Origin of the sequence: Microbacterium maritypicum MF109, from assembly GCF_000455825.1 — a bacterium.
Lineage (GTDB): Bacteria > Actinomycetota > Actinomycetes > Actinomycetales > Microbacteriaceae > Microbacterium > Microbacterium maritypicum_A.
Window position 1 is genome coordinate 111750 of record NZ_ATAO01000250.1, and the last position, 56793, is coordinate 168542.

The 56793-nt window shown below is 68.6% G+C and carries 52 protein-coding genes (2 of these 52 running past the window's edge); 33 read left to right on the forward strand and 19 right to left on the reverse strand.

Annotation, left to right across the window (positions count from 1 at the left end; all coding sequences use genetic code 11):
• The 3 genes in view from L687_RS41100 to speB are tightly spaced (at most 44 nt apart) and all read left to right on the forward strand, a layout consistent with a single transcriptional unit that may run on beyond the window.
• Window positions 1-621, forward strand: the 3' portion of a protein-coding gene (locus tag L687_RS41100) for an amidohydrolase (protein WP_021201676.1). Its footprint begins 1047 nt before the window's first position; 621 of the gene's 1668 nt are visible here — the last part of the coding sequence; its start codon lies off the left edge, out of view; the stop codon is at window positions 619-621.
• Between the two features lie 10 nt (window positions 622-631).
• Entirely contained in the window at window positions 632-2248 is a 1617-nt protein-coding gene (locus L687_RS41105; protein ID WP_021201677.1) for a thiamine pyrophosphate-binding protein, read from the forward strand.
• Window positions 2249-2292: 44 nt separating this feature from the next.
• Entirely contained in the window at window positions 2293-3240 is a 948-nt protein-coding gene (gene speB, locus L687_RS41110) for an agmatinase (RefSeq protein WP_021201678.1), read from the forward strand.
• Window positions 3241-3503: 263 nt separating this feature from the next.
• Here the strand turns inward: speB and L687_RS41115 are convergent, their stop codons facing one another.
• Window positions 3504-4424: a serine protein kinase RIO gene (locus L687_RS41115; protein ID WP_021201679.1), complete on the reverse strand. Its 921-nt coding sequence runs from the start codon at window positions 4422-4424 to the stop codon at window positions 3504-3506.
• Between the two features lie 304 nt (window positions 4425-4728).
• Here L687_RS41115 and L687_RS41120 point away from each other — a divergent pair, with 304 nt between their 5' ends.
• Window positions 4729-5925, forward strand: coding sequence for an MFS transporter (locus tag L687_RS41120; protein ID WP_021201680.1), 1197 nt, complete (start codon window positions 4729-4731; stop codon window positions 5923-5925).
• Window positions 5926-5956: 31 nt separating this feature from the next.
• On the opposite strand, the gene L687_RS42035 is transcribed toward L687_RS41120, so the two are convergent.
• The gene (locus tag L687_RS42035; RefSeq protein WP_021201681.1) at window positions 5957-6874 is read right to left on the reverse strand and encodes a helix-turn-helix domain-containing protein; all 918 of its coding nucleotides are present in this window, start codon (window positions 6872-6874) and stop codon (window positions 5957-5959) included.
• Window positions 6875-6991: 117 nt separating this feature from the next.
• On the opposite strand from L687_RS42035, the gene L687_RS41130 reads away from it, so the two are divergent.
• The gene (locus L687_RS41130; protein WP_021201682.1) at window positions 6992-7453 is read left to right on the forward strand and encodes a DUF3817 domain-containing protein; all 462 of its coding nucleotides are present in this window, start codon (window positions 6992-6994) and stop codon (window positions 7451-7453) included.
• Between the two features lie 27 nt (window positions 7454-7480).
• Here L687_RS41130 and L687_RS41135 read toward each other — a convergent pair whose 3' ends face one another.
• The 3 genes from L687_RS41135 to L687_RS41145 all read right to left on the reverse strand — a co-directional run bounded on the left by L687_RS41135 (window position 7481) and on the right by L687_RS41145 (window position 10108).
• On the reverse strand, window positions 7481-8140 hold the full coding sequence (locus tag L687_RS41135; protein WP_021201683.1) for a hypothetical protein: 660 nt from the start codon (window positions 8138-8140) through the stop codon (window positions 7481-7483).
• Window positions 8141-8218: 78 nt separating this feature from the next.
• Window positions 8219-9169: an NAD(P)/FAD-dependent oxidoreductase gene (locus L687_RS41140; RefSeq protein ID WP_021201684.1), complete on the reverse strand. Its 951-nt coding sequence runs from the start codon at window positions 9167-9169 to the stop codon at window positions 8219-8221.
• A 138-nt stretch (window positions 9170-9307) separates the two neighbouring features.
• On the reverse strand, window positions 9308-10108 hold the full coding sequence (locus L687_RS41145; RefSeq protein WP_021201685.1) for a MerR family transcriptional regulator: 801 nt from the start codon (window positions 10106-10108) through the stop codon (window positions 9308-9310).
• A gap of 178 nt (window positions 10109-10286) precedes the next feature.
• Here L687_RS41145 and L687_RS41150 point away from each other — a divergent pair, with 178 nt between their 5' ends.
• From L687_RS41150 to L687_RS41175, 6 genes are all read left to right on the forward strand, one after another.
• Window positions 10287-11585 carry an HNH endonuclease signature motif containing protein gene (locus tag L687_RS41150; RefSeq protein ID WP_021201686.1) on the forward strand — a complete coding sequence of 433 codons (1299 nt, stop codon included), beginning with the start codon at window positions 10287-10289 and terminating at the stop codon, window positions 11583-11585.
• Window positions 11586-11767: 182 nt separating this feature from the next.
• Window positions 11768-13633: a molecular chaperone DnaK gene (dnaK, locus tag L687_RS41155; protein WP_021201687.1), complete on the forward strand. Its 1866-nt coding sequence runs from the start codon at window positions 11768-11770 to the stop codon at window positions 13631-13633.
• Between the two features lie 2 nt (window positions 13634-13635).
• Window positions 13636-14292, forward strand: a complete 657-nt coding sequence (locus tag L687_RS41160) for a nucleotide exchange factor GrpE (RefSeq protein ID WP_021201688.1) — start codon at window positions 13636-13638, stop codon at window positions 14290-14292.
• Window positions 14293-14299: 7 nt separating this feature from the next.
• Window positions 14300-15283, forward strand: coding sequence for a DnaJ C-terminal domain-containing protein (locus L687_RS41165; protein ID WP_021201689.1), 984 nt, complete (start codon window positions 14300-14302; stop codon window positions 15281-15283).
• 40 nt (window positions 15284-15323) lie between these two features.
• Entirely contained in the window at window positions 15324-15737 is a 414-nt protein-coding gene (locus tag L687_RS41170; protein WP_167256169.1) for a heat shock protein transcriptional repressor HspR, read from the forward strand.
• Between the two features lie 52 nt (window positions 15738-15789).
• Window positions 15790-16449, forward strand: coding sequence for a GntR family transcriptional regulator (locus L687_RS41175; protein ID WP_021201691.1), 660 nt, complete (start codon window positions 15790-15792; stop codon window positions 16447-16449).
• A gap of 3 nt (window positions 16450-16452) precedes the next feature.
• Here the strand turns inward: L687_RS41175 and L687_RS0122265 are convergent, their stop codons facing one another.
• Genes L687_RS0122265 through L687_RS41190 form a run of 4 tightly spaced genes read right to left on the reverse strand, consistent with a single transcriptional unit; the run spans window position 16453 to window position 20308 of the window.
• Window positions 16453-16887, reverse strand: a complete 435-nt coding sequence (locus L687_RS0122265; protein WP_021201692.1) for an ATP-binding protein — start codon at window positions 16885-16887, stop codon at window positions 16453-16455.
• The gene (locus tag L687_RS41180; protein ID WP_021201693.1) at window positions 16877-17209 is read right to left on the reverse strand and encodes an STAS domain-containing protein; all 333 of its coding nucleotides are present in this window, start codon (window positions 17207-17209) and stop codon (window positions 16877-16879) included. The genes L687_RS0122265 and L687_RS41180 overlap by 11 nt, the downstream gene beginning before the upstream one ends.
• Window positions 17193-19157 carry a glycosyltransferase family 2 protein gene (locus L687_RS41185; protein WP_021201694.1) on the reverse strand — a complete coding sequence of 655 codons (1965 nt, stop codon included), beginning with the start codon at window positions 19155-19157 and terminating at the stop codon, window positions 17193-17195. The genes L687_RS41180 and L687_RS41185 overlap by 17 nt, the downstream gene beginning before the upstream one ends.
• Complete coding sequence (locus L687_RS41190) at window positions 19154-20308, reverse strand: PP2C family protein-serine/threonine phosphatase (protein ID WP_021201695.1); 1155 nt, start codon at window positions 20306-20308, stop codon at window positions 19154-19156. The genes L687_RS41185 and L687_RS41190 overlap by 4 nt, the downstream gene beginning before the upstream one ends.
• Window positions 20309-20464: 156 nt before the next feature.
• Here L687_RS41190 and L687_RS41195 point away from each other — a divergent pair, with 156 nt between their 5' ends.
• From L687_RS41195 to L687_RS41245, 11 genes are all read left to right on the forward strand, one after another.
• The gene (locus L687_RS41195; protein ID WP_021201696.1) at window positions 20465-21433 is read left to right on the forward strand and encodes a tripartite tricarboxylate transporter substrate binding protein; all 969 of its coding nucleotides are present in this window, start codon (window positions 20465-20467) and stop codon (window positions 21431-21433) included.
• 88 nt (window positions 21434-21521) lie between these two features.
• On the forward strand, window positions 21522-22079 hold the full coding sequence (locus L687_RS41200; protein ID WP_021201697.1) for a tripartite tricarboxylate transporter TctB family protein: 558 nt from the start codon (window positions 21522-21524) through the stop codon (window positions 22077-22079).
• Window positions 22076-23731, forward strand: a complete 1656-nt coding sequence (locus L687_RS41205; protein ID WP_021201698.1) for a tripartite tricarboxylate transporter permease — start codon at window positions 22076-22078, stop codon at window positions 23729-23731. Before L687_RS41200 ends, L687_RS41205 begins: the two co-directional genes overlap by 4 nt.
• Window positions 23728-24597 carry a dihydrodipicolinate synthase family protein gene (locus tag L687_RS41210; RefSeq protein WP_021201699.1) on the forward strand — a complete coding sequence of 290 codons (870 nt, stop codon included), beginning with the start codon at window positions 23728-23730 and terminating at the stop codon, window positions 24595-24597. Before L687_RS41205 ends, L687_RS41210 begins: the two co-directional genes overlap by 4 nt.
• 119 nt (window positions 24598-24716) lie before the next feature.
• Window positions 24717-25157, forward strand: coding sequence for a DoxX family protein (locus tag L687_RS41215; RefSeq protein ID WP_021201700.1), 441 nt, complete (start codon window positions 24717-24719; stop codon window positions 25155-25157).
• 280 nt (window positions 25158-25437) lie between these two features.
• On the forward strand, window positions 25438-26754 hold the full coding sequence (locus L687_RS41220) for an ABC transporter substrate-binding protein (protein WP_021201701.1): 1317 nt from the start codon (window positions 25438-25440) through the stop codon (window positions 26752-26754).
• 79 nt (window positions 26755-26833) lie between these two features.
• A complete protein-coding gene (locus tag L687_RS41225) occupies window positions 26834-27724 on the forward strand; it encodes a carbohydrate ABC transporter permease (RefSeq protein WP_021201702.1) in 891 nt (296 codons plus the stop codon).
• Complete coding sequence (locus tag L687_RS41230) at window positions 27721-28608, forward strand: carbohydrate ABC transporter permease (protein WP_021201703.1); 888 nt, start codon at window positions 27721-27723, stop codon at window positions 28606-28608. The genes L687_RS41225 and L687_RS41230 overlap by 4 nt, the downstream gene beginning before the upstream one ends.
• Window positions 28605-30116 (forward strand): FGGY-family carbohydrate kinase, encoded by a 1512-nt coding sequence (locus L687_RS41235; RefSeq protein ID WP_021201704.1) that lies wholly within the window; start codon window positions 28605-28607, stop codon window positions 30114-30116. The genes L687_RS41230 and L687_RS41235 overlap by 4 nt, the downstream gene beginning before the upstream one ends.
• Window positions 30113-30769: a class II aldolase/adducin family protein gene (locus tag L687_RS41240; RefSeq protein ID WP_021201705.1), complete on the forward strand. Its 657-nt coding sequence runs from the start codon at window positions 30113-30115 to the stop codon at window positions 30767-30769. The genes L687_RS41235 and L687_RS41240 overlap by 4 nt, the downstream gene beginning before the upstream one ends.
• 9 nt (window positions 30770-30778) lie before the next feature.
• Complete coding sequence (locus L687_RS41245; protein WP_021201706.1) at window positions 30779-31738, forward strand: ketose-bisphosphate aldolase; 960 nt, start codon at window positions 30779-30781, stop codon at window positions 31736-31738.
• A 45-nt stretch (window positions 31739-31783) separates the two neighbouring features.
• Here the strand turns inward: L687_RS41245 and L687_RS41250 are convergent, their stop codons facing one another.
• Window positions 31784-32581 (reverse strand): DeoR/GlpR family DNA-binding transcription regulator, encoded by a 798-nt coding sequence (locus L687_RS41250; protein WP_021201707.1) that lies wholly within the window; start codon window positions 32579-32581, stop codon window positions 31784-31786.
• 157 nt (window positions 32582-32738) lie between these two features.
• On the opposite strand from L687_RS41250, the gene L687_RS41255 reads away from it, so the two are divergent.
• Entirely contained in the window at window positions 32739-33725 is a 987-nt protein-coding gene (locus L687_RS41255) for a LacI family DNA-binding transcriptional regulator (RefSeq protein ID WP_021201708.1), read from the forward strand.
• Between the two features lie 17 nt (window positions 33726-33742).
• Here the strand turns inward: L687_RS41255 and L687_RS41260 are convergent, their stop codons facing one another.
• Window positions 33743-34033 (reverse strand): hypothetical protein, encoded by a 291-nt coding sequence (locus tag L687_RS41260; RefSeq protein WP_021201709.1) that lies wholly within the window; start codon window positions 34031-34033, stop codon window positions 33743-33745.
• Between the two features lie 194 nt (window positions 34034-34227).
• Between L687_RS41260 and L687_RS41265 the strand changes: the two genes are divergently transcribed.
• Together L687_RS41265 and L687_RS41270 are read left to right on the forward strand one after the other, a co-directional pair.
• A complete protein-coding gene (locus tag L687_RS41265) occupies window positions 34228-35763 on the forward strand; it encodes an FGGY-family carbohydrate kinase (RefSeq protein WP_021201710.1) in 1536 nt (511 codons plus the stop codon).
• Window positions 35760-37394 (forward strand): hypothetical protein, encoded by a 1635-nt coding sequence (locus tag L687_RS41270; protein ID WP_021201711.1) that lies wholly within the window; start codon window positions 35760-35762, stop codon window positions 37392-37394. The genes L687_RS41265 and L687_RS41270 overlap by 4 nt, the downstream gene beginning before the upstream one ends.
• A gap of 12 nt (window positions 37395-37406) precedes the next feature.
• Here L687_RS41270 and L687_RS41275 read toward each other — a convergent pair whose 3' ends face one another.
• Window positions 37407-37694, reverse strand: coding sequence for a hypothetical protein (locus L687_RS41275; protein ID WP_021201712.1), 288 nt, complete (start codon window positions 37692-37694; stop codon window positions 37407-37409).
• A gap of 226 nt (window positions 37695-37920) precedes the next feature.
• On the opposite strand from L687_RS41275, the gene L687_RS41280 reads away from it, so the two are divergent.
• Window positions 37921-38847, forward strand: a complete 927-nt coding sequence (locus tag L687_RS41280; protein ID WP_021201713.1) for an endo-beta-N-acetylglucosaminidase H — start codon at window positions 37921-37923, stop codon at window positions 38845-38847.
• 43 nt (window positions 38848-38890) lie between these two features.
• Here the strand turns inward: L687_RS41280 and L687_RS41285 are convergent, their stop codons facing one another.
• Genes L687_RS41285 through L687_RS41300 form a run of 4 tightly spaced genes read right to left on the reverse strand, consistent with a single transcriptional unit; the run spans window position 38891 to window position 45281 of the window.
• A complete protein-coding gene (locus L687_RS41285; RefSeq protein ID WP_021201714.1) occupies window positions 38891-42121 on the reverse strand; it encodes a GH92 family glycosyl hydrolase in 3231 nt (1076 codons plus the stop codon).
• Window positions 42118-43053, reverse strand: a complete 936-nt coding sequence (locus L687_RS41290; protein WP_021201715.1) for a carbohydrate ABC transporter permease — start codon at window positions 43051-43053, stop codon at window positions 42118-42120. Before L687_RS41290 ends, L687_RS41285 begins: the two co-directional genes overlap by 4 nt.
• Complete coding sequence (locus L687_RS41295; protein WP_021201716.1) at window positions 43050-43976, reverse strand: carbohydrate ABC transporter permease; 927 nt, start codon at window positions 43974-43976, stop codon at window positions 43050-43052. The genes L687_RS41290 and L687_RS41295 overlap by 4 nt, the downstream gene beginning before the upstream one ends.
• Before the next feature lie 3 nt (window positions 43977-43979).
• Window positions 43980-45281, reverse strand: coding sequence for an ABC transporter substrate-binding protein (locus L687_RS41300; protein ID WP_021201717.1), 1302 nt, complete (start codon window positions 45279-45281; stop codon window positions 43980-43982).
• 231 nt (window positions 45282-45512) lie between these two features.
• Here L687_RS41300 and L687_RS41305 point away from each other — a divergent pair, with 231 nt between their 5' ends.
• Complete coding sequence (locus tag L687_RS41305; protein WP_021201718.1) at window positions 45513-46823, forward strand: glycoside hydrolase 5 family protein; 1311 nt, start codon at window positions 45513-45515, stop codon at window positions 46821-46823.
• 7 nt (window positions 46824-46830) lie between these two features.
• Here L687_RS41305 and L687_RS41310 read toward each other — a convergent pair whose 3' ends face one another.
• The gene (locus L687_RS41310; protein WP_021201719.1) at window positions 46831-47862 is read right to left on the reverse strand and encodes a LacI family DNA-binding transcriptional regulator; all 1032 of its coding nucleotides are present in this window, start codon (window positions 47860-47862) and stop codon (window positions 46831-46833) included.
• 159 nt (window positions 47863-48021) lie between these two features.
• Here L687_RS41310 and L687_RS0122270 point away from each other — a divergent pair, with 159 nt between their 5' ends.
• The 3 genes from L687_RS0122270 to L687_RS41320 all read left to right on the forward strand — a co-directional run bounded on the left by L687_RS0122270 (window position 48022) and on the right by L687_RS41320 (window position 53145).
• Window positions 48022-49611, forward strand: a complete 1590-nt coding sequence (locus L687_RS0122270; RefSeq protein WP_021201720.1) for a family 20 glycosylhydrolase — start codon at window positions 48022-48024, stop codon at window positions 49609-49611.
• Window positions 49604-52624, forward strand: coding sequence for an alpha-mannosidase (locus tag L687_RS41315; RefSeq protein WP_021201721.1), 3021 nt, complete (start codon window positions 49604-49606; stop codon window positions 52622-52624). The genes L687_RS0122270 and L687_RS41315 overlap by 8 nt, the downstream gene beginning before the upstream one ends.
• Window positions 52625-52734: 110 nt before the next feature.
• Window positions 52735-53145 (forward strand): MmcQ/YjbR family DNA-binding protein, encoded by a 411-nt coding sequence (locus tag L687_RS41320; RefSeq protein WP_031208403.1) that lies wholly within the window; start codon window positions 52735-52737, stop codon window positions 53143-53145.
• A gap of 63 nt (window positions 53146-53208) precedes the next feature.
• On the opposite strand, the gene L687_RS41325 is transcribed toward L687_RS41320, so the two are convergent.
• Window positions 53209-54246, reverse strand: coding sequence for an SEC-C metal-binding domain-containing protein (locus L687_RS41325; RefSeq protein WP_021201723.1), 1038 nt, complete (start codon window positions 54244-54246; stop codon window positions 53209-53211).
• Between the two features lie 98 nt (window positions 54247-54344).
• Between L687_RS41325 and L687_RS41330 the strand changes: the two genes are divergently transcribed.
• Entirely contained in the window at window positions 54345-54713 is a 369-nt protein-coding gene (locus tag L687_RS41330; protein ID WP_029259327.1) for a VOC family protein, read from the forward strand.
• An 18-nt stretch (window positions 54714-54731) separates the two neighbouring features.
• Here the strand turns inward: L687_RS41330 and L687_RS41335 are convergent, their stop codons facing one another.
• Complete coding sequence (locus tag L687_RS41335) at window positions 54732-55319, reverse strand: hypothetical protein (RefSeq protein WP_021201725.1); 588 nt, start codon at window positions 55317-55319, stop codon at window positions 54732-54734.
• Window positions 55320-55444: 125 nt separating this feature from the next.
• Here L687_RS41335 and L687_RS41340 point away from each other — a divergent pair, with 125 nt between their 5' ends.
• Both L687_RS41340 and L687_RS41345 read left to right on the forward strand, forming a co-directional pair.
• Window positions 55445-56677 (forward strand): glycosyltransferase, encoded by a 1233-nt coding sequence (locus tag L687_RS41340; RefSeq protein WP_021201726.1) that lies wholly within the window; start codon window positions 55445-55447, stop codon window positions 56675-56677.
• Window positions 56678-56741: 64 nt separating this feature from the next.
• Window positions 56742-56793, forward strand: the 5' end (the start) of a protein-coding gene (locus tag L687_RS41345) for a glycosyltransferase (protein WP_021201727.1). Its footprint extends 1178 nt past the window's final position; 52 of the gene's 1230 nt are visible here — the first part of the coding sequence; it begins with the start codon at window positions 56742-56744; the stop codon falls past the right edge of the window.

Below are 56793 nucleotides of genomic sequence, written 5' to 3' on the forward strand. Positions count from 1 at the left end.
AAAGCGCACGCCGCGGGGCTGCAGACCGCCACGCACGCCCAGTCGCCTACCGCGATCGAGATGGTCGTGTCGGCGATCGAGGCCGCGCTCGCCGAGCATCCGGATGCCGACGCCCGCCACCGCATCGAGCACTGCGGCCTGCCCACGCCCGAGCAGATCGAGCGGATGGCCCTCTCCGGAATCCGTCCGGTCAACCAGACCCAGCACTACTTCAACTGGGGTGAGGGCGTGGAAGAGGCCATCGGCACCCCGGGCGAGCGCTTCAACCCGCTGGGAGAGTTCGAGCGGGCGGGTGTGCCGTTCACCATCTCGTCGGATGCTCCGGTCGCCGAGCCGATCCCGCTCGAAGCCATCCAGACCGCCGTCACCCGCGTCACCCGCCGCGGACACAAGCTCGGGCCGGACGACCTGCGGGTCTCCGCGCTCGCGGCCCTGCGCGCACACACGATCGAGGGTGCCGTATCGATCGGGCGCGAAGACGACCTGGGTTCGCTCGAAATCGGCAAGTACGCCGATTTCGTGGTGCTCTCCGGCGACCCGCTGGTCGTGCCGGCCGAGGAGATCTCGGCGATCACGGTGCGCGAGACCTGGGTCGACGGCACGCGTCGTCACCGAGTGTGAGGATGACACGATGAGCACCGACACCACGACGGCAGGGCAGTACGCCGACACCGCAGGGCGAGCCGTGCTGGAGACGATCCGCGCCTACGGCGTGACCGCGATCTTCGGCATCCCCGGCACCCACAACCTCGAGCTCTACCGGCCGCTCGCCGACCTCGGCATCCGCGCGGTCACGAACCGCCACGAGCAGGGGTCGGGCTACGGGGCCGACGGTTGGGCGCAGCAGACCGGCCTCCCCGGCGTCGTCATCACGACCTCGGGCCCCGGACTGCAGAACGCCATGAGTGCGATCGGCACGGCGTTCTGCGAATCACGGCCGCTCATCGTCCTCTCACCGGGGGTGCCCCTCGGTGCGGAGTTCGCCGACGTGGGCACCCTGCACGAGACGAAGGACGCCACGGCCATGGTCGGCGCGATCGCCGAGTGGTCTCGTCGCGTGACGAGCGCCGCCGAGGCGGTCGAGGCCGTCCATGATGCGTTCGCACTGTTCCGCACCGGTCGTCCCCGTCCTGTGCACATCGAGATCCCGCTCGACGTGCTGGAGGCTCCGGCCGACGTCTCCGCCGAGGCGCGGCGACCGCGCCCGGTGCCGACCCGGGTCTCCGGGGAGCCGACCGCGCTCGCCGAGGCGGCCCGTCTCCTGGCCGCCGCGAAGACGCCCGTGATCGTCGCCGGTGGGGGAGCGGTGGATGCCGCGCACGAGGTCACGACCTTCGCCGAGCGACTCGGTGCCCCGGTGCTGACCACGCTGAACGGCAAGGGTGTGGTCGATGAACGGCACGCGCTCTCGCTCGGTTCGAACCTGCGGCTCGCCGCGGCCCGTGCGGTCGCGGAAGACGCCGACGTGCTGCTCGTGGTCGGCTCGAAACTCGGTGAGGCCGAGCTGTGGGCGCCGCGACTCGAAGCCCGTGGAACCGTGATCCGCATCGACATCTCACCGGCGCAGCGCGACAAGAACCTCGCCGCGACCGTCGGGATCACGGGCGATGCGGCCGCCGTCCTGGAGGCGCTGCTGCCGTCCCTCTCCGCCGAGACCCGCGCGCCGCGCGACCTCACGGCCGAACGTGCGGCGATCGACGTCGAGATGCGGGAGACCGCACCCGAGACGGTCGCCCTCGCCGAGATCATCGCCGACGCCCTGCCCGACGACGCGGTCGTCGCGGGCGACTCGTCCCAGATCGTCTACATGGCGCTGGGCAGCGTGCTGCGGGCGGCCCATCCCCACTCCCTGCTCTACACCCCCACCTACGCGACCCTCGGCTACGGCCTGCCCGCGGCGATCGGCGCACGGGTCGCGCAGACCGAGCACCCGGTCGTGACCGTGATCGGCGACGGCGCCCTGATGTTCTGCGTGAACGAGCTGGTCACCGCGGTCGAGCAGCGCCTCGATGTCACGGTCGTGTGCGTCGACAACGGCGGGTATGCCGAGATCCGGCAGAACGAGGTCGATCGCGGCATGGCCCCGATCGGCGTCGACCTGGTGCAGCCGGACTGGGCGGCGCTCGCGACGGCCTTCGGAGCGACCGGCCGCCGCGTGGAACGGCGCGACGACATCGCGTCGAGCATCCGCGCCGCGATCACCGCCGGGGGCGTGCAGCTGGTGCACATCCCGCAGCATGCCCTCTGAGCCCCACTGACCCTCCAGATCACCCCGACGAACAGGAACGAGCAATGACCGAGAACGTGGGCCCCATCGACGCGTCCGTGAACCCCCGCTACTCCGGCATCGCGACCTTCGCGCGCCTGCCGCGCATCGAAGACGTGCCCCGTGCCGACATCGCGGTCGTCGGCATCCCCTTCGACTCCGGCGTCAGCTACCGGCCGGGCACGCGGTTCGGTCCTTCGCACGTGCGCGAGTCGTCGCGCCTGCTGCGGCCGTACAACCCCGCGCAGGATGTGTCGCCGTTCGCCATCGCGCAGGTCGTGGATGCCGGTGACATCCCGGTCAACCCGTTCGATCTGACCGAGGCCGTGACCGAGGTCGAGCGTGCGGCGCTGGCCCTCGGCGAGCAGGTGCAGCGTATCGTCACGATCGGCGGCGATCACACGGTGGCGCTGCCACTGTTGAGGGCGGTCGCCGCGAAGCACGGTCCGGTCGCGGTCCTGCATTTCGACGCCCACCTCGACACGTGGGACACCTACTTCGGGGCTCCCATCACGCACGGCACCCCCTTCCGCCGGGCGAGCGAGGAGGGACTGATCGACCTCACCGCCAGCTGCCACGTCGGCACCCGCGGCCCCCTGTACTCGAAGCAGGACCTCGAGGACGACGAGCGCCTGGGCTTCTCGATCGTGTCGAGCGAGTACATCGAGGAGCACGGGGTCGAGGCCGGCATCGCCCGCATCCTGCAGCGCATCGGCGACAAGCCGCTGTACGTGTCGATCGACATCGACGTGCTCGACCCCGCTCACGCACCCGGTACCGGCACCCCGGAGGCCGGTGGGCTCACCAGTCGCGAGCTGCTGCGGATCCTGCGCGCTCTGAAATCGCAGAACATCGTCGGGGCGGACGTGGTCGAGGTCTCGCCCGCCTACGATCACGCGCAGATGACCGGCATCGCCGCGAGCCACGTGGTCTACGAGCTCGTGACGCTGCTGGCCGCCCGCCTCGCCGCCTGACGTCGCAGCTCCTGCCGCTCGCATCCGTCCCGCCGGTTCCGGCCGCGCCGCACGCGGCCCGCCGGTTCCGGTCGCAGTTCCTGCCGCGCCGCACGCGTCCCGCTGGTTCCGGTCGCAGTTCCTGCCGCGCCGCACGCCGCCGGGCGGCAACAACTGCGACCGGAACCTCCCGGATGCGGAACCTCCCGGATGCGGAACCTCCCGGATGCGGAACCTCCCGGATGCGGAACCTCCCGGATGCGACACCTCCCGGAGGCGACACCTCACGTGTACGACGCGGCGAGCATCTCGGCGAACAGCTCCTCGGGGTCGCACTCCACCCGGCGGCGGGTGAACCAGTCGCAGATGTTCACGCAGTCGCGGTGCAGCAGGTCGAGCCCCTGCGGGTTCGCGATGATGTCGACGATCTGCGGCAGGTCGATCACGCGCACCCGCCCGTCGTGCACGAGCAGGTTGTAGGCCGAGAGGTCGCCGTGGGCGAAGCCGGCTGCGGCGAAGATCCGCATCAGGTCGACCACCTGCGCGTAGTAGCCCTGCAGCTCGGCGCGGTCGGCGCGCACCTGGGCCAGGCGGGGCGCGGCCGTGCCGTCGGCGTCGCCGAGGAACTCCATCAGTACCTCGGTGCCGTTCACCTGCACGGGATAGGGCACCGGGGCGCCGAGCTCCCACATGCGGCAGAGGGCCTCGAACTCGGCGAAGGACCACTGCGCGGCGGCCACCTCGCGACCGTGGTCGGACTTCTTGGCGAGGGCCCGTGCATCACGGGTGTTCCGTGTGCTGCGGCCCTCGGTGTAGACGGATGACCGGTGGAAGCTGCGGTGTTCTGCGCTGCGGTAGCGCTTCGCCGCGAGCAGCGTGTGCTGCGAGGGATCGCCCGGCACCGCGCGTTCGAGCAGGAACACGTCGGCCTCCTTGCCGGTCTTGAGGATGCCGCGCTCGGTGTCGAGTGCGCCCGCCGAGGTCACGACCCATGCGGGCCACGGCTCGGGGCCGCGTTCGGAGGGGGTGATCGCCGGCCACGTGGACCAGCGCTGGCCCTCGCCAGGATCGACGTCGGCGAAGGAGAGCTCGGTTTCGAGGGCGTCAAAGGCGGCGGGATCGAACGTGGTGGGATCGAACGCGGTGGAATCGAGCGGGGATGCGTCGAAGGACGCGGCTTCCGAGGAAGCGAAGAGATCAGACACGATGTGGCTCCGGGAGCAGGAGGCCACACCACGATCAGGAGCGGGCGGCCTCGAAGGGAAGATGGTCGGCGGAGAGCGCGACAAAGACGGTGTTCATGTCCTCGGCTCCTTCCGCTCGGGCTTCCCGGGCTCGTCCCGGTGCGTCGTCGAGCCTAGGGCGTTCGCGGCGGGCTTGTCCAGACCCGCGGACGTTCGCCCCGTCGGTAGTTCCGTCGAGGGTTCGGCCCGACGCGCCCGGACGAATGGTCGGGTGCCGCGGACGACCGGTCGGGCGACGCCGTCCCGATCCTGCGAACGTGGAACCATGACCACGACCGCCCCCGTTCCCACCCTGCCGTCCTCCGCAGCGTCCCGTATCCGCTACGGCGGGCTCATCGTGCTGATGCTGATGGGCTTCCTGCTGGTCACGGCCGAGTTCCTGCCCAACGGCGTGCTCACCGAGATGGCCGACGGGCTCGGGGTCACCCCGGGTCAAGCCGGACAGACCGTGACCGTGACCGCGCTGGTCGGACTCGTGGTCGCGCCGACTGTCGGACTCATCTTCCCGCGCCTCGACCGTCGGTCGCTGCTGGTATGGATGGCGCTCGCCGCCGCGGTGTCGAACCTCATCGTGGCGATCTCGCCGAATCTGATCATCGTGCTGCTGGCGCGCTTCCTGCTCGGGGCGGCGATCAGCGCGTTCTGGGCGATGTCGATCACGGTCGCCGCACGTCTCGCGGGACCGGCGAACCTCGGCCGCGGTGTGATGTTCACCTCGGCCGGCGTCTCGCTGGCGACCGTGGCCGGCGTACCGCTGGGCGTCATGCTGAGCGAGCTCGTCGACTGGCGAATGGTCTTCGCCATCGCGGGTGTGCTGATGGTCGTGCTCGCGGTCGTCCTGCGGTTCGCGCTGCCGTCGGTGCCGGCGGAACGGGCATCGAGCCTGCGTCTGCTCGTCGACACCCTGCGCCGTCCCGGCATCGGTCTCGGCATGGTCGGGCACGTGCTCGTCGTGCTCGGGCACTTCCTCGCCTACACATACGTGCGTCTCGCGCTGGAGCGCATCCCGGAGGTCGACGCCTCGACCATCGTCGTGCTGCTCGCGCTGTTCGGCGTCGGCGGACTGCTCGGCAACATCACGATCGGCCTCGTCATCGACCGCACGTTCGCCTTCTTCGCGGTGTTCGCGCCGCTGGTGATCGCAGTGTCCGTCATCTCGATGATCCTGTTCTCGGGGTCGGTCATCGGCGTCGGCATCGTCGTGCTGGTGTGGGGCTTCTTCTTCTCGTCCTGGCTGATCGTCGCCAACACCTGGGTCGGGCACCGCATGCCCGATCGGCTCGAAGCCGGCGGCAGCCTCGTCGTGGTGGGCTTCCAGGGGGCGATCACGCTCGCGGCCGGCATCGGCGGACTGCTCGTCGACACGCTGAACGTCGAACTGGTCTACGTGATCGGCGCCATCTCGCTGCTCGCGGGCGCGGTGCTCTTCGGCGCCTCGAACCGCGTCAGCAGCAGGGGCTGAGAGGGTTCGGGATCTTTCAGCCGGGGATCTTTCAGGCGGGGACAGGAGTGCGGTTCGCGAGCCGCCAGGCGGAGGGGGTCTGTCCGGTGCGGCGTCGGAACGCCCGACTGAACCCTTCATCCGAGGCGTAGCCGAGTTCGCGGGAGACATCCGAGACGCTCCGCCCCGCGTCGAGCATCCGCTTGGCTGCGTCGACGCGAACTTCGGTCACGTAGTCGGCGGGCGAGCGACCGACGGCGCTGCGGAACCGTTCGGCGAACGTGGAGCGCGACATGGCTCCGATGCCGGCGAGGCGCTCGACAGTCCAGTCGCGGCCGGGCTCCTCGCGGATGGCGTCGACGACCCGGTCGAGGAAGGGGTCGTTCGACAGCGACGGCCAGCCCGACGGTGCGCAGCCGTTCGCAGCCCAGGCGCGGATGACCGACAGCAGCACCGTCGTCGCCATCATGCGGCAGATGATGGGATCGCCCTGGCGGGCGGGCTTCAGGGTGTGGTCGATCACGCCCATGTTCAGGGCGAGGGCCGCGGCGGCCGGCTCCACTGTGTCGAACCCGGTGACGGTGAGGAAGGGCGGCAGCAGTGCGGGCAGCGGCGACGCCGCATCCGCGAGTTCGATATCGGCGATCATGAGGCTCGTGGTGCTCGCGGCCTCGAGGACGAACGCTGAGCGGCCGATGGTCAGGAAGGCGTCGCCCGCGACCAGCACGTCATGCCGGTTCTCCGGGGTGGAGGGGCGCGTCTTCGAGTCCGGGTCGACGTCGAGTCGGCAGCCGTCGCCGAGCGGAGGGTGCCCCAGGACTCCGCCCTCCACGACGTAGACCAGCGTGATGGCACCGGCAGGGATCGGCAGCAGCGCTCCCGCAGCGAGAGAGGTGCGCCGGCCGATGCCGACGCGGAGGTCGACGGCGCCGAGCACGTTCGAGAGCGCGTCCGCATCCACTGTCACCATGCCTTCGGCAACATCGCGAGGCGGTGAGCTATTCCACTGCCGGCGGGATCAACCGTTCGATTGATTCGAACGATATGTCCGGCGGATACGGTGGAGGGACCCCACCCGAGGAGTACCGTGTTCCGCACACCCGACCGTCTGTTCCGAGTTCTCGCGATCGCGGAGGCGATCACCTGGACGATCCTGATCGCCGCGATCATCGCCCGCGCCGTCGGCGCTCCGGGGATCGTGGTGACCGTGGGCGGTGGCATCCACGGGTTCGTGTTCCTGTCGTACGCGGCGACGGCGATCCTGGTCGCATTGAACCAGCGCTGGCACGTCGGCGTCGGCGTGCTCGCCGTGGCCAGTGCCATCGTCCCCTACGCGACGATCCCGATGGAGATCTGGCTGCATCGCACCGGTCGACTCACCGGCGACTGGCGCCTCGATGCGACGGACGACCCGCGGGATCGCCGCTGGTACGACCGACTGATGCGCTGGTTCCTGCAGCGGCCATGGGTGCTCGCGCTGTTGCTGGTCGTCGGCATCGTCGCGCTGTACGTCATCCTGCTGCTGATCGGCCCTCCGGGCGGCAAGTGAGTCCGTGCGGTCGCGCCGCCGCTGCGCTCAGGGAGTGACGACGACCGCGTTCTCCTCGTTGATCGCGGCCATCGTCGCCTCCGCATCCGCGGCGGTGCAGTCCACGATCACCGACAAGCCCACTCCGGTCTGAGTGAATGCGCGTGCGGCCATGAGCCAGGTGCGGCTGCCGTCCACGCCCACCACCTGGCGCATCTCGACGCCCCCGCTCCCACCGGCCATATAGCTGAACTCGCCGGTGGTCGCGAGCGCGGTGACCTCGCTGGTCGGAGTCTGCAGCAGCACACCGAGGATCGCATCGGATGACGCGCTGTCGTCCCCGGCGACCACGGGCACGTCGGTCGTGTACCCCTGCCAGAACCGTGCTGTGCAGGTGCCGTCGACCGTGCCGTAGGTCCAGCCGCCGTTGCCGTCGTCGGGTGAGACCGTCTTCCACCCGTCGTCGGCCATGAGCCCGTCGCCCCATTCGATGTAGGTGTCGTCGGCGAGATCGAGGCCTTCGGCGAAGGTCAGGGTCGAACCGGGCGCCTCGTCGACGGGTGCATCGGTCTCCGTGCTCGGCGAGATGGCGTCGGACGGCGATGTCGCGGGGATCTGCGCGTACAGGCATCCGCTCAGCGAGAGCACTCCCGTGACAGCGATCGCGGTGGCGGCCAGGCGCAGGGGGATGGAGGAGGTGCGCGTCATGCGGGCCAGCCTAGCCCTGCGCCCTGCGCCCTGCGCCCTGCGCCCGTCCTCGACTCCCGTGCCGTCCTCGACTCCCGCTCAGTGGGCGGTGGCGATGCCGATCGAGTCGTGCACGATCACCGCGGCGACCCGAGCGCCGGCCCCTGCCGCCACGATCAGCTGCTGCGGACCCGGTGCCGCGGCATCCCCTGCGGCATAGAGTCCCGGCACGTCGGTGCGACCGGAGCGGTCGGTGAGCAGGTGCCCGGCATCGTCCGTCGCCGGGATGATCCCGTCGAGGAAAGCCAGCGTGACGTCCCACTCGGGGCGCACGAAACCGCCGTCGACGCCGACCGCGGTGCCGTCGGCGAGGCGGATGGCTTCGAGCTGGCCTCGGTCGCCCACGAGCTCGGCGATGGGAGCCCGATGCACGGAGATCCCGACGGCTGCGAGGGCAGCCTCCTCGTCCGGTGTCACGGAGTCTGCGCCGTGGGTGAAGACGGCGAGGTTCTCGGTCCAACGGCCGATGAGTCGCGCGCGATCCGCGAGGTCCGCGGTCTCGCCGATGAGGGCGAGTCGGCGTCCCTGCAGCTCCCACGCATCGCAGGCGGCGCAGCTGAACAGACTCATGCCGTAGTAGCCGCGCAGGTTCGGGACATCCGGGAGCGTCTCGCGCAGACCGGTGGCCAGCAGCGTCGTGCGGGCGGTCACGGTCGCCTCGGTCTCGCGCCGTCCGATGTCCGCCGCGAACCCGCCGGCCGCGGGGCGGAGAGCGGCCACGCGGGTCCGTGATCTCACCTCGACGTTCGGGTAGGCCGCGAGCTCTGCCCTGGCGAGGCGACGCAGTTCTTGAGGCGGGATGCCGTCGCGGGTCAGGAATCCGTGCGATCGCAGCGTGGCCGCGTTGCGGGGACGATCGGCGTCGATCACGAGCACGCGCGCGAGGGCGCGGCCGAGGTTGAGCGCAGCGGAGAGGCCGGCGGGTCCGCCACCCACGATGAGCACGTCGTAGTCGGCGGGCTCGTCCGCTCTCGGTGTGAGTGATGTCATCCGCGTGGTCCTTCCGAGAAAGGGGCGGATCCATCGCTCGGCGTCTGCCGAGGCGACGCCGCCGGGCGGCCGGTAAGGCGCGCCTTACTTTCATCCTGCCACTGTTCGGCTGACCGGGTCGGTGCCCTCCGGCCCGACCTACCCGCGCCGCACGGGCTGCTGCAGTTCGGTGACCCAGTCGGACTGGTCTTCCGAGACGGCGCGCACGTACAGCTCGCGGCAGGGGGCGTCGTGGACCAGACCGCGGGCGAAGATCTCGGTGTGGATCGCCTGCCAGCTCTCGGCGATGCGATCCATCGAGCCGAGGTGGATGCCGCACACGGCGCCCGCCGCCGCCGGGAGCTCGATGATCTCGAACCCATCCTGTGCGGGGCCGGTGTAGGCGTATCCGGCGATGACCTGCAGGCCGTCGTCGAGCGTCTCGTACTCGGCGATCGGGGTGGACAGGGAGTGCTGGTCGCCGATGATCTCCGCCACCGCGTCGAACGCGGGTCCGACCACCCCCGCGACCGCCGGCTGATCGGCGACGATCGTGCGGATGGCCGCGAGGCGGACGGCGGGGAGGGGCTTGTCGACGATCTCGATCTGAGACATGTGATTCTCTCTTTCGATGAGGTGGAGGCGCCTCTCCACGTCGACGAGTCTCTCCGCGGCGATCCGATGCTCCTGCTCGACCTCTGCGCGACGGATCCGCAGCAGGGCGGCGATGCGCTCGGCATCGACACCCCGTTCGAGGATCGTCGAGATGTCGTCGAGCCCGAAACCCAGCTGGCGCAGGGCGACGATCCGATGCAGCCGTTCCAGCTGCGAGGGATCGTAGGAGCGGTAGCCGCTGAACTCGTCCACATGGGCGGGCACGAGCAGGCCGGCGGTGTCCCAATGCCGGAGCATCCGATGGGTCACCTGGCCGACCTGCGCGAAGGCTCCGATGGACAACATGTCTCAGTTCTCCCGTCTGCCACTGTGTCAGGGTCAAGTATCGCGTCAGGGGAGGGGCGGGCGCGGATGCGGTCTCTCCTGACGCCGCATTCTCCGGCTCCGGACCGCATTCCGATATATCGTTTTCAGCCGCTGATCTGGGCCTTTGAATGTCGGTGGTCCCTGGTTCAGTGAAGGCATGACGGCACTGGCGGATGCGACTCTCGAGCAGGTGGGGGCGCTCGCCGCGCTCACCGAGATGCTCGTCGAGGTCGAGCGCACGATCAGCAGTCTGCAGGCCGCGCGCGACGGCATCCTCGCAGTGGGCTCGCGGCTCGCGCTCGACGTCGCCGCGCAGGCGGAGCATCCCGATCATGGGGAGATGACGGCGCGCACCGTGGCCGCGGAGTTCGCCGCTGCCCTGCGCGTGAGCGACCGCACGGTGCAGCGCCGCATGGCGGATGCGGCGTGGGTCGTGGAGCGCTTCCCGCTGGTCTGGGAAGCGCAGGGCGCCGGGCGCATCAGTGCTGCGCACGCCCGGGCCGTGTGCGAGGCGGGCGAGCACCTCGACGACCCGATGAGTCGCGATGCCTACGCGACGCAGATGATCGCCTTCGCCGAGACCGAGGCTCCGGCGCGAGTGGGCCGGATGGCACGGCGGGTGGCCGAGCGGTTCCAGGCGCGATCGATGGCGGAGCGGCACCTCGACGCGAGGGAGAAGAGGGCCGTGTGGGTGAAAGACGTCGGGGATGGGATGACGCAGCTCGGCCTGCTCGGTCCATCGGCGCTCGTCCACGGCGTCTTCCAGCGGCTCACGCAGATGGCCACAGCCGTTCGCGAGCTCGAATCCCCGGAGGTCGACGCTCACGAGCCCGAGTCTCCGGAGCCGGACCGGCGCTCCATCGCGCAACGCCGCGCCGATCTCGCCCTCGACCTGCTCCTCACGGGCGCTCCGGCCGGCCACGACGCGCACGAGGGGCTTCTCGCGGCGATCCGCGGAACGGTGTCGGTCACCGTTCCCGTCACGACGCTGATCGGAGATGATGCGACGCCGGCCGAGCTCAACGGCCGCACCCCGATCGATCCCGCGACCGCCCGCCGTCTCGCCGGTGCGGCATCCGGGTGGGACCGGATCCTCACGCACCCGATCTCCGGAGCGCTCCTCGCAGTCGACCGCTATCGTCCCGGTGCGGAGCTGAGGCGACATCTGAGCGCCAGGGACCAGCGATGCCGATTCCCCGCGTGCGGGCACGCATCCGCCGATTGCGACATCGACCACCATCGCGATGCCGCGCTGGGGGGCTCCACCGACGAGTCGAACCTCGGCCACCTGTGCCGACGCCACCACGTGCTCAAACATCACTCGCCGTGGGCGGTCGAGTCTCTGGGGGCGGGGCTCTATGCCTGGACGAGCCCGACCGGCAAGGTCTACATCGACCGGCCACCGCCGCAGAACACGGTCACCTTCGTCGACGACCCGGTCGTGCCCCCGTTCTGAGCGAGGGGTGCCACCGGCGGGAACGTGCACGGGAGGGCCTCGGTTTAAAGTTGAGCCCGTTCATATCAAGTTCATTTGACACTCGAGCGACCTCTCGTTACACTTGAGTCATCGCGACTCAGGTTTTCCTGATCGCCGCAGATTTCCGAACCACAACGAACTTCCAACAAAGGAGAGAACACATGGCACGTGCTGTCGGTATCGACCTCGGAACCACCAACTCCGTCGTCAGCGTCCTCGAGGGTGGCGAGCCCAAGGTCATCGCCAACGCCGAGGGCTTCCGCACGACCCCCTCGGTCGTGGCCTTCACCAAGGACGGGGAGGTGCTCGTCGGTGAGACCGCGAAGCGCCAGGCCGTCACCAACGTCGACCGGACGATCGCTTCCGTCAAGCGCCACATGGGCACCGACTGGAGCTTCGACGTCGACGGCAAGAAGTGGACGCCGCAGGAGATCTCCGCGCGCATCCTCATGAAGCTCAAGCGCGACGCCGAGGCGTACCTGGGCGACACGGTGACCGACGCGGTCATCACCGTCCCCGCGTACTTCAACGACGCCGAGCGTCAGGCCACCAAGGAGGCCGGCGAGATCTCGGGCCTCAACGTCCTGCGCATCATCAACGAGCCGACCGCGGCCGCGCTGGCCTACGGCCTCGACAAGGGCAAGGAAGACGAGCTCATCCTGGTCTTCGACCTGGGTGGCGGAACGTTCGACGTCTCGCTGCTCGAAGTGGGCAAGGACGACGACTTCTCCACGATCCAGGTGCGCGCCACCGCCGGCGACAACCGCCTCGGTGGAGACGACTGGGACCAGCGTCTCGTCGACTACCTGATCAAGCAGTTCAAGGAGACCACGGGCGTCGACGTCTCGGGTGACAAGATCGCCCTGCAGCGCCTCAAGGAGGCCGCGGAGCAGGCGAAGAAGGAACTCTCCTCCTCCACGTCGACCAGCATCAACCTGCCGTACCTGTCGCTGACCGACTCCGGCCCGGTGTCGCTGTCCGAGACCATCACCCGCGCGAAGTTCGAGGACCTCACGAAGGACCTGCTCGACCGCACCAAGAAGCCGTTCGAGGACGTCATCCGCGAAGCCGGCATCAAGGTGTCCGAGATCGACCACATCGTGCTCGTGGGTGGATCGACGCGTATGCCTGCGGTCGCCGAGCTCGTCAAGCGCGAGACCGGCAAGGACGCGAACAAGGGCGTCAACCCGGACGAGGTCGTCGCCGTCGGCGCGGCTCTCCAGGCCGGTGTCCTCAAGGGTGAGCGCAAGGACGTTCTCCTCATCGACGTCACCCCGCTGAGCCTCGGCATCGAGACCAAGGGCGGCATGATGACCAAGCTCATCGAGCGCAACACGGCCATCCCGACCAAGCGCAGCGAGACCTTCACCACGGCAGACGACAACCAGCCGTCCGTCGCGATCCAGGTCTTCCAGGGAGAGCGTGACTTCACGCGCGACAACAAGCCGCTCGGCACGTTCGAGCTGACGGGTATCGCACCGGCGCCCCGTGGCATCCCGCAGATCGAGGTCACCTTCGACATCGACGCCAACGGCATCGTGCACGTGTCCGCCAAGGACAAGGGCACGGGTACCGAGAAGTCGATCGTCATCTCCGGCGGCTCGTCGCTGTCGAAGGAAGACATCGAGCGCATGGTGCGCGAGGCTGAGGAGCACGCAGCGGAGGACAAGGCGCGCCGTGAGGCCGCCGAGGTCCGCAACCAGGCCGAGACCCTCGCGTACTCGATCGACAAGCTGATCACCGAGAACGACGACAAGCTGCCCGAAGACGTGAAGACCGAGGTCAAGGCCGACGTCGACGCGCTCAAGACGGCGCTGGCCGGCGAAGACGACGAGGCTGTGAAGACCGCGTTCGACAAGCTCAACCAGTCGCAGTCCAAGCTCGGCGAGGCCATCTACGCCTCCTCGCAGGCGGATGCCGCTGCCGGCGCTTCGGCTGATGGCGAGGCCCCGACCGGTGACGCTCCCTCCTCCGATGAGGACGTCATCGATGCCGAGGTCGTCGACGATGAGGACGAGAAGAAGTAATCATGACGGACAAGAACTTCGACGAGAACCAGTTTCCTGAGTCCGCCGAAGGTCGCAGCGAGGGGTCGGATGCTCAGGCATCCGGCCCCGCGCCGCACCACCAGGACTCCCGTGAAGCGGCAGCCGCCGAGGGGTCGGACGAGACCCCCGTCGACGGTGCGCCGGACGACCTCACGGTCGACGACATCCTCGGCGCCACGCAGACCGGCGAGGCCGCGGCGGAAGACGCCGTGCTCGCCGACCTCGAATCCACACTGCTGAACGACCTCAAGCGCCTCCAGGCCGAGTACGCCAACTACCGTCGCCGCACCGAGGAGCAGCGCCAGGTCGAGAGCGAGCGCGCGAAGGGCGAGGCCGCCAAGGGTCTCATCCCCGTGCTCGACGACCTCGACCGCGCCGCCCAGCACGGCGATCTCGTGGAGGGGACTCCCTTCGCCGTGATCGCCGACAAGGTGCGGCTGGTCGTGGAGCGTCTCGGAGTGGTCGCGTACGGCGAGAAGGGCGAGGAATTCGACCCCCAGCGTCACGAGGCCATCTTCCAGCAGCCGACTCCCGGCGCCGAGAAGACCACCGTGCTGGAGGTCGTCGAGGTGGGCTACCGCCTCGGTGATGTCGAGCTGCGCCCCGCGAAGGTCGTCGTCGCCGTCCCGGAAGGGTAGGTGATCGATGGCCAGCCAGGATTGGTTCGACAAGGACTTCTACAAGACCCTCGGGGTCTCCAAGGACGTCAGCGATGCGGACCTGAAGAAGACGTATCGCAAGCTCGCGCGCAAGTATCACCCGGACTCCAATCAGGGTGATGCCAAGGCCGAGGCGAAGTTCAAGGAGATCAGCGAGGCCTACTCGGTGCTCTCCGACGCCGAACAGCGCAAGGAATACGACGAGATCCGCGCCATGGGCTCCGGCGCCCGCTTCACGGCGGGCGGCCAGGGCGCAGGCGGCTTCGAAGACGTGTTCAGCCGTTTCGGACAGCAGGGCCGCGGGCAGACCGCCGACTTCGAGGACATCTTCGCGATGTTCAACCAGGGGCAGGGCGCGAGCTTCGGCAACGGTCGCTTCGGCCAGCCGAGCGGCGGTTACCGCGGCTTCGGTGGTCCGCAGCGCGGTGCCGACGTCACGGCCCGCACCACGCTCGACTTCATCACCGCCGTGCAGGGCGAGACCATCTCGCTGCAGGGTGAAGACGGCAAGCCGTTCAAGGTGAAGATCCCTGCGGGTGTCGCCGACGGCCAGAAGATCCGTCTGCGAGGGCGCGGTCGTCCCTCGCCCGATGGCGGAGAGAGCGGCGACATCGTGGTGCAGATCGCGGTGCGCCCGCATCCGGTCTTCACCCGCGACGGTCTCAACCTGCGAGTCGTCGTCCCGGTGACGTTCACCGAGGCCACTCTCGGGGCGACCATCGAGGTGCCCACCCTCGGCGGCGACGTGGTGAAACTCCGCGTCGCACCCGGCACCCCCTCCGGGCGGGTGCTGCGGGTCAAGGGCCGCGGTGTCACCACCTCGAAGGGCACGGGCGACCTGCTCGCCGAGCTTCAGGTCGCGGTGCCCACGCACCTCGATGAGGCCGCACGCGAAGCGCTGGAGAAGTTCCAGGAACTCGAGCCCACGGAGAACCCGCGGGCCGAGCTGATGGCGAAGGCGCGGCGATGACCGGTCGTCGAAGCGGACACCGGGGGCGGAGGCGTTCATGATGAATGCCGACACCCCGGTGTTCGCGATCGCCGCCGCCGCCGAACTCTCCGGCCTCCATCCGCAGACCCTGCGGCAGTACGACCGCATCGGCCTCGTCGTCCCCGGGCGCACCTCGGGGGGCTCGCGCCGCTACTCGACACGCAACATCGAGCAGTTGCGCGAGGTCGCTCAGCTCTCCTCCGAAGGGGTGAGCCTTCCCGCGATCGCTCGTCTGCTCGACCTGGAAGACGAGAACAGGGCGCTGCGTAATCGCATCACCGTGCTCGAGAGCGCGCTGCGCACCGAGCGCGAGAGCCGTCCGGGCGTGCGCGTGTTCGCCGCCGGGTCCGCGGGCGTCGTGCCCATGCCGACCGGTCGCCGCCTTCGGCGCTCGACCGAGGTCGTGCTCTGGGACCCGCGCGGGAGCGCCTAGGTCACTGGCGATGGGTGGTGTGTATCCTGTCAACAGTTAACAGGAGGTCACCATGACGCAGACCGTCACGCGCGGAGAATCCCTCGGCGCCCAGGTGGCGCGGGTGCTCCGCCAGCGCATCGTGCGCGGCGAACTCGCCCCGGGCGCGCGCATCACCGAAGAAGCGCTCGCCGAGGAGTTCTCGGTCAGTCGGGGACCGGTGCGCGATGCCCTGACGCAGCTGAGCTTCGAGAAGCTCGTCGAGGTGCAACGTCCGCGTGGGGTCTACATCGTCGGACTCACCCGCGACGACGTCGATCAGCTGTACAGCCTGCGGGGCGCTCTCGAGCAGCTCGCCCTCTCTCGAGCGATGCGCGTCGACGACGACGAGCGCTGGGAGGCCATTTCCGCCGCCGTCGCGCGGATGGCCGAAGCCGCCGATGCCGGAGACCACGCGGCGTTCGTCACCGCCGACCTCGAGTTCCACTCGCAGATCTACGCGCTCGCCGATCACCCGCGCCTCGAGGGGGCGTGGAACCAGTACCTGCCGACGTTCACGGCGCTGCTCGAGGTCACGATCAACCATGACGAGGATCTCCATGAGTCGTCAGACGATCATGTGAAGCTGCTCGAGGTCATGCGCACCGGTACCCAGGAAGCTGCTGCCGAGGTGTTGAGCGCCCACCTCGACGGTGCACGCGAGCGCATGCTGCACGAGGTGGGCGGACGCTGACCGTCAGATCGACGGATCGTTCGGATGCGCCTGCAGCCGACGCACCAGCCCCCAGGTGTTGCCGCGGGCTGTCGCCGAATGGCTGAACTCGTCGAGAGCGGCCTGCGCCAGAGCAAGACCGCGTCCGTTCTCGCTCGCCTGCTCGGGCATCACGACGCCGTCCCAGTCGATCGTCGCCGGTTCCGCCGAGTCGACGACCTCAGCGTGCAGCGCACCGTCGGAAGCGCGCACATCCACGCTCATCGTCACGTCGATGCCCCGGCTGTGCTGTGCGATGTTGGTCGCGACTTCGCTGAGCGCGAGCGTGAAGAGGGTGCGGTCTTCGGCGGGGATGCCGGGCGCGCGTATCCAGAGCCGGTCGAGCTCATCCAGGACGCGGTCGACGAGGGCGAGTTCTGCCCGCCCGTCGATGTGGAAGCCCGGCGGTTCAGCTGCCATCGAACGCCGATTCCGGCGTGGGGTAGTCGCGAAGCACGCGATCGAGGTTGGTGAGGTGCAGGACCGTCTTCACTGCGTCGGGCACGGCGGCGATCCGCAGGTCTCCGCCTGCGACCCGGGCGCTCTTGAGGCCTCCGACGAGGGCGCCGAGTCCGGAGGAATCGACGAATTCCGTGCCACGCAGATCGATCGCGATGCGGGGCTGTCCTGCGGTGACGAGGTCGCTCACCGCGTTTCGCAGCAGCGGCGCGCCCGAAGCGGTCAGCCGCCCCGTGATCGCGATCACGGCATAGCCGTCCCTGTTCTCAGTGCTGACGTTCATTCGACTCCTTCTCGAGGGCGCGGGCGGCCGGTCCGCGGTAGCGGGCGGCCTGGATGATGACGCTGAGCACGACCAGGTCGTACAGCACCCAAGCCGTGTTCACGATCGTGCCGGTGCCGTCGGCGGTTCCGATGATCACGCGGGTGATGCCGATGATGAGGGCGATCGCGAGCATCGCCATCGCGGTGATCTGGGGCCAGATCTGCCCCCAGGGGATGCCGCGGGGGTCGCGGCCGTCCTTCCGCGTGACGGCGAAGGAAAGCGGGCGGCCGAGTGCGACGTTGGCGAATGCCGTCCAGCAGGCACGGATCCATACCGGGAACAATGCGAGCGAGTACTGCTGCCCCCTCCAGGTGCGCACGCCCTTCGCGACCACGAGGAACAGCGCCTGATTCACGAGGAAGTACGGCAGGAAGCGGGCGAAGAAATCCAACGACCAGGCGGTGACCGGAAGCACCCCCCACACCAGGTAGACGACCGGGGCCACGAGATAGACGATCGCGGCGAATCCCGACAGGTACGTCCACATCGTGGAGAAGTACATCAGCCGCTGTCCGGCCGAGAGGCCCCGTTTGACGAGCGGGTTGTCCCGCAGCATCACCTGCAGAGTGCCCTGCGCCCAGCGCAGTCGCTGCGTCAGCATCGTGCGGAGGTCTTCGGGAGCGAGACCGTGCGCCAGGATCTCGTGGTGGTACACGCTCTTCCAGCCGAGGGCGTGCAGCTGCATGGCCGTGGCCATGTCCTCGGTGACCGAGATCGTCGCGAGGGGGAGGATGGGCTGTGCCTCGTCGCCGCGGTCCAACCGCAACGCGTCCAGCAGACCCCGCACAGCGGCGACGGCGGTGACCGGGGAGAGGTCGGAGGCGGCGAGGGCATCGAGGCCGGCCTCGTCGACGATCACCGCGCCCAGCTCGGCGTCCTGCTGCAGCGGAAGGGCGCCTATCTCCGCCAGGTCAGCCCTGATGCCGTCCATATCGTGCGCGATGAGGATGCGTGAGGCATGGTCGACCGACTCGCGCACCCGCGCGGCGACATCGGCGACCGATTCTCCGGCCGCGAGTTCCTTCCGTCCGCGGCTAATCGCGATGCGCAGCGCCGACAGCTCCGTCGCCAGGGCGGAATCCGCTGCGGTCTGCGCCTCCCGCGCGATCAGGGTCTCGGCGGCCTTGAGTGCCCGGGAGGCCGAGTCGGTGACGTCGCGCACATACCCCACGATCCCGAGTCGCATCAGGGCTTCGCGTCGCAGCACGGCGTTCGAGCCGCAGAAGAAGGCGGCGTTCCATCCGTCCTTGCCCTGCTGGATCGGACCGTAGAACAGCGGCGCCTGGCTGCCCAGCGGATCGGCGTCATCGACGTTCACGAACCACTGCGGCGTCTGCACGAGGGCGACCTCCTCGTCGTCCGCGAAGTATCCGAGCGTGCGATGGAGGATCAGTGGATCGGGAACCTGATCGGCGTCGAGGATGAGGAGGAACTCGCCGTCGGTCTGGAACAATGCGCTGTTCAGGTTGCCGGCCTTGGCATGCCGCGGCTTTCCCGTCCACTCCTCCGAGCGCGTGAGGTAGCCGACCCCCGCCGCTCGGGCTTCGGCCTCCAACTCGGGGCGCGAGCCGTCGTCGAGGATCCAGGTCGAGTGGGGGTAGGCGATGTTCTTCGCCGCGCGGGCGGTGGTCATCACCAGAGCCACCGGTTCGTCGTACGTCGTGATGAACACGTCGACTGTCCCCTGCGGCGGCGAGACGGGGGCCGGCCGCTCGCGTGCGCGCCACATCGTGAGGCAGAACAGGAACGTGTCGATCAGGCTGTAGGTCTCGGCGATCACGAGGGGCACGGCGATCCACCACGCCGACCAGTTGACCGATTCGAGCCAGCGCCATGCCACGTAGTTGACACCCAGCAGCACGGAGAGCAGGGCGAGGATGCGGATCGCCGCGAACCGGGCGGTCATGCGTCCCTCCGCACCACCACGACGGTGATGTCGTCCGTCGCACGATCGTCGGCGGCGAGTCGCAGCGCCTCGCGCACCGCACCCTCCGGGCCGAGCGCTCGGAGCACGCGCTGCACATGGGCGAAGGGATCGTCGGCGTCGAGCACATCCAGCAGTCCGTCGCTGCAGCAGATGAACGTGTCGCCGGGTTCGAGCCTCGTGGTCATCGGGACGCGGGCATCGACGACGCCCATGCCCATCCCGAGCGGGAGGTTCTTGGAGCGCAGGTGCGTCCAGGAACCGTCGGCCCGGATCACGAAGGCGAGGTTGTGCCCGGCGTCGATCACGTCGAGATCGCCGCTCTCGGGTCGCAGCTCGGCGACCATGGCGGTGACGAACATCGCCGTGTCGGCGAGGTCCTCTTCGAGCAGACGATCGACGTCGGCCACGGAGACGGCGAGCGAGCGCTCGGGCGCCGTCCGCAACGACGCTCGCACGGTCGCGGCGACGAGTGCGGGGCCGGTGCCCTTGCCCATCGCGTCGGCCACCGTGATGCGCAGCGCCCCTCCGTGCGTCGAGAAGTCGTAGTAGTCGCCCGCGAGCATGCCGCGCGGGGCGGCACCCGCAGCGATCGTGTAACCATCGAGCTCGGGGTTCGAGCGTGGTCGCAGCGCGCGCTGGAGAACAGCCGCGTGGTCGATGTCCTGGTCCTGGGCGAGCTCGGTCTGCACCCAGAACGCCAGGTCGCGCAGCAGGTCGCGCTGCGCTTCGGTGAAGGTGTGGGGCTCGGTGTCGAGCACGCACAGGGTGCCGACGGGCTCGCCGCCGGGCGCGTGCAGCGGGTGGCCGGCATAGAAACGCAGGTGCGGGTCCCCGGTGACGAACGGGTTGTCGGCGAAGACATCGGTGATGAGGGCATCTTCGACCACCACGGTCGCGTCCTGCGACACCGTGTAGTCGCAGAAGGAGTCCTGCCGGGGGGCTTCGTTCCCGCCCAGCCCGATCTGCGCCTTGCGCCATTGCCGATCACGGTCGATCAGCGAGACGCTGACCATCGGCACGCCGAACATCTCCTTCGCCAGCCGCGCCACCCGGTCCACGCGCTCGTCCGGTGGTGTGTCAAGGATCCCCAGTTCCTCGAGCGCTGCCTGTCGCCGTCGCTCGTCGAACATGTGCTCCGCCCCTCCTACGGTCGCCTTCGGCCATCCTAGAAGGAACGCATCGCCGGCGGGACGCCATTCGCGCATCCGCCAGTGTTGACTGTTAACAGTCAACACTGCTACGGTCGGGGAGTCGACAACAGGGTCGACCCACGTAGAGGAGCAAAGATGCCCCGCAAGCGCATCACCCGGGCGGCCGCCGCGATCGCCGCCCTCGCAGCCACCGCTCTCATCGTCTCGGCCTGCACCAAGGTCGAGGAGGGCGAGGAAGCCGGATCGGCGTTCCCCGAGAACGACATCCGACTCATCATCCAGGCCAACCCCGGCGGAGGGTCCGACCTCTCGTCGCGCGCGCTGGCCACCGAGCTGGAGAAGATCCTCGGCGTCAGCGTCATCCCGGAGAACATGCCCGGTGCCGCCGGAGCGCTGGCCATGGAGTACGTGGGCGCGCAGGATCCCGACGGGTATGTCATCGGATTCGCGCCGGTCGAGATCGCGATGCTCAACACCACGCAGAGTGCGAACGTGCTGCCGGACGACTTCGACCTGCTCGGCCAGATCATGCTCGCCCCCGGCGTGGTCACTGTCGGCGCGAACAGCGGTATCGAGACGCTGGAAGACCTCGTCTCTCAGGCGAAGGCGGGTGCCGTGACGGTCGCTAACTCCGGCGCCGGCTCCATCTGGGAGGCCGCCACCATCGGGCTCGGCGACGCGACGGACGCCGACTTCACCCCGGTGCCGTACGACGGAGGAGCGACAGCCGTCGCAGCAGCGGCATCGGGTGAGACCGTCGCCGCCGTCTCCGGCCTCGGCGAAGCCCTGGCGCAGGGTGAGGCCGTGCGCATCCTGGCTGTCATGAACGACGTGCGCCACCCCGACGCGGAAGACGTCGAGACGGTCGAAGAGGCCATCGGCGAAGACGTGATCTTCGGTGGCTGGGGCGGCATCTACGCACCCAAGGGTCTCCCTGACGACGTCAAGACCACGCTCGAAGCCGCCGTGAAGGAAGCCGTCGAGTCCGACAGCTACCAGAAGTTCCAGGCCGATGCCGGAAACCTGGTCGTGTACCGCGACTCCGCCGAGTGGACCACCTTCGTCGACGAGCAGTTCGACCTCTTCAAGGACCTCCTGGGCTGAGAAGACCGGATCGCCGATGCTGCGGGGCCGGGCTCATCACCGGCCCCGCAGCACCCACCCTCACTTCTCGGATCAGGAAAGGAGCACCATGTCGACCTCCGCATCGGACGGGTCTGCAACGCACGCCTCCGTTGCCGCCACGGACGACGGGTACCAGGGCGCCTCCGCCTCGCGTCCCCTCGAGATCGTGTTCGCGGTCGTCGCCCTCGGGTTCACCGCCGGCTACCTCTTCCTCGCAACGCAGGTCCCGCTGCGCCGCGAGGCCGCCCCCGGGCAGATCGACGCCCGCTTCTGGCCCCTCGTCATCGGGGTCACCGGCGTCGTCATCGCCATCGCGCTGCTCGCGGTCGCGATCACCCGTCCGGCCCCCACCCGTGAAGACCTCGAGCGCATCCAGCCAGGAGGCTACCTGCGCGTGATCGCCACCCTCGCGATCACCGGCACCTTCATCGCGCTGTGGTCGCTGGGTTCGGTCATCCTGTTCGGCTACCGCATCGAGGTCTTCCCGATCGCCGCCGCTCTGCTGATGGCCGCCCTCATGCTCCTCTACGGCCACCGCCGCTGGCTGAGCCTCGTCATCTACTCCGTCTCCGTCACGGCGTTCGTCTACGTCGTGTTCGGGATGCTCCTGAGGATCCCCCTGTGAACGCGCTCATGGAGGGGCTGAACTCGCTCCTCGACATCTCGATCCTGCTCTACATGCTCGTCGGCCTCGTGCTCGGGTTCATGGTCGGAGCGTTCCCCGGCATCACCGCGACCATGGCCGTCGCCCTCGCCGCCGGCTTCACGATGACCCTCGAGCCCGTGCAGGGTCTCGCCGTGCTGCTGACGATCTACGTCGCGGCGAACTTCGGCGACCGGGTGCCGTCCATCCTGATCAACACCCCGGGCACGCCCGCGTCCATCGCCACCACCCTCGACGGGTATCCGATGGCGAAGCAGGGAAGGGCGGGGCTCGCGCTCACCGTCTCGGCGATCGTCTCGGCGGTCGGCATCCTCGCCTCACTCGTGCTCTTCGCGGTCGCCGCCGTGCCGATCGCCAGCTTCGCCCGCGACTACTTCAAGTCGCCCGAGCTGTTCGCGCTCGTGGTCTTCGGCATCGCGATCATGATCGGCATCTCGTCGAAGTCGATGCTCAAGGGCATTCTCGCCGGACTCTTCGGCCTCATGCTCGGCAGCGTCGGCACGTACGCGGCCACCGCCGACCAGCGCTTCACCTTCGGGGTGCTCGAACTCGTCGAGGGCGTCAACTTCATCGCCGTGATCATCGGACTCTTCGGCATCGCCGAGCTGTTCGACCAGCTGCTCACGCATCGGAAGTCGGCCGTGCGCCCGATCTCGAGTCTCGGCCGCTGGTGGCCGAACCGCGCCGAACTGAAGCAGAGCGGGCGCGCGACCGCGGTCGGCGGCGCCGTCGGACTCGGTGTCGGGCTCATCCCCGCGGCCGGTGGGGACATCGCCGGACTCATCGGATGGGAGCGGGCACGCAAGGCGTCGAAGCACCCCGAGATGTTCGGCAAGGGATCGATCGAGGGTGTCGCCGCCTCCGACACCGCCTCCAGCGCCACCCTCGGCGGCTCCCTCACGACGACCATGGCCCTCGGCATCCCCGGTGACTCGGTGATGGCCGTGATGATCGGCTCGATGATCATCTGGGGCATCACCCCCGGTCCCACACTCTTCACCAACCGCCCCGACCTGGTCGTCTCGATCGTGGGCATCATGCTGATCGCGACGATCCTCTCCCTCGCGCTCAGCCTGGTGCGCATGAAGGGCATGGTGAAGCTGCTCGACGTGCCGCAGCCGTATCTGTGGAGCGGCATCCTGATCTTCTGCATCATCGGCACCTACGCCACCTCGAACAGCCTCTCGACGGTCGTGACGATGCTCGTCTTCGGTGTGATCGGAGTGCTGCTCAAGCGCATGCAGGTGCCGGCCGGTCCGGTCGTGCTCGGCCTCCTGCTCGGACCGCTCGCCGAGGAGAACCTCGCCCGCACGCTGGCGATCCTCCCCACGCGTCCGTTCTTCGAGGTGGTCAGCCCCATCGCGCTCGTGCTGCTCGCCCTGGCCGTGCTCTCGATCGTGATGCCGGCCATCCGCGCCGCCCGGAGGCCCCGTGCCGAGCGCGCCTCGCTCGCGGACTCGATCCTGCACGACGACAGCATCCAGCAGATCGAGAAGGCACACGACGAGCTCGCCGCCCAGCCCGATCTGCTCACCTCCACCGTCCGCAACGTCGACACCTCAGGGCGTCATGCCCGCAAGACCCGCAAGAACTCCGAGGAGACCGAGAAGTGACCCGCTATGACATCCTGACCGCCGTGCCCACCGCGTTCCACCGCGACGGCACCCTCGACATCGAGGGCTCGCGTGCGATCTTCCGGTTCGTCGCCGATTCGGGGAACGAGGGAGCGTTCGTGCTCGGCACGACGGGCGAGTTCCCCGCCGTGGACGCCGACGAGTTCGCGGCCATCGTGGAAGCGGCGTTGGCCGAGCTGCAAGAGCGCATGCGCGTGGTCGTGCACGTCGGTCGCCCCAGCACCTTCGAGGCCGTGCGGCTGACCCGTATCGCCCGCCGACTGGGCGCGACCGAGTTCGCCGCGCTGACGCCGTACTACCTGCAGGCCACGGACGACGCGATCTTCGAGTACTACCGCGCGGTGTCGGAGGCCGTCGGGGACGGGCGGCTGTACGTGTACATCTACCCGGCCCGCAGCGGCAACCCGGTGTCGCCGGAGCTCCTCGCGCGTCTCGCACGACTGCCCAACGTCGTGGGCGCCAAGATCAGCGAACTCTCCCTCGACGACATCGCCGCCTACCGTACCGTCGTGCCCGCCGACTTCGACCTCTACACCGGCGCCGACCGCGACCTGATCGCGGCCGTCGAGGTGGGGGCGCAGGGCGTCGTGTCCGGGGTATCGTCCGTCACGCCGAAGCCGTTCCGCGCCCTCGCCGACGCCGCGCGGTCCGGGGACGCGGCGGCCATCGTCGCTGCGCAGGCCGCGGTCGACGATGTGGTCGCGCTCATCGGTGGCGACATGGCCCGCATGAAGGAGGCGTACCGCGTGCTCGACGTGGTCGACACGCACTGCCGCATGGCGATCGCCGAGCCGAGTGCCGCCGAGCGCACCGCCGTCGCCGAGGTGGTGGCCGCGCACCGGTGACACGTCACAGGTGACACGGTCACAGGAGATGGAAATGTCGTCTTCCTAGCGTGGAACCAGGGAACGACCCTGCTCCGCGCCTGGCGCGCGGGTGTCCTGCCACGAAGGAAGAACTCCTCATGACGAACACCACAGCCCCCTCCGCCGCACCCTCGCTGGGACTCCTGGTCCTCCGCGTGGTCGTCGGCGCGATCTTCGCCGCACACGGCGCGCAGAAGATCTTCGAGTTCACGCTCCCCGGAACGATCGGCAGCTTCGCAGGCATGGGGATTCCGCTCCCGGAGATCGCCGGCCCTGTCGTCGCCTTCGTCGAGCTCATCGGCGGCATCCTGTTGATCCTCGGCCTCTTCACCCGTCCTGTCGGTATCCTGCTGGCCATCGACATGATCGTCGCGCTCATCGCCGTGCACCTTCCCGCGGGCCTCTGGGTCGGCGAGGGCGGCTACGAGTTCGTCGCCGTCCTCGGTGCGGCAGCTCTCGCCCTCGCGCTCACAGGCGCCGGGCGTTTCTCCCTGGACGGTGCGTTCCTGCGGGGACGCGCACCGGCCTGGCTGAGCTGAAGAACCTCCGCATCACGACGGATGCCGCGGCCCGAGGGGTCGCGGCATCCGTCGTCTGTGCGGGGTGTGTTGCGGAAGGGAAACCCGCATTCCGCGTCGTTGCGGCCTCCACGCGCACCTCCGCTTTCGTTTTCGACGACAAAGGTATGCGAAAACACAAAAAAGAAAAGACTTTCACTGAGGTTCCCCGTATTCCTGGCGTCAAATACGCAAATAAACCTAAACTGAGCGCATTCGGCATCTCGCCGAGGACTTTTACAGCGAAGTAAGGGGATTGCAGATGAAGCTCAAGAGGAGCCTGGCGGGAGTGGCCACGGTCATCACCGCCCTCGGAGTCACCGCCTGCGCCGGCGGCGCAGCGCCGGACGCGTCGGGAAACGCCTCCAGCGACACCATCACGTTCCGCTCGTGGAGCCCGATCGAGCAGACGACCCGTCAGATGATCGAGGCCTTCCAAGCGGAGAACGACGGATCGAAGATCGACGCGACGATCTTCAACTACCCGGAGTACCTCGTCGACCTGCAGAGCCGTGCCAGCTCGAACACGATGCCCGACGTGCTCGGCCTGCAGCCCGGAGCGCTCACCCAGCAGTACCGCGAGAACCTGATGCCTCTGCAGGACTGCGCCGCCGAGACCTGGGGTGACGACTGGCAGAGCAAGTTCTACCCGATCGGCATCGAACAGGCCCGAATGGGCAACCCCGAGGGCGACGACAACTTCTACTCGCTCCCCATCCTCACCCAGACGGTCAACCTCTGGGCCAACTCCGAGATCTTCGACGACGCCGGTCTGAGTGTGCCGAAGACCTGGGACGAGCTCGTGCAGACCACGAAGGACCTGAGCGGTGGCGACGCCGCCCCGTTCCTCCTGCCCGCGAAGGACTCCTGGCTGCGCAACGTCGTCTTCCTGCAGATCGCCAACAACGTCTCGCCCGGAACCGTCTATGAGGCAGAGGCCGGTTCCGTGCAATGGACAGACCCGGCCATCGTGAAGGCGTTCGAGTACTGGGGCAAGCTGTTCTCCGACGGCATCGCCCAGGACGGTGCGATCGGCCTCGACGCCTACCCGTCGGCGGTGAACCAGTTCGAGGCGGGCAACGCCGCCATGATCCCCCTCGGTGCCTGGTGGATCCAGCAGTCCGACCCGACCAAGTCCGACATCCCGCCGCTGTCGGAGGGCATGTCCGGGTACGAGCCGTTCCTGTTCCCGACCATCCCCGGCGGTGCCGCCGAGCCGCAGTTCGTCGGCGGCATCGACGTGAGCCTGGGCATCTCGAAGAACACGGCCAACCCCGACCTCGCCTGCAAGGTGCTCACCGACTTCATCGCCGGCTCCGCCGCGCAGAAGCTCGTCAACACCATGAACGATGTCCCCGCCGTCACCGGTCTCGCTCCGGAGAAGTTCACGAGCGAGAAGCAGGAGCAGATCTGGAACCTGTTCGTCGACGAGTGGCTCCCGCAGGTGAAGTACTCGCGCTACTTCGAGTCGCCCAAGCTCGACCAGGCCGTGGCCGATGCGCTCGCCGCCATCGCGACCGGTGACGCCACTCCGCAGGAGGCAGCGGAATCCGTCCAGGCCGTCCAGGACACCCTGTAGCTCAGGAACCTGTGGCAGCAGTGGAGTTCGTGCAGGGTCCGGGACCTCTTCCCCGGACCCTGCGCCGAGAGGAGCGCGCATGAAGATCCTGACGAGAGAGCGGCTGGTCGGCCTGGCCTTCCTGGCACCGACCCTCATCCTGTTCGCCGTATTCGTCGTGTACCCGATCGTGTACAACGTGCAGGCGAGCACGCTCGACTGGGACGGTGTCAACGTCGGCACGGCAGTCGGCATCGGCAACTACCTGGAGCTGTTCCAGGATCCGACGTTCCTCATCACGCTGCGCAACTCGGCGTTCTGGATCGTGCTGACGATCGTCCCCCAGGGCGTGATCGGCTTCCTCCTCGCCGTCGCCCTCAACCAGGGGCTCCGCGGCAGCACGATCTACCGGGCGATCTTCTTCATCCCCGCGATCCTCTCGCCGGTCGTGGTCGGGATCGTGTGGCAGCGCATCCTCGACCCTTTCAACGGCGTGCTCACCGCCATCGGCAAGGCCACAGGGCTCACCTTCCTCGGCGGCAACTACCTGGCCGATCCGCAGACGGCGATCTTCGCGGTGATCTTCGTGAACGTCTGGATGTGGACCGGGTTCTCGATGCTGTTCTACCTCGCGGGGCTGCAGCTGATCGATCCCAGCCTCGTGGAGGCGGCGCGCATCGACGGCGCCAACGGTTTCCAGACCATGGTGCGGATCACGTTCCCCCTGCTGAAGACCACCACACTGTCGCTCGTGCTCCTCGGGATCATCGGTTCGCTCAAGACCTTCGAGCTCGTCTACGTGCTCACGCAGGGCGGACCCAACCACGCGTCGGAGATGCTGCCCACCTTCGCGTTCCTGGAGGCGTTCCAGCTGCAGAACGTCGGGTACGCCTCGGCCATCAGCGTCGTGCTGCTCGTCGTCGCCGTCGTGAGCTCGCTCTCGATGGTGCGGGTGTTCGGCGCCGGATTCATCACAGGAGACGAGAAATGACCGCGACGAGCGAGACCCGCACCCTGATCGTCCCGAAGGACACCGTCGGCCGTCACCGCCACGGTGCTCCCGGACGCCGCGTCGGCTGGCTGCACTTCGTGCTCGTGCCGCTCGCCGTGCTCTGGCTCGTACCGATCATCATGGTCGTCGGGCTCTCGATGATGCCGCCGAACAACCCCGGCACGCAGTTCTTCGGGCTGTTCCCCGCGGAATTCAGCGTCAAGAACTACCTCACGATCTGGGACCAGAACCCGATCCTGTTGCACCTGCTCAACAGCCTCCTCATCACGGTGCCTTCGGTGCTGCTGGTCTGTCTGCTCGGATCGATGACCGCGTTCGCCCTGGCCCGACTGCGGGTTCCGCTGAAGGCCCTGATCTTCGGGGTGCTGATCCTCGCGCTGATCCTCCCGATGTCGAGCATCGTGGTCGCGACGTTCCGCATCCTGCAGTCGATGCAGCTGTACAACAACCTCCTCGGGCTCGTCCTGGTGTACAGCGCACTCGGCCTGCCGTTCGCGGTCATCATCATCCGCACCTCCTACCTCGCGATCCCGCTCGAGACCTACGAGGCCGCACGACTCGACGGGGCGAACAGCTGGCAGATCTTCTGGCGCATCTACCTGCCGCTCGGCAAGCCCGCCCTCGCCGTGGTCGCGGTGTGGCAGACGATGATGAGCTGGAACGACTTCCTGCTGCCGCTCGTCACGCTCGGCGACAACGAGCTCAAGCCGCTCACCCTCGTGCCGCTCGCCTACCGCGGCATGTACCTGTCACAGCCGGGGGCACTGTTCGCGATCCTGGTGCTGATCTCCATCCCGGTCGTGCTGCTGTTCGTCTTCATCCAGAAGTACCTGGTGAACGGCCTGTCGGGAGCGATCAAATGAGCGTCATCGGCCTCGATCTCGGAACCAGTGGCGTGCGGGCCGTCGCCTTCGCCGCAGACGGACGGACGCTCGGTGGGGCGTCGGCACCGCTGATGCTGCGGCGCGACGGTCGCGGGCGCGTCGAGCTCGATGCCGAGGAGATCATCGTCGCCGCCGAGAGCGTGGTGCGCGCAGCGGCGGCGGAGGCAGAGCAACTCGGCGACGCGGTGCAGGCGATCGGCTTCAGCGTGCTCGGCGAGGCCGTCGTACCTGTCGACGGGGCCGGCGTACCGCTCGCTCCGGTGGCGGTGAGCATGGACACGCGCGGCATCGAACACGCCGCCGTGCTGGGTGCGCGGCTCGGAGACGGCCGCTTCACCGCGATCACCGGACAGCCGTTGCACGGGATGTTCTCGGTCTTCAAGATCATGGCCGGCGATGATGTCTGGTCTGCGGCCGCGGGTTACCGCTGCATCGGGGATCTGGTCGCCGAGCGGTGGAGCGGTGTCGCTGCCATCGACCTCGGTCAGGCCGCGCGTACCGGCATCCTCGACGTCGATCGAGGCGAATGGAGCAGCGAGATCCTCGAAGCCGTGGCCGCCTCCGCCCCGTGGGTGCGGGAAGACCGGCTCCCGGTCCCCGTGGCATCGGGAACCGTGATCGCCGGCGTCCACGACCAGGCGGCTGCCGTGCTCGGCGTCGCACCCGGCACGCGCCTGGTTGCCGGCACGCACGACCAGGCGGCTGCCTTCCTCGGCGCCGGTGGAGAGGCGGGAGTGCGGTCCGTGATCGCGCTCGGGTCGAGCGACTGCCTCTCCGTCGCCACCCGCGAACGCCCGCGTGGACTCGAGTCGACCGGCTTCGCCAGCTACCGACTCGATGACGAGACATGGATCACCCTCGCCGGAACCGCCGCAGGCGGATGGGCGCTGGAATGGCTGGCGACCCTCCTGGGCCGTGACGTCGGCGATGTGTTCGGCGCGCTCGCCGAGGATCCGCCCTCTCTCCTCGTGCTGCCGTACCTCGCCGGCTCCGGCACCCTCGACAACGACCCCTCCGCGCGCGGAACGATCCACGGCCTCACGCTCGACACGACCGTGCCGCAACTGGCGCGAGCCGTCGTGGAGGCCGCAGGCTTCGAGTTCCACAAGATCATCGCGGCCCTGGACCGCCACGGGGTCCGCGTCGATGACCTCCAGGTCACCGGCGCAGGTTCCGAGAACGCCGAGGCGCTCTCCGCCCGTGCCGCCGCGGCCGGGACGCGACTCACGCCGGTCGCCCGTGACGCATCCGCCCGTGGGGCGGCGATGCTCGCACTCCGCGGTCTCGGCGCCGATTCCTCGGATCTCCTCGTCGCCCCCGACCCCGCGGCTGCGGCCGAGCCCGACCCCGCATCGGGCGAGTGGTACGCCGCGCAGCGAGCCGCCTACGCCGCCCTCTACGACGTGACCCGCGGCATCGCGCCGCACCTGGCCCGGCCATCGTGGCCGACCCAGAACCCGCCCCACCAGAAGGAGAACACGAAATGACCGAGACGACGCTCCAGCTCGACTTCGACATCGACGCCGCGCGCGAGGAGATCCTCGACTACTGCCTGCGTTCGATGGAGTACGGACTCAACTTCAACACGCAGGGCAACATCAGCATCCGCGTTCCCGGCGTCGAGGACCGGTTCCTGATCACGCCGACCGACCTCGAGTACGACAAGATGAGCGCCGATGACATCGTGCTCGTCAACGGCGACAGCGAGGTGATCGACGGACGGCTCGGGCCGTCGAGCGAGGTCACCGTGCACATGGCCGTCTACCGGCGTCGACCCGACGTGAACGCGATCGTGCACTCCGAGCCGGTGTTCTCCAACGTCTGGGGCGTCGTGGGGTCGCCGATCCTCGGGACGCTGGTGAACATGGTGATCTACACCAAGGGCGACGTGCCGATCATGCCGTTCGAGCTCAGCAACAACACCGAATTCGGCGAGCACATGTGCGACGCGATGGGCGACCTCAACGCGGTGGTGTGGGCGAACCACGGCCTGCTCACGGTCGGGCCGAACCTGCGTGACGCGTTCAAGACCAGTGTCGCGGTGGAGTCGGCGGCCAAGGTGCAGGCCTACGCCCGCGCGCTCACCGACACCCCGATCGTGCTCGACTACGACACGCTCGGCATCACCGAGTCGCTCTGAGGATCACGGATGGCACTGCAGACTCTGCGTACCGCGCTCGCCGACGCCGACGCGGGCGGCTACGCCGTCGGCGCCTTCAACGTGTCGAGCATCGATCAGGCGATCGCGGTGCTCGATGCCGCCGAGACGGAGCGTTCGCCCGTGATCGTGCAGGCGATCGCGGGGATGTCCGCCTACGACGACGAATCGCGCTGGTGGCACCGCCTGAGGGGTCTGGTCGCCGAATACGAGCATGTCCCCGCAGTGCTGCATCTCGATCACGGGCGCACCCATGACGACTGCGCGCGTGCCATGGACCACGGCTTCACCAGCGTGATGATCGACGCGAGCAGAGCGAGCGGCACCGATGAACCCGCCTCCTTCGCCGACAACGTGGCGCTCACGCGCCGGGTGGTCGAGGCGGCCGTGCCCTTCGGTGTGAGCGTCGAGGGCGAGCTCGGCACGATCGGCGGGGCGGAGGCGGGTGTCACCGGGGTGCTCGAGGAGATCGTGTTCGCCGACCCCGATCAGGCCGTCGAGTTCGTGGAACAGACCGGGGTGGACGCGCTCGCGGTGGCAGTGGGCACGAGTCACGGCTCGGTCAAGTTCACTGACGAGGCCGGAGGCCAACGGCTGCGGCTCGGCCTCATCTCGGAGATCAGAGGACGTCTGCCGGACACCTTCCTGGTGCTGCACGGTTCCTCGTCGGTGCCCGCCGAGGCGGTCGCCAGGATCAACGCACACGGCGGTGACGTGCGGCCCTCGTACGGGATCTCGCCTGAGCAGAAGGCGGAGGGGATCGCCGCAGGCATCCGCAAGATCAACCAGGGTACCGACTCCCACCTGGCCTGGAGTGCCGCGCTGCGCACATTCCTGCAGGAGAACCCCGCGGTGGTCGAGCCCAGCGAGCAGCTGCGCCCCGCGATGGGCGCATTCCGGGCGATGGTCACGCAGCGCATGCGTGAGTTCGGCTCCTCGGGTCGCGCCTGAGGCGCCGGCCCCGCGGGTGAGGCGTGACGAGCTGGATCTCGCAGGTCAGGCGAGCTCGATCGCGAGTCCGGCCTCTCGAAGCGTCTCCAGCTCGGCCGGAGGCGCTTCGACGCCGGTGATCAGCACGTCGACGCGCGCGAGCGGAGCCACCTGGATCACCTGACTCTTGCCGATCTTCGAGCTGTCGGCGACCACGATGGCCCGCGCCGCCGAGTCGAGGTAGCGCCTCTTCATGGTGACCTCGGGGAGGCTGGAGTTCGTGAACCCCCGCTCCGACACCCCGTTGCAGCCGATGAAGCAGATGTCGCTGTGCACGGACCCGATGAACATGTCGCCCATCGGGTCGATGAGCGAGCGCTGCTTGTAGTTCACGGTGCCGCCGGTGACGACGACGGTGATCTGGTGCGGCTCCGCGACGCCGAGCTCGAGCGCGATCGTGAGGGAGTTGGTGAACACCACGACGCCGCGCAGATCCTCCCGGGCTCGCAGGGCGCGGGCGATCGCGAGCGTCGTCGTCCCGGCATCGAGCAGGATCGCCATCTCGCTCTCGACCAGCGCGGCCGCAGCATTGCCGATGCGTCGCTTCTCGGTGACGGCGCGCGTGAGGGCCCGCTCGTAGTCCGGGGAGTGGGCGGTGGACTTGATGCCCGAGATCGCTCCGCCGTGAACGCGCTGGATGACGTTCTCCTCGGCGAGGAGGTCGAGGTCGCTGCGCACCGTGACCTCGGACACGCTGAGGGTGCGGCTCAGCTCCTGCACGCGGGCGAAGCCCTGACGCTCGATGATCGATACGATCTGCTCGCGCCGCACCGTTGCGGGGACCGTCTGCGACCACTCTGGCATCCCCTCAGCGTACTCGGGACGGCGGAGCAGCCGACGGGTGCGCCGCCGGCGCCGCGCGATACTGTTGCACCTGTTGCACCACCCGGCTGCCGCATCATCCGGGCGTTGTCGGCGGGCGAGCCGGGGCAGCAGCAGTCGGCGGGAAGCAGAGGAGCGCATGGCAACGATCTACGACGTCGCCGCGCTCGCCGGCGTCTCGCCCGCGACGGTCTCGCGCGTCTTCAACGGCACGAGCGTGTCGGACGAGAAGGTCGCCGCCGTCCGTGCGGCCGCCGCGACGCTCGACTTCACGCCCAATCGGGCCGCCCGCTCGCTGCGTCGACAGAGTTCCGAGGTCATCGCCCTCGTGATCCCCGACATCGAGAACCCGTACTTCACCGAGATGGCGAGAGGGGTCGAGGATGTCGCCTCGGAGGCCGGGTACTCCGTCGTGCTCTGCAATTCCGATGCGCAGGTGGAGAAGGAGGCCACGTACCTCCGCATCGCGATCGCCGAGAACATGTCCGGCGTGATCATCGCGACCGCTGATGAGCACTCCGACCTCGACAGCCTCCTCGCCACCGGCCGGCCGGTCGTGGCCGTCGACCGCAGCACGACCTACGACATCGACGGCGTGGTGATGGCCAATCGGGCGGCAGGCACATCGGCGACGCGGAGTCTGATCGATGCCGGGCACCGTCGCATCGCCTATATCGGAGGGCCCGCGCACATCGACACCGCCGCCGAGCGCGCTGCGGGATGGCGTTCCGCGCTCGCCGCGGCATATCCCGATCTCGCCCTCGACGGCCTCGAGCGCTTCGCGACGTTCCGCGTCGACGGCGGGCGTGCCGCGATGGAGGAACTGCTCGCCCTCCCGGAACCTCCGGATGCGGTGGTGGCCGGCAACAATCTGATCGGTGTCGGAGCGATCCAGGTGCTCACGGAGCACGGACTCACCCCGCCGGACGTGGGTGTCGCCGTGATCGGCTCGCTGCCGTTCACGACGCTCTCGCCGAGTGTCGTGACCGTGGTGCGCCTTCCGGCGCGGCACATGGGTGTGACCGCGGCGCGGATGCTGCTCGAACGGATCAAGGGTGACACCCAGCCGGCGCGCACGGTCGTGCTGCGCAACGAGCTTCAGCCCGCGAGCGCCGTGCGGAGCTGAGCGGGCGGTCGGGCCGGCTACTGCGAGCGCCAGAACCGCGTCGCGAGGTTCGCCACCTCTTTGTCGAGGCTGTCGACCTTGTGCTCCAGGGCGTCGATGCGGCCGGTGAGCCGGCCCTCGAGACTCTCCAGCCGCCCGCTCAGATCGCCGCGCAGGCCACCGATCTCGCCCCGCAGCTCGCCGCGCAGGCCACCGACCTCGGCGCGGATCACCCGGCTGAACTGCATCGTCATGAGGGTCATGCCGCCGAGCATCATGGTCGTGAACACGCCGATCAGCGTCCATACCTGCGGGTCGTCCAAGCGCATGCCTCCAGTCTGATTCGGGGTGCCCAGAATGTCACGGTATTCCGGTGCTGGTCAGCCAGAAAGCTGCGGTCGGTGGGCGCACCACCCTTCGGCGTGAGTGGTGCAGGACGACTCGCGCCTTGCGTCATGAAATCGATTTCGCGTACAGTGGCGATTAAGCCCGGACTCCGTCGTCCGGGCACGAGGAGGACTCCATGCGCTGCACCCTCGGGGTGGACATCGGCACGTCCAGCAGCAAGGGCGTGCTGGTGGATGCCGGCGGTGGAATCCTGGCATCGGCGACCAGGGCGCACGATGTCGATCGTCCGCGCACGGGCTGGGTCGAGATGGACGCCGCGATCTGGTGGGACGAGTTCGTCGCGATCTCGGGGGAGTTGCTCGCCGCAGTCCCGGACGCCGAGATCGCCGGCGTGGGCGTCAGCGGAATGGGCCCCTGCATCCTCCTCGCCGACGAGCATGACGTCCCGGTGCGCCCGGCGATCCTGTACGGCGTCGACACCCGTTCGACCGTGCAGATCGAGCGCCTCACCCGGGAGCTGGGCGTCGACGACATCACTCGCATCGGCGGGTCGACGCTGACCTCGCAGGCGGGCGGACCGAAGATCGCCTGGGTCGCCGACGAGGAGCCCGCGGCGTGGGAACGGGCGCGGCGGCTGTACATGCCCGCGACGTGGCTCGTGCGCAAGCTCACCGCCGCCTACGTGCTCGATCACCAGTCCGCCAGTCAGGTGTCCCCCCTCTATGACATCGAAGGCGAATGCTGGCACGGCCCCTGGTGGGACCGATACGCGGCGCATGTCGAGCAGCCGACTCTGCAGTGGGCGGGAGATGTCGCCGGCGAAGTCACGGCCGAGGCATCGGCGCTCACCGGAATCCCCGCAGGCACTCCCGTGATCACGGGCACGATCGACGCCTGGACCGAGGCCGTCAGCGTCGGCGCGCACGAGGTCGGCGACCTGATGCTGATGTACGGCACCACGATGTTCATGGTCTTCACGAACGGTGCCGAGACGCTGCGGACGCCATCGATGTGGACCACGGCCGGTGCTTTCGCCGGCACCCGCAACCTCGCCGGCGGCCTCTCGACCTCGGGCGCGCTGACGGCCTGGCTCGTGGGGCTGACCAGCGCCGACTATCCCGAGCTGCTCGCCGAAGCCGAGACCTCGGGGGCCGGAGCGCGGGGCCTCCTCGTCCTGCCCTACTTCGCGGGCGAACGCACGCCGATCCAGGACCCGGACGCCCGGGGCGTGATCGCGGGACTCACGCTCGACCACACCCGCGGTGACCTCTACCGGGCCGCGCTCGAGGCCACGGCTCTCGGGGTGCGCCACAACGTCGAGACCATGCGCGCGGCGGGTGCGGACATCCTCCGCATCGTCGCGGTCGGCGGCGGCACCCAGGGGCGCTTGTGGTTGCAGATCGTGTCCGATGTCACCGGACTCGTGCAGGAGGTGCCCGCGACCACGATCGGGGCGAGCTACGGGGCGGCATTCCTCGCCGCGACCGCGACGGCCGCACCGGACGGGACTCCGGTCATCGCCGACTGGAACCCGATCTCCGAGCGCATCCACCCCGACGAGGCGGTGCGCCCGCTCTACGACGCCCTCTTCGACCGCTACGTGCGGCTGTACGAGGGGTCGAAGCCCGTCGTCCACGAACTCGCCGCTGCCCAGCGCGGCACGCCCGCGACCATCGACAACCCGACCCCCACCGCCCCGGAGGCATCATGACCACCTACACCCTGCCGACGCCGGCGACCCGTCCGGCCACCGCGCCGAAGACGGCATACATCATCACGTCCGGAGACCTGCGCGAGTCGGCGAACGTCGCCGGCTGGCCGACGCAGGTCGAGCTGGAGAGCGGCGTGACCGGTGTGCTGAACGCGCTCGGCTGGGAAGTCATCCGCCCGTTCGGCGTCGACCCCGAGACCGGCCATGGCTTCATCTCGAGCCAGCGGATGGGACTCGAGGTGTTCAAGAGCATTCCCGTCGATGCTCCCCTCGTCGTCGCCATCGCCAACTGGCAGTACTCCCACCACGTGCTCGCCGGTCTGCGGTCGCATGAGGGGCCGATCCTCACCGTCGCGAACTTCGCGGGGGACTGGCCAGGACTCGTCGGGCTGCTCGGGCTGAACGCGGGTCTGACCAAGATGGACAAGCCCTATGCGACGACGTGGTCGGTCGACTTCACCGATCAGTGGTTCACCGACGGCATCAGGGAATGGACCGAGACCGGTGCCATCGCCCACGACGCCTCGCACGTGCGCGCACTGCCCGCACTGCCGGAGAGCCCCGAGAAGCAGCTGGGTGAGGCGCTCGCGGCCGAGCTGCGCGCAGAGAAGGCGATCATCGGCGTCTTCGACGAAGGATGCATGGGCATGTACAACGCGATCTTCGACGACGAGCTGCTCAACGGGACCGGCATCTACAAGGAGCGGCTGTCGCAGTCGGCGCTGTACGCCGAGATGCTGAACGTCACCGAGGACGAGGCGGATGCCGCCTACGACTGGCTGATCGATGCGGGCATGACGTTCCGCTACGGCGACGACGCCGTCACCGAGCTCACGCGCGAACAGGTGCAGTGGCAGCTGAAGATGTACATCGCCGCGCTCCGCATCGCCGACGACTTCGGACTCGATGCGGTCGGCATCCAGTACCAGCAGGGGCTCAAGGACCTGGTGCCGGCGTCGGACCTGGCCGAGGGCATCCTGAACTCGACCGAGCGGCCGCCCGTCACCTCGCGCGACGGCTCACGCGTGCTGCACGAGGGGCGCGCGTTCCCGCACTTCAACGAAGCCGACGAGGGGGTCGCGGTCGACGCGCTCGTGACCGACCGGGTGTGGCGCGCGATGGGTCTCGTGCCCGACAACACCCTGCACGACGTGCGCTGGGGTGAGGACTACGACGGGCAGTTCGTCTGGGTCTACGAGATCTCCGGCTCGGTGCCCGCCTCGCACCTGGGCGGGTGGCAGAACGCCGAGGGCTGGCGCCAGGGCCACGTGTTCTTCCCGGCCGGCGGTGCGACCATCAACGGCGTCTCGAAGCCGGGTGAGATCGTGCTGTCGCGGGTGTTCATCGCCGAGGGGATCCTGCAGGCCGACATCTTCCGCGCCTCGGTCGTCGAGCTTCCTGCCGAGGAGACGCAGCGGCGCAAGGACGCCACCAACCCGGAATGGCCGATCGCGCACGTGGTGCTGCACGGCATCTCGCGTGACCAGTTCATGGCCCGCCACAAGGCCAACCATGCCCAGCTGGTCTACGCCCCGGATGCCGAGACGGCCGACAAGGCCTTGATCGCGAAGGCCGCGATGTTCGCCGGTATGGGCATCAAGGTCAACCTGGTGGGAGACGTGGCGGTCTGATCGGCTCGGGAGCTACTGCGATCGCCAGAAACGCGTCGCGAGATTCGTCAGCTCCGTGTCGAGGTCGCCGAGCGTCGATTCGATGCGTCCGAGTCGACCGTCGATGCCGTCGATGCCGTCGATGCGAGCCGAGAGGATGCCTTCGACGCGATCGATGCGAGCGGTGAGCGAGCCCTCGACGCGATCGACCTCGACGCGGATGATGCGGCTCAGCTGTGTCGTCATGAGCGTCATGCCGCCGAGCATGACGGCGGCGAACACGCCGATCAGCGTCCATACCTGTGGGTCGGTCAAGCGCATGCCTCCAGTGTGAGTCGGAGCGGCCAGGTTGTCACGGTATTTCGGTGTCCGTGAGTCACGTGCCCAGTCGTTGTGGGGAGGTCGCCTCCTGCGGCTCCGGTGCAGGAGGAGAGAATCATCCACTTCATCGACTTCTTCACCTCCATCCACTTAAGCGATATAGTCGGCCGCAGGTCGCACCGAAGCGGCCTGATCTCGATATCGATGATGAAGGAGACGATCAGCCATGACTCAGTCGCACATCAGGATTCACCGTTTCCGAAAGGGCCTCGCGGCACTCGCGGGCTTGGCGTTCGCAGCGGTCGGCGCCGCCGCGGCCTCGCCTGCCGTCGCCGAGAGCTCGGCGATCGACCCGCAGGTGGTGGCATACGTCGAGGTGAACTCGAACGATTTAGCGAATGTCGCCGACTACACCCTGGCGGATTCGGGCACGCCCGCCGTCGACATGGCGATCATCTTCGCCGCCAACATCAACTACGACGGCGAGAAGGCATACCTGCACTTCAACGACCGCGTCACCGCGACGCTCGACGATGCCGAGAACCAGATCCGCCCTGTCCAGGCGCGCGGCACCAAGGTGCTGCTCTCCGTGCTCGGCAACCACCAGGGGGCGGGATTCGCGAACTTCACCTCGTACGAAGAAGCCGATGCCTTCGCCGCCCAACTCGCCGACGCGGTGACGACCTACGGGCTCGACGGCATCGACTTCGATGACGAGTACGCGCAGTACGGAGTCGACGGCACGCCGCAGCCCAACGCGCAGTCGTTCGGATGGCTGGCGACGGCTCTCCGCGATCGCCTGGGCCCTGACAAGATCATCAGCCTGTACGCGATCGGCGAGACGTACACCGTGACCGACTTCAGCCTGTTCGACGTCGCGGGCGTGATCGACTACGCCTGGAACCCGTACTACCCCACGTACAACGCGCCGACCATCCCGGGCTTCGGGGACAAGACCCGCCTCGGGGCTGCGGCGATCGACCTCGCGAACGTGAGCTCGTCGACGGCCACGGACTTCGCCGAGCGCACGGTGGCCGACGGGTACGGCGTGTACGTCGCGTACAACCTCACCGCGACGGACCAGTCCGCGCTGCTGTCCGGGATCACGCAGCAGCTCAAGGGAGAGGCGACGCAGTACACGGCTGCGCCGTGATCCGGCCACGTGCCGCGAGCCGGCCACGTGCCGTCTCGAGTGCTCAGTCCAGATCGAACACCTCGAGCTGACGGATCGTGACCTCGGCCTCCGCACGCACGCGGAGCGCCGGGGTCACGACCCGGTCGGTGAGCGTGAACGGCGTCGTGCGATCGCGAAGCAGAGCCTCCTGATGCGTCGTCGTCACGGGAGTCCAGTTCTCGTCCGCTCCCAGGATCTCCCAGCACAGTGCAGACGAGTTCGAGGCGGCCGTCGTCGTCACACTGAGGTCGCTGACGCCGCGCGGCTCGGGGAACCGCCACCCGACCCATTCCCCGGCGCGGAGGGTGACGCCGGGATCCCCCGCCGGATCCCCGTCGTCGAAGACGCGCTCGGGGTGCGCGAGCGCCACGGAGGAGATGACCTCGCCCCCGGTCGAAGTCAGGTCCGCGCGCCAGGGTTCGGGGGTGTCGCGCGGAGTCGGCTCGCCGGTCTCGAGCGCGCACACGGGGTCGTCGCCGAAGACCAGGTCGAGCACGACGTCGCCGGCGAGAGCGTCGATCGGCAGCGTGGCCGACGCCATGGGAGCCCCGTCGAGTCGCGCCTCCTGCAGCACGTGGGCCGAGGGGGAGGAGCGTCGGGACCGGATGCGCAGGGTCGAGCCGTCGCCGCGATCCACGCGGATGTCGTCGAAGAGCGGTGATCCGATCCGCAGATGTCCGGAGGCGAGCTCGAGCGGGTACAGCCCGAGCGCCGCCCACAGCCACCACGCGCTCATCTCGCCGTTGTCCTCGTCGCCGGGGAAACCCTGGCCGATGTGCCCGCCGGCGAACAGCCGTCCGGCGAGCTCGTTCACGAGGGGCGCCGACCGCCACGGGCGATCGCTGAACGCGTACATGAAGGGGATGTGGTGAGCGGGCTGGTTCGAGATCGCGCACATCCCGGAACGCAGCGCCCTCGCCTCGCGTTGCTCGTGGATGACGGTGCCGTACGCGCCGCCGAACCGTTCGTCCGCGGTCTCCGGCTCCGCGAAGAGGGCGTCGAGGTGGCGGCCGAAGCCCGCTGGACCCCCGTAGAGCTCGGCGATGCCTGCTCCGTCGTGCACAGCCCCGACCGACATGCCCCAGGCATTCGTCTCGACGTTGTCTCCGCCCCAGGATCGCGGATCGAATCCGGGGGTGCGCGCACCGCTGTCGTCCCTTCCCCGGAAGAACCCCGTGCCCTCGTCGAACAGTGTGCGATACGACCGGGATCGATTCGCGAAGTACCGGGCGAAGGATCGATAGCGTGCTGATTCCGATCCGGAATCGACGTCGGAAGCCCGCTGCGCGGCGAAGCGGCCGAGTGCGGCATCGCTCACCGCGTTCTCGATGCTCCAGCTCATGCCCTCCGGTACGTCCGAGGAGATGTACCCCGTGAATCGTCCCCTCGCGATGCCCTTGCGCCCGCGGCGTGCGTCCGGCCCCGGCTCGCACGCGTTCCGCCACCCGCTCTCGAATGCGCCGACCCAGTCGAACTCCACGCCCCAGCGGGCCGCGTCGGCGAAGATCTGGTCGCTTGAGGTGCCGACCATGCTGTCGACGTACCCCGGCGCGCTCCATCTCGCCATCCACCCTCCGCGGCGATACTGCTCGAGCTGGCCGTCGAGCAGCGTCCCGGCGAGCCCCGGATCGAGCAGGGCGAGCGCCGGCCATTCCGTGCGATAGGTGTCCCAGTACCCGTTGTTCACGACGAGCTTCCCGTCGACGGCCGGTGCCTCCTCGCCGGAGGGGTGTCGTGCGGCGAACACATCGGCGAACCGCCAGGCGGGCGTCTCCGGGGTGCCCACGTTCTCGGCCGCGCTGTTGGGGTACAGGTGCATGCGGTGCAACGCCCCGGCGATCCGGGAGCGATGCTCTTCGTCGGCGAGCGTGCGATAGGGAAGGTCGGCGTCGGGCAGCGGCGGGATCGTCACGCGCGACAGCAGCCGATTCCACGAGGCGGCGCCGGCGTCGCGCAGTTCCTCGTAGGCGACCGAGGGCGGTGCCTCGGTCTGCAGAGCATGCCGGGCCTGCGCCACGGAGAGGAAGGAGAGGCCGATCCGCACTTCGAGCGACCCACGTCCACCGACGGAGCCGGCGACCGCACCGCGTCCGTCGTCATCGAGCGGGCCCTGCGCGAGCGCCGGACCGTCCCCATTAGCGTCATCGCCGGGATGCCGCACCGCTCCCGCGAAGTAGCACCGGGGCGCATTCCCCCACTCCTCGGATCCCTCCGGGATCCACCCCTCGAATCCTCCGGCGTCCGTCCAGGCGAGGTGGCCGTCGTCGGTGAGCTGGTCGATGACGAAGCCGACCGGGGCATCGGGGTCTGCGCTGTGCACGCGGAAGACGGCCCCGTGCGCGGTCGCGGTCATCTCGACGCGCAGGCCGTCGCCGAGCTCCGCCGCGTACTCGTGCGGTCGCGCGCGCTCGGAACCGTGAGTGATCCAGCGGCGGCGGCCGGCGCGGTGCGAGGTGGGCGTGCCGAGGAACGGCATCAGCTGCAGCACGGAACGATCGCCGATCCAGGGGCTCGGCTGATGGGAGAACTGCAGGGCTTCGAGACGACGCCCCTGCGGGTCGTCGTGCACGAAGGGGCGGTAGGGCCAGCGGGAGTCCTCCGCATCGGTCGACGGCGTGACGAACGTGAATCCGTGGGGGAGGGCGACCGCCGGGATGGTGTTGCCGCGCGAGAACCGCGGGCCGGAGTGCGAGCCGCGTCGGGTGTCGACGCGTTCGACGGGGGCGACGTCGGCCGGCGTCGGCGTCTTCTGCTCGACCTCGACCTGCACGTAGCCCGTGCATCGGGCGGGGAGGTCCGCGGCGTGGGGAAGCGAAACGGTGCCGAGCACGAGCTCGACCACACCGCGGCGGCCCGCCGAAGGGGCGAGCGAGACGGTGTCGGCGTTCCACTGCTCGGGCAGGCTCCATCGGGCGTCGAACTGTGCGTGCGCCGTGACAGGGAAGTCGTAGCGGTCGCGCACGGCGGCGACATCGCTCAGTCGCGTGCCGTCGGCGAGGCGCACGTCGACCGTCACGGCGAGGGCCGCGTGCGGGGCCAGGGTTGCATCGGGACCGTCGGCGTAGAACGCCCAGTGCAGCACGGTGTCCGGGGTGATCTCGAGATCGTCGAACCCCGGGACGTCGATCCGCTGCTCGCCGGCGGAGGGGTCGAACACGAAGGCGTGCACCGGGCTCGACAGCACACCCGATCGGGGACGGGACGACGGGGGATCTGCCGGCCCGTCCGCCGGCGTGAGATGCACGGCGCTCACCCCTTGATCGCGCCCTCCTGCACGCCCTTGAAGAAGAACCGCTGCGTGAACGAGAACATGATGACGATCGGCACGAGAGCGATCATGGTGCCGGCCGCGATCAGGCGCGGGTCGACCGAGAAGCTGCTGTTCAGGTAGGCCATCCCGACCGTCAGCGTGTACTTCGACGGGTCGGACAGCACGATCAGCGGCCAGAGGTAGTCGTCCCAGGCGCCGATGAAGGCGAAGATCGCGACCACCGAGACCATGCCGCGGATGTTCGGCCACACGATGTGCCGGATGCGCTGCCAGGTCGTCGCACCGTCGACGGTCGCCGCATCCAGCACGTCCTTCGGGATCATGCGGCAGGCGGTGGCGATCAACAGCACGTTCATCGCGCTGATCGCGCCGGGGAGGAAGACGCCCCAGAGGGTGTCGGCCAGGCCCAGGGCGCGGATCGTGAGGAAGTTGCTCGTCACCGTGACCTCGCCGGGGAAGAGCAGCGTCGAGAGCAGGATCCCCATGACGATCCACTTGCCACGGAACCGCATGCAGCCCAGCGCGTAGCCCGCGAAGGTGGCCAGGACCACGTTGCTGAGGACCGTGCCGACCGAGACGAGCAGCGAGTGCCAGGCGTACAGGTACACCGGGACGATGTCGGCGACCCTGGTGTAGTTCTGCAGGGTCGGCTCGCGCGGGATGAGCTCGGGCGGGAAGGAGTAGATGTTCTCCTGGGCGCCCTTGAACGAGGTCGACAACTGCCAGAGGAACGGTCCGATGACGATCACGAGGACGAAGAGGAGGAGCGCGTATCGGCCGATCAGCCCGCCGAGGGTCGGCTTGCTGAAGTCGCCGGAGCCGCGGCGGCGGAACATGCGCTCGCGGGTCGGTGCAGCCGGCTCCTCGGAGGCGCGGACGTCTTCCGCTGAACGGGGTGGCGTGAGCGTGCTCATGCGGAGACCTTCGCCTTCTTCTCGCGATTCATGACGGCGATCGCGACGAGCGGGATGAGGGTGAGCAGGAACAGCGCCACGCTGATGGCGGAGGCGTACCCGATGTTCCCGTTGAGGCCGGATCCCACCTGACGGATGAGCATCACGAGCGACATGTCGTATCCCCCGGGACCGCCCGTGCTCTTGGACAGCACGTCGAGCTCGGCGAAGACCCTCATCGCCGACACGGCGATGAGCACCGAGATGAGCAGCATCGCGCCGCGCACGGAGGGGATGGTGACGGACAGGAACCGGCGGAACGAGCCGGCGCCGTCGAGCATCGCGGCCTCGTGCAGCTCCTTGCCGACGTTCCCGAGCGCCGCGAGGTACACGACCATGTAGTAGCCCAGGCCCTTCCAGACCGTGAGCAGGATCGCGCAGCCGAGCAGCAGCCACCGGTCGACGAGGAACGCCATCGGCTTGTCGATCAGCCCGAGGAACTCGAGCGTCTGGTTGATGATGCCACGGCTGTCGAACAGCCAGGTCCAGATGAGGGCGACCACGACCACCGAGGCGATCACGGGGAAGTAGAACGTGGTGCGGAAGAACGAGATGCCGGGGAGCTTCTTCTGCACGAGCAGCGCCAGCAGCAGCGGGAGGATCGTGAGCAGCGGCACGCACACGACCACGTAGATGAGGCACGTCGTCAGGGCGTTCCAGAACATCTCGTCGCCGAACATGCGCTCGTAGTTCGCCCCGCCCACGAACTCGGGGTTCCGCAGCGGCCGGGCATCGGTGAAGCTGAGGAAGACCGTGTTCAGGAAGGGCCAGAGCGCGAACACCAGCACCCAGGCGACGGCGGGCCCGAGGAGCAGCCAGGGTGTGAACCACCGATGGGTTCTCATCGTCTTCCTGCCGGCCCGGATGCCGGTGTTCGCACGCATGGCTTACTTGTCCACGCGGTTGGCGTTGGCGTACTCGACGATCTTGTCGAGCTGGGCCTTGGAGTCCGCCTCGCCGTTGACGGCGAGGGCGATCTGCTGGGTCATGTAGGTGGCCATGTCGGAGGTCCACTGGAACGGCAGCGCCTTGGCGTCCTTCATCGCGCCGAAGACGGTATCGATCGCCGAGAGCTGCTTCTCGTCGGTGACGGTGGAGGCGATGTTGTCGACGACCTCGTCGCCGCCTTCGGCGGTGCCGGGGGCGGTGCCGACGGCGAGCGACGAGAAGGCCACCTGGTTCTCCTGGTTCGTCGCGAACTCCGCGAATGCGAGTGCGGCTTCCTTGTTGTCGGAGTCGGCCGAGACGTTGAGGCCCTGCACGTACAGGGGCGCGATGCCGAGCCGCGGCGTGGCCACCGTGCTCGCGAGCAGTGCCGGTGCGTCCTTCTGCAGATCGGTCGTGAAACCGGTGCCGCCGGTCGTGAAGGCGACCTTCTCCTGGATGTACGCCTCCGCATTCCCGCCGTAGTCGCCGGTCAACGCCTCGGCGGGCATCGCGCCCGCCGCGTACGCGTCGGCGTACTTGTCGATGATCGCGGCGGCCTCGTCGGTGTTGAAGTCGAACTCTCCCTTGTCGTTGATGACCTCCATGCCGGCGGCAGTGAACGTGTCGAGGGCCGGGATGGAGGAGAGGAGCTGCACCTTTCCGCCGGACTCCGTCGCCACGTCCTTCGCGAGCGTGAGGAGTTCGTCGACGGTGGTCGGGAGGTTCTCCTGGGTGACGCCGAAGGGAGCGAGCTGGGCGAGGTTCCACCAGGACGCGTCGCTGGAGAGGTACCACGGCAGCCCGTAGGTGCCTTCCATGCCGGGGTACTGGCTGTAGGCCTCCCAGGCGCCGGTGTTGTAGCCCGACTTCAGGTCGGGATCGGCGGTCTCCAGGTCGACCAGCTTGCCCGCCGCCACCAGCGGGTAGGCGATGTCGGGCGGGAGGTTCAGCACGTCCGGAAGAGTGTCGGCGTTCGCCTGGCTCAGGATCTTGTCCTGGTAGCCGTCGCCCGGCTGGTCGAGCCACTCGACGGTGACGTCGGGGTGCTCCTTCTCGAAGGCATCGATCAGGTCTTCGAAATAGGGAGTGAACTTCTCGTTCTTGAGCGACCATGTCTGGAACTGGATCGTGCCGCTGAGCTCGCCCGAGGTGTCGATGGGGCCCGAGGCGCCGGAAGAGCCCCCGCCTCCCGTGCAACTCGTCAGCGCCAGAACGCCGATGCTGAATGCTGCCAGAGCGACAATGCGTGTGGGAACTTTCATCGTGCTTCTTCCTCGAGGCGGGCGAATCCGCGTGACGTCCGGATCAGCGGCCTGCGCACACCGGGGACTACAACGCTTTAGCAGATGAAACCATCCGATCCCCTCCCTGTCAAGACGGTCCGTCGACGGAATACCGGTGACCGGCATCGCAGGGTGGATCACCTGTTGCTCAAGCGTTATAGTGGTGCGAAATCCGCCCTCTCCGAAGGGCATGTCCGAAAGGCCTGACACATGATGCAGCGCGGCGCCCTCGATGCTCCTCTGAGGTTCGGGGCGAACTACACGCCGTCGAAGAACTGGATGCACTCCTGGCTCGACTTCACCCCCGACGACGTGCGCCGCGACTTCTCGGCCCTCGCGGAGCTCGGCCTCGACCATGTCCGGGTCTTCCCGCTGTGGACCGTGCTGCAGCCGAACCGCACTCTCATCCGCGAGAAGGCGATCGACGATGTGCGCGCCGTCGTCGACATCGCCGGCGAGTTCGGCATGGACGCCAGTATCGACGTGGTCCAGGGGCACCTGTCGAGCTTCGACTTCGTGCCGTCGTGGTTGTACACGTGGCACGACAAGAACATGTTCACCGATCCACGGGCGCTCGAAGGTCAGGTCGCGCTCGTCGACCGGCTCGCCCGGGGTCTGCGCGACGCTCCGAACTTCCTCGGGCTGACGCTCGGCAACGAGACGAACCAGTTCTCCGCGCACACGCATCCCTCTCCCTGGCCGGTCACGCAGGACGAGGCCGGCGGCTGGATCTCGGCCCTGCTGCAGGCGGCGGAGACCGCGGCGCCCGGGCTCCCGCACGTCCACAGCGAGTACGACGCCGTCTGGTACATGGACGGTCACGGCTTCACCCCGGCGCATGCCTCGCGGCTGGGGGCGATGACCACGATCCACTCCTGGATCTTCAACGGCACCGCGCAGCGCTACGGTGGCCGTTCCGTCGCTTCCGATCGCCATGCCGAGTACCTGATCGAGCTCTCCCGCGCCTTCGCGACCGACCCCGACCGCGTCGTATGGCTGCAGGAGGTCGGGGCGCCCTCGAACTGCCTCGCCGATGACGAGATGCCGGATTTCCTGGAGGCGACGGTGCGCTCCGCCGTGCGCACCGAGAATCTGTGGGGCATCACGTGGTGGTGCTCGCATGACGTGAGCCGTGACCTCGGCGACTTCCCCGAGTTGGAGTACACCCTCGGTCTGATCGGTCAGGACGGTGCAGCGAAGCCCATCGGCCGCCGGCTCGCCGAGATCATCCCCGAGCTGCGGCAACGGGTCGCGGCGCCCGCGAGAGACACCGCGATCGTCGTGGACGTCGACGAGCGCGAGGTTCCCGTGAGCCGGGCGGCGCTGAGCCCCGGCGGAGCGGTGTTCCAGGCCTGGGTCGACGCGTGTGCCGCCGGCCTCGATCCCGCACTGATCACGTCCCGTGACGCGCTCGATCCCACTGCGCTCGATGCGCGGGGGATCCGCCGACTCATCCGTCCCGATGCATCGGCCGATGTCGTCGACCCCTACGGATCGGTCAACACCGTCGTTCCGAGCTGAGGGCGGCTCACCCGAGGCGGGAGGGCGGGGCCGTGCTCTCGCGCGCGGTGAGCACGGGTGTCGGACCCTCGACGCTGGGCAGGTTGGCTCCCGCCTCGATCTGCTGCAGCAGGAGAGTGGCGGCGCGTTCGCCGAGCTCGAAGGTGTCGCGCGTCATCGCCGTGATCGAGGGGTTGATCAGACCGGCGATCACCGAGTCGTCGAACGAGGCGAGCGAGACGTCGCGCGGAACCGCGCGTCCCATCTCCTGCGCGACGCGCAGGCCGGCGACGGCCATCACGTCGTTGTCGTAGACGATCGCCGTCGGTCGCTGCCGGCCCGACAGCAGCGCCCGCGTCACGGCGGAGGCGCGGGCGGGCGAGAAGTCGGTCGTGATGACCTCGCCCTCGAGGCCGTCGACGGTCATGCGCTCGAGCACCTCGGCGCGCAGTCGCGTGTGCTCGAGTTCGGCCGGACCGGCCACGTAGGCGATGCGGGCGTGGCCGAGGGCGGCGAGGTAGGAGAAGAGGGTCTCGGCGACCGTGTCGTCGCCGATCCAGACGCTCGGCACCGAGCCTTCGGGGGAGGGCTCGGACCCGATCATGACGGCGCGCGCGTCGAGGGCCTCGATGCGTCCGATGCGCGGGTCGTCGTCGCGGGGGTCGATGAAGATGAAGCCGTCGACCTGGTTGGAGGAGCGCCACTGGCGGTGCACCTCCATCTCCTCCGCGATGTCGGCGACCAGTCGCAACTGCAGGCTCACCTTGCTCTCCGACAGCCGCGACTCGATGCCCGCGATCAGGTCGGTGAAGAAGGCCTCGGAGCCGAGGGAGCGGGCGGGGCGGGCGAGGGCGAATCCGACCGTGTTCGCGCGGGCCCCGACGAGTGCCCGCGCCGCGGAGCTCGGCTGCCAGCCGTTCTCCTCGACGATCGTGAGGATGCGATGCCTGGTCTCGTCGCTCACGCCGGGGCGGCCGTTCAGCGCGAACGACACCGCACCGGGGGAGACCCCCGCCATGCGCGCGATATCGGCGATCGTCACGCGTTTCGCCGGGCTCATAGTCCCTCACCCTACTTGATCGGTTTAGCCTCGGGAAAGAAGCGCCGACGTGCCTTAGACTCTTCGACTAGATCGCTTTAGTACACCAGATAGCATCAGTCGCAGCGCATCACCAGCAGACCCGAATCAGCCCTCACCGTCGAGCCCGGAGATCCCCCCATGCATGACGACACGTCGCTCGCCGAGGTGGGCACTCGTCTGCAGTCGGCAAGAGGTGAGGAGATCGCGCGATGGCTGGCGATCCCGCAGCCGACGACCCTCGCGCTCAGGGTCGGGGCCTGGCGCCCGTCATCCGTACGGGTCATCGCCGAGGAGCCCGAGTACGCGCGGGAGGCGGAACGGCTGTCGGGCGAGCTCGCAGCCCTCGGCATCCCGAGCGGCGAGGCCGCGGTGATTCGGCTGCGGCGCGGGGACGCCGACGGCGACGGCGACACGGCCGGCGACAGCGAGTCGTTCGAGATCGACGTCGACGCCGACATCGACGTGCGGGCGGCCGGAGCCGCCGGAGCGTTCCGGGCGACGCGACAGCTGCTGCACAACCTGCGCGCGCAGGGGCGGGTGCCGAAGGGGCGGGTGTCATCGGTCCCTGTGGTGGCGGAACGGGGCTTCCACCTCGACGCCGCCCGCCGCTACTTTGCTGCCTCGTGGATCATCGCACTGCTGCACGCGCTCGCCGACGTCGGGATCACGACGTTCCAGTGGCACGTCTCCGACAACGAGGGTTTCCGCATCGGGTCGACAGCCTTCCCCGAGATCGTCTCCCCCGCGCACGTCACCCGCGTGGAGGCAGCGGCCGTGGCGGACGCGGCCGCTGACCTGCACATCGACCTCGTGCCCTCGCTCGACATGCCAGGGCACCTCCGCCACGCCCTCTCCGTGCACCCGGAGCATCGGCTGCCGGCAGCTGGCGGACCGTGCACCGACCATGCGCTCGACATCACCCGTGCCGAGTCCATCGACTTCGCGTCGGCGCTGATCGACGACGTCGCCGCCGTGTTCCCGCACAGCACGAACTGGCACCTCGGCGGAGACGAGTTCGTCGACTTCGCCCGCATCGACGAGTACCCCGCGCTCGCAGAAGCGGCACGAGAGCGGCATGGGCCATCCGGCACCGGTTTCGACCTGCTGACGGGTTTCGTGAACGAGATCGCCGTGCATCTCCGTGCGAAGGGGCTCGCCCCCCGGGTCTGGAACGACGGGATGCTGCGTAGTGGAGAAGTCGTCCTCGATCACGACATCGTGCTGACCTGGTGGACGAACTGGCATGCGCAGATGCCGTCCCTCGGGGTGGGCATCGAAGCCGGCAATCCGCTGGTGAACTTCCACGATGCGCTGTTCTACTACGTCCTCGGAGAGAAGGCGGGCTACCTCTACCCGACGAGCGAGCGCATCTGGGAAGCCGACTGGCATCCCGGGCTGTTTCCGTCTCTTCCTGGCGGGGCGCGGCAGGAGATCCGGCCGCCCTATCCGCAGCGGCTCCTCGGAGCGTCGTTCTCGGTCTGGTCGGACGATGCCGCAGCGCAGACGCCGGTCGAGGTCGCAGACGGCATCCGTCGACCACTTCGCGCCATGGCCGAGCGCGCCTGGAACGGAGGGAGCTCGCTCTCGCACGACGACTTCTGCGCGATCGATGCGGCGATCGGTGTCCCGACTGCCGTCACCACGACCGCATCCACCAGCCACACGACCGCCACCAGCCACACGACCGCCACCACCCACCTTCGAGCCCGGAGATCCACCCATGCATGACGACACCTCGCTCACCGTCGGCCGCGTCAAGCGCGTACTCGAAGAGCGCATCCGCCCGGCGATCCACTCGGCCTCCGTGCCGTTGGACGTCGAGATCCACGAGCTGCCCGGCGAGCCGATCGCGCCCGCGGAGGGACTCGCCCTCGACTACGCGCCCGGCGCTGTCGGCGCTCCCTGGGGTCCCGCGTGGGGCACCACGTGGTTCAAGCTCACCGGTCTGGTGCCGTCCGAATGGGCGGGGCGGCGTGTCGAAGCTCTCATCGACCTCGGCTTCGACGTGAACATGACCGGTTTCCAATGCGAGGCCCTGGCCTATCGCCCGGGTGGCGCGGACGGCGACCCGATTCCCGTGAAGAGCATCAATCCGCGCAACCAGTGGGTTCCGATCGCCGAGACGGCTGCGGGAGATGAGCCCGTCGAGCTGTACCTCGAGGCCGCGTCCAACCCGGTGCTCCTCGACTACCACCCCTTCCTGCCCACGCAGGAGGGCGACATCCTCACCTCCTCGAAGGAGCCGCTCTACCGCGCGCGGCGGATGGACCTGGCCGTGTTCGAGCAGGAGGTCTTCGACCTGTCCCTCGACCTCGAGGTGCTGTTCGAGCTGCAGGCCGAGCTGCCGGCGACGTCGCCCCGCCGCATGCGCATCCTGCAGGCCATGGACGATGCCCTCGACGTGCTCGATCTGCAGCACATCGTGCAGACCGCTCCCGACGCCCGCGCCCGCCTCGCCGAGGTGCTGGCCGCTCGGGCCGAGGCGAGTGCGCACCGCATCTCGGCCGTCGGGCACGCGCACATCGACTCGGCCTGGCTGTGGCCGGTGCGCGAGACGATCCGAAAGGTCGCACGCACGACCTCGTCGATGACGACGCTCATCGACGAGCAGCCCGAGTTCCAGTACGGCATGTCCAGCGCGCAGCAGTACGCCTGGATCAAGGAGCACCGCCCCGAGGTGTGGGAGCGGGTCAAGGCCGCTGTCGCCTCCGGGCGATTCCTGCCGCTGGGCGGCATGTGGGTCGAGTCCGACACCGTGATGCCGACCGGCGAATCGCTCGTGCGGCAGTTCTCGCACGGGCAGCGGTTCTTCGAGCGCGAGTTCGGCATCCGCTCGAAGGGGGTCTGGCTGCCGGACAGCTTCGGCTACTCGCCCGCCCTGCCGCAGCTGATGCGCCGTGCCGGTTTCGAGTGGTTCTTCACGCAGAAGATCTCGTGGAACCAGCAGAACGTCTTCCCGCACCACTCGTTCCTCTGGGAGGGCATCGACGGCTCGCAGGTGTTCACGCACTTCCCATCGATGGACACGTACAACTCGCAGCTGAGCGGCATGGAGGTGGCGAAGGCGTCGCGCCAGTTCAAGGAGAACCGCCTCAGTTCGCGGTCGATCGCTCCGGTCGGCTGGGGCGACGGCGGCGGTGGCACCACCCGGGAGATGACAGGCAAGGCCGAGCGCCTGCGCGACCTCGAGGGCAGTGCGCAGGTGGTGTGGGAGCACCCGGACGTCTTCTTCGACGCGGCGAAGGCGGAGCTGCCGAATCCGGCCGTGTGGGTCGGCGAACTGTACCTCGAGCTGCACCGCGGCACGCTCACCAGCCAGCACGCCACGAAGGCGCTGCACCGTTGGGCCGAGCACGCGCTGATCGAGGCCGAGCTGTGGGCCGCGACCGATGCCGTGCGCACCGGCGCCGACTACCCGCAGGCCGAGTTCGACCGGTTGTGGCAGGCCGTGCTGCTGCACGAGTTCCACGACATCCTGCCCGGCACCTCGATCGCGTGGGTGCACCGCGAGGCCGTCGCGGTGCTGTCGGATGTGCTGTCGGACGCGCGCGACATCGCCGATGCCGCCCGCCGCTCGCTCGCCGGCGACGGTGATCGCGCACTGCGCTTCGAGCCGACGTCCGTCGGGTATGCCACGAAGGGCGGCCGCGCGCTCGGGGCGGCGTTCGTCGCCGAGCCCACGGCAGCACCGGTGTCGCTCACGGAAGAGAATGGCGGCTGGCGCCTGGAGAACGAGCTCGTGTCGGTGCTCGTCTCGGCCGAGGGACTCATCGTCTCGGCGGTCGACAAGGCCTCCGGGCGTGACGCCGTCGCGCCGGGTAAGGCCGCGAACCTGTTCCAGCTGCACCAGGACTTCCCGAACATGTGGGACGCGTGGGACATCGATCGGTACTACCGCAACAGCGTCGACGACCTCACCGGGGTCTCGTCGATCGAGGCCTCGGTCGTGAACGGCGTCGCGCAGATCGTGGTCGTCCGTGCGTTCTCGGAGTCGACGATCACCCAGACGATGCTCCTCGCTCCGGATTCGCGCACCGTGCTGCTGCGCAACGAGGTCGACTGGCACGAGACCGAGAAGCTGCTCAAGCTCGCCTTCCCGCTCGACATCCAGGCCGCGCACACCGAGGCCGAGACCCAGTTCGGGTTCCAGTCGCGCGTGACGCACACCAACACCAGCTGGGAGGCCGCGAAGTTCGAGACGTCGATGCACCGTTTCGTGCTCGTGCGCGAGCAGGACTTCGGCGCCGCCCTCGTGAACGACTCGATCTACGGCTACGACACGTCGCGCGAGGTCTCGGACGATGCCGTGACCACGACGGTGCGGCTCTCGTTGCTGCGGGCGCCGCGGTTCCCCGACCCCGACACCGACCACGGCGTCCACGAGATCGAGGTCGGCTTCGTGATCGGCGCGGATGCCGCGATCGCCACGGCCGAGGGCATCCGGATCAACACCCTCCCGTCGATCGTGCGCGGTGAGCGGGAGGTAGAACCGCTCGTCTCCGTGCAGGGCGAGGGGATCGTCGTGTCGGCCGTCAAGCTGGCGGACGACGGCTCGGGTGATGTGATCGTGCGTGTGTACGAGGCGCTCGGCCGTCGCGCGGTCGGTGAGCTGTCGGTCGGGTTCGCACACCGAGACGTGCGCGAGGTGAGCCTGATCGAGGACGACATCGAGGAGGCGCGGATCGGTGGCGAGCTGCGGCTGCGCCCGTTCGAGGTGCGGACGCTGCGCATCGTGCGCTGAGTGAAGTGTGATCAGGCGCACGCGCGGGATCAGGCGGAATGTCCGCGGAAGGGCCTGATCTCGCGTGCCTGCCGGTTGTGGCGACCGGTGCCCGGGAGGACGATGGCGAGATGGTGAGCATCGAGGATGTGCGCGCGTTCGCCCTCGCCCTTCCCGGCGCCGAGGAGTCGGTGAGCGGTCACACGGGTGAGGCTGCCTGGCGGCTGAAGAGCGGACAGTTCGCGTGGCTCCGCGGCCCGAGCGCGACCGACCTGCGGGAGCTGGCGGAGCTCGGACGTGAGTGGCCGGCGGGAACGGTGCTCGCGGTGCGCGTCGCCGACCTCGAGGAGAAGGAGGCGCTGCTCGCCGCAGAACCCGACGTGCTCTTCACCATCCCCCACTTCGACGGATACCCCGGATTGCTCGTGCGTCTCGACGCCGTCGACCGCGCCCGGATCGAGGAAATCATCACCGACGCCTGGCTGGTGCGGGCGCCCTCCCGCGTCGCGAAGAAGTGGCTCGCGGAGCGCGGGCTGGAATGAGAGAGGCGCGGACGTGGACGTCGGCCAGGCGGCGCGGTCCTCGCTCGCGGCGCTCCCTCGCGATCAAAGCCCCGTCGAGCTCGCTGGATCGGAACCATGTCCGGCCGCGGGCGTCCCCGGCGATCCGCTGCGAGACGAGATGGTCTCTAACCGGGGGCGCTTCCACGAAGTATCCGACGGGAGCCAGATTCCTGAGCAGCAGTCGGCGAATGGAAGGCCCGAACCGCACGGGCAATCTTCCTGATCCTCGATCGGTCGATCGGGGACCATGTCTCCCGACGAGAGTGTGTCGTCGTTCTCATCGATCCACTCATTCATGCCGGTACGCCAATACGTGTCCATGCCGAGGTGCCAGGCGGCGGATTCACCCAGGACCTGTGCGGTGTCCTCGATCCACCGCGCCGCAGGTCCCAGGAACGCCGTGAAATGCCACCCGGCCAGAACGATATGTGAGAGGCAACCCCCGAATCCCCGGAACTGGACGATGTTGGCCTGTGCCCGTGGGTTGACATCCGGTATGACCGTGTTGGCGAGCCGATAGCCCTCCACGGCGAGTCGGCTCGCAGGGTAGACGTCGGACACGATCATCTTCACCAGCTCATTGGTCTCGCCGCGTGAGAGCGAGTTTCGGGAGTAGAGCGTCGCTGGTGAGAGATGTGCCTTCAAGACGATCCCCGCAAGCGCCCTCTTCACAAGCGTCGTGTCGACACCAGCCAAAAGGACGTCGCCGTCGGACGGCGACGCCGTGACAGAGATGGATGTGAGCGCTGGGGTTGTGCCGCTGGTCAGGGTGGAGAGGTAGCGCTCGGCATCTCCCAACCGCTGGTCACACTCCCGGCAGAACAGGTAGCTCTTGATGAAGTCCTGTCGTTTCGTGACGACGCCGCGAGAGTTGTAGACGCCGAGCAGCCCGCCTTCGTTCTTCGCCCAGCGGGCTGCCCACTTCGGCGTGACGTGCCCCAGGACCAACGGCTTGACCGTTCGGCACAGTCCGCATGGCTGTACGACTTCAGCTCTGAGGTCACTCCCGACGATGAGCGACGAGCGAGGCCCTTCGATGATGGCCTCGCGGCTTTGCGTGGGGCGAATCGCACCAGACACGGCTCTCCGCTGTCTCTGCTCCCGTCTCCTCGATGCATTTCCCACGTCGGCAATGTTTCCATAGCATCGACGTGGCAGTGATGCGCTAGAACGGGAGCATGACTTCAGACGTGACGGGGATCGGCGGTCTCTTCTTCCGCAGCAGGGATCCGGAGGCACGGGCCACGTGGTATCAGCAGCATCTCGGCATCAGCGCCGGTCACACCGGCACCTGGCAGCAGGACGCGGGGATGACCGTCTTCGCGCCGTTCCCCGCCGACAGCGACTACTTCGCCGCCGACCAGCAGTTCATGCTGAACCTGCGCGTCACCGACATCGAACAGCTCGCCGTGAGGCTGGAATCCGAGGGCATCCCGGTGGAGCGCCGAGACGAGTGGAACACCGAGGAGTACGGGACGTTCGCCCGCATCCACGATCCCGAAGGTCTCGCGATCGAGCTGTGGCAACCACCGGCGGAATCGTCTTGAACCGAGCCACCTCCGCGCTCAGGCCGGATCGAGGCGCAGCACGTCGGGCGATTCGCCGCCGGTGAGGTCGTCCGCGATGCGGAGGCTGCGCGCCAGATCGTCGAGCGCGCCGATCAGCGTGCCGAACCGTTCCTTGTCGCTGCACACCGCTGTCAGGGTCACCAGGTGGGTCCCGGTGTCCCAGGTGTACGTCGCGAACGGCGGCGACGCCGGCGCCGGCGGCATCGGTACCAGCAGCTTCTCGCCCACGCCGAGCCGGGTGGGGAACGACTCCGTGTCGTCGTAGTCCATCGGCATCGAGGCCCGCGCGATGCGCACATCCGGCGTCAGGACCTGTGCGGTCGCCATCGCCACGACAAGCTCCGGCTCGGCCTTCCACGTCCACACCAGCACGCGTCCGTCTGCCCGCTTCATGAGCATCGGCGCCGCCTGGCTCATCGCCCACGCGCCGAACTTCGAGCCCGGCCGCTCCGTCGCCCCCACGGCCGCATTGACCTGACCGAGCAGCATCCGGATCGCGGCCTTGCGGTGGCGGCGGCCCTTCCAGCCGAGCGAGTCCGTCACGGGAATCCACAGCTGGGGATCGGCGTCGGCAGTCAGTCGCATGGCTCCACGGTATCGGCTGCACCTGAGGGATGCCCGGTACGCCTCGGCCGCGCGAACAGGGCCCTCGGGTAGAGTGGCCAGCGCCCGACCAGGGCTTTCCCTTGGCCGCCACATCGTAAGGCAGCATGTCTGTGACCTCCTCCGACGATCCGATCGATCCGTCGAGCGGCCCCGCCGCCGAACCCGCGCCCCGACCATTGAAGATCGTGATCGGCTGCGACACGTTCGCGCCCGACATCAACGGCGCCGCCCGGTTCGCCGAGCGTCTCGCCGCCGGCCTCGTGCAGCGTGGCCACGACGTGCATGTCGTCGCCCCCAACCAGGCCTATCGCCGTGCGCAGCCGCACACCGAGGTGATCGAGGGCGAGCCGATGACGCTGCACCGTCTGCCGTCGTTGCGCTGGGCGCCGCACGACTGGCTGCGCTTCGTGTGGCCGTGGCGCTCGAAGCACTACGCCCGCAAGGTCCTCGACCATGTGCAGCCCGACGTCGTGCACATCCAGTCGCACATCGTGATCGGCCGCGGTCTCGCGTACATCGCGCACGAGCGCGGGATCCCGGTCATCGCCACGAACCACGTCATGGCCGAGAACATCCTCGACCACACGACCATGCCGAAGTTCATCGACGACCTGGTCCTCAAGTTCGCCTGGGCCGATGCGAAGCGCACCTTCGACATGACCCGCGCGATCACCACTCCCACCCGTCGCGCCGCCGACTTCCTCGAGAAGACCGTCGAGGTGAAGGGTGTGATCCCGGTCAGCTGCGGCATCGACCGCACGCAGTACACGCCGGTGATCGCCCCGCGCGACGAGAACCGGATCATCTTCGTCGGCAGGCTCACCGCCGAGAAGCAGGTCGAGGTCATCCTCAAGGCGATGACGAAACTCGACCCGGCACTGGAGACGACGTTCGACATCGTGGGCGGCGGCGATCAGCGCAAGCAGCTGGAGCACCTGACCGCGCAGCTCGGACTCGCCGACCGTGTGACCTTCCACGGACGGACGAGCGATGAAGAGCTCCGCGCCCTGCTGTCGCGCGCGAGCCTGTTCGTGATCGCCTCGATCGCCGAGCTGCAGTCCATCGCGACGATGGAGGCCATGGCCTCGGCTCTGCCGATCGTCGCCGCGGACGCCGTCGCCCTTCCGCACCTCGTGCACCACGGTGAGAACGGATACCTGTTCGAGCCGGGGAACGTCGATGCGCTCGCCGCGCGCCTCACCGACGTGCTCACGGCGGAGCCCGCGGAATACCAGCGGATGCAGCAGGCATCGCTCGACGGCGTCGCCATCCACGACATCAACCGCACCCTCGACACCTTCGAGGCGCTGTATCGCGACGAGCCGCTGCCGGAGTAGCACGCATGCACGGTACCCCCATCCGATCACGCCGCGGTGACGCGCCGGCGGCGGAGTAGCACGCATGCACATCGTCTTCTTCGGCGACCAGCACCTCGACTCGCTCGGCGGTGCGC

Coding starts and splice junctions, on each gene's coding strand:
- L687_RS41105 (WP_021201677.1), top strand. CDS start 632: ATGAGCACCGACACCACGACGGCAGGGCAGTACGCCGACACCGCAGGG.
- speB (WP_021201678.1), top strand. CDS start 2,293: ATGACCGAGAACGTGGGCCCCATCGACGCGTCCGTGAACCCCCGCTAC.
- L687_RS41120 (WP_021201680.1), top strand. CDS start 4,729: ATGACCACGACCGCCCCCGTTCCCACCCTGCCGTCCTCCGCAGCGTCC.
- L687_RS42035 (WP_021201681.1), bottom strand. CDS start 6,874: ATGGTGACAGTGGATGCGGACGCGCTCTCGAACGTGCTCGGCGCCGTC.
- L687_RS41135 (WP_021201683.1), bottom strand. CDS start 8,140: ATGACGCGCACCTCCTCCATCCCCCTGCGCCTGGCCGCCACCGCGATC.
- L687_RS41140 (WP_021201684.1), bottom strand. CDS start 9,169: ATGACATCACTCACACCGAGAGCGGACGAGCCCGCCGACTACGACGTG.
- L687_RS41145 (WP_021201685.1), bottom strand. CDS start 10,108: ATGTTGTCCATCGGAGCCTTCGCGCAGGTCGGCCAGGTGACCCATCGG.
- L687_RS41150 (WP_021201686.1), top strand. CDS start 10,287: ATGACGGCACTGGCGGATGCGACTCTCGAGCAGGTGGGGGCGCTCGCC.
- dnaK (WP_021201687.1), top strand. CDS start 11,768: ATGGCACGTGCTGTCGGTATCGACCTCGGAACCACCAACTCCGTCGTC.
- L687_RS41160 (WP_021201688.1), top strand. CDS start 13,636: ATGACGGACAAGAACTTCGACGAGAACCAGTTTCCTGAGTCCGCCGAA.
- L687_RS41165 (WP_021201689.1), top strand. CDS start 14,300: ATGGCCAGCCAGGATTGGTTCGACAAGGACTTCTACAAGACCCTCGGG.
- L687_RS41170 (WP_167256169.1), top strand. CDS start 15,324: ATGAATGCCGACACCCCGGTGTTCGCGATCGCCGCCGCCGCCGAACTC.
- L687_RS41175 (WP_021201691.1), top strand. CDS start 15,790: ATGACGCAGACCGTCACGCGCGGAGAATCCCTCGGCGCCCAGGTGGCG.
- L687_RS0122265 (WP_021201692.1), bottom strand. CDS start 16,887: ATGGCAGCTGAACCGCCGGGCTTCCACATCGACGGGCGGGCAGAACTC.
- L687_RS41180 (WP_021201693.1), bottom strand. CDS start 17,209: ATGAACGTCAGCACTGAGAACAGGGACGGCTATGCCGTGATCGCGATC.
- L687_RS41185 (WP_021201694.1), bottom strand. CDS start 19,157: ATGACCGCCCGGTTCGCGGCGATCCGCATCCTCGCCCTGCTCTCCGTG.
- L687_RS41190 (WP_021201695.1), bottom strand. CDS start 20,308: ATGTTCGACGAGCGACGGCGACAGGCAGCGCTCGAGGAACTGGGGATC.
- L687_RS41195 (WP_021201696.1), top strand. CDS start 20,465: ATGCCCCGCAAGCGCATCACCCGGGCGGCCGCCGCGATCGCCGCCCTC.
- L687_RS41200 (WP_021201697.1), top strand. CDS start 21,522: ATGTCGACCTCCGCATCGGACGGGTCTGCAACGCACGCCTCCGTTGCC.
- L687_RS41215 (WP_021201700.1), top strand. CDS start 24,717: ATGACGAACACCACAGCCCCCTCCGCCGCACCCTCGCTGGGACTCCTG.
- L687_RS41220 (WP_021201701.1), top strand. CDS start 25,438: ATGAAGCTCAAGAGGAGCCTGGCGGGAGTGGCCACGGTCATCACCGCC.
- L687_RS41225 (WP_021201702.1), top strand. CDS start 26,834: ATGAAGATCCTGACGAGAGAGCGGCTGGTCGGCCTGGCCTTCCTGGCA.
- L687_RS41230 (WP_021201703.1), top strand. CDS start 27,721: ATGACCGCGACGAGCGAGACCCGCACCCTGATCGTCCCGAAGGACACC.
- L687_RS41235 (WP_021201704.1), top strand. CDS start 28,605: ATGAGCGTCATCGGCCTCGATCTCGGAACCAGTGGCGTGCGGGCCGTC.
- L687_RS41240 (WP_021201705.1), top strand. CDS start 30,113: ATGACCGAGACGACGCTCCAGCTCGACTTCGACATCGACGCCGCGCGC.
- L687_RS41245 (WP_021201706.1), top strand. CDS start 30,779: ATGGCACTGCAGACTCTGCGTACCGCGCTCGCCGACGCCGACGCGGGC.
- L687_RS41250 (WP_021201707.1), bottom strand. CDS start 32,581: ATGCCAGAGTGGTCGCAGACGGTCCCCGCAACGGTGCGGCGCGAGCAG.
- L687_RS41255 (WP_021201708.1), top strand. CDS start 32,739: ATGGCAACGATCTACGACGTCGCCGCGCTCGCCGGCGTCTCGCCCGCG.
- L687_RS41260 (WP_021201709.1), bottom strand. CDS start 34,033: ATGCGCTTGGACGACCCGCAGGTATGGACGCTGATCGGCGTGTTCACG.
- L687_RS41265 (WP_021201710.1), top strand. CDS start 34,228: ATGCGCTGCACCCTCGGGGTGGACATCGGCACGTCCAGCAGCAAGGGC.
- L687_RS41270 (WP_021201711.1), top strand. CDS start 35,760: ATGACCACCTACACCCTGCCGACGCCGGCGACCCGTCCGGCCACCGCG.
- L687_RS41275 (WP_021201712.1), bottom strand. CDS start 37,694: ATGCGCTTGACCGACCCACAGGTATGGACGCTGATCGGCGTGTTCGCC.
- L687_RS41280 (WP_021201713.1), top strand. CDS start 37,921: ATGACTCAGTCGCACATCAGGATTCACCGTTTCCGAAAGGGCCTCGCG.
- L687_RS41290 (WP_021201715.1), bottom strand. CDS start 43,053: ATGAGCACGCTCACGCCACCCCGTTCAGCGGAAGACGTCCGCGCCTCC.
- L687_RS41295 (WP_021201716.1), bottom strand. CDS start 43,976: ATGCGTGCGAACACCGGCATCCGGGCCGGCAGGAAGACGATGAGAACC.
- L687_RS41300 (WP_021201717.1), bottom strand. CDS start 45,281: ATGAAAGTTCCCACACGCATTGTCGCTCTGGCAGCATTCAGCATCGGC.
- L687_RS41305 (WP_021201718.1), top strand. CDS start 45,513: ATGATGCAGCGCGGCGCCCTCGATGCTCCTCTGAGGTTCGGGGCGAAC.
- L687_RS41310 (WP_021201719.1), bottom strand. CDS start 47,862: ATGAGCCCGGCGAAACGCGTGACGATCGCCGATATCGCGCGCATGGCG.
- L687_RS0122270 (WP_021201720.1), top strand. CDS start 48,022: ATGCATGACGACACGTCGCTCGCCGAGGTGGGCACTCGTCTGCAGTCG.
- L687_RS41315 (WP_021201721.1), top strand. CDS start 49,604: ATGCATGACGACACCTCGCTCACCGTCGGCCGCGTCAAGCGCGTACTC.
- L687_RS41320 (WP_031208403.1), top strand. CDS start 52,735: ATGGTGAGCATCGAGGATGTGCGCGCGTTCGCCCTCGCCCTTCCCGGC.
- L687_RS41330 (WP_029259327.1), top strand. CDS start 54,345: ATGACTTCAGACGTGACGGGGATCGGCGGTCTCTTCTTCCGCAGCAGG.
- L687_RS41335 (WP_021201725.1), bottom strand. CDS start 55,319: ATGCGACTGACTGCCGACGCCGATCCCCAGCTGTGGATTCCCGTGACG.
- L687_RS41340 (WP_021201726.1), top strand. CDS start 55,445: ATGTCTGTGACCTCCTCCGACGATCCGATCGATCCGTCGAGCGGCCCC.